This is a genomic window from Noviherbaspirillum album, assembly GCF_035916955.1.
GTDB classification, from domain to species: Bacteria; Pseudomonadota; Gammaproteobacteria; order Burkholderiales; family Burkholderiaceae_D; genus Noviherbaspirillum; species Noviherbaspirillum album.
Genome location: NZ_JAWIIV010000014.1, coordinates 57672 through 114456 on the forward strand (window position 1 = coordinate 57672; position 56785 = coordinate 114456).

The 56785-nt window shown below is 58.4% G+C and carries 53 protein-coding genes, 1 tRNA gene and 1 pseudogene (2 of these 55 only partly in view); 23 read left to right on the forward strand and 32 right to left on the reverse strand.

The features are described 5' to 3' along the window. The 5 genes in view from RY831_RS17095 to RY831_RS17115 are tightly spaced (at most 54 nt apart) and all read right to left on the reverse strand, a layout consistent with a single transcriptional unit that may run on beyond the window. Positions 1 to 920 carry the 5' portion of an acyl-CoA dehydrogenase family protein gene (locus tag RY831_RS17095; protein ID WP_326507591.1) on the reverse strand. 217 nt of this gene lie to the left of the window's left edge, so only the first 920 of its 1137 coding nucleotides appear in the window; the start codon lies at positions 918 to 920; the stop codon falls past the left edge of the window. 9 nt (positions 921 to 929) lie between these two features. Continuing rightward, positions 930 to 2126, reverse strand: coding sequence for an acyl-CoA dehydrogenase family protein (locus tag RY831_RS17100; protein ID WP_326507592.1), 1197 nt, complete (start codon positions 2124 to 2126; stop codon positions 930 to 932). Between the two features lie 54 nt (positions 2127 to 2180). Continuing rightward, the gene (locus RY831_RS17105) at positions 2181 to 3362 is read right to left on the reverse strand and encodes an acyl-CoA dehydrogenase (RefSeq protein ID WP_326507593.1); all 1182 of its coding nucleotides are present in this window, start codon (positions 3360 to 3362) and stop codon (positions 2181 to 2183) included. 22 nt (positions 3363 to 3384) lie between these two features. Then, positions 3385 to 4587 (reverse strand): 3-oxoadipyl-CoA thiolase, encoded by a 1203-nt coding sequence (locus tag RY831_RS17110; RefSeq protein WP_326507594.1) that lies wholly within the window; start codon positions 4585 to 4587, stop codon positions 3385 to 3387. 3 nt (positions 4588 to 4590) lie between these two features. Next, entirely contained in the window at positions 4591 to 6132 is a 1542-nt protein-coding gene (locus tag RY831_RS17115) for a 3-hydroxyacyl-CoA dehydrogenase (protein WP_326507595.1), read from the reverse strand. A gap of 334 nt (positions 6133 to 6466) precedes the next feature. On the opposite strand from RY831_RS17115, the gene RY831_RS17120 reads away from it, so the two are divergent. Both RY831_RS17120 and RY831_RS17125 read left to right on the forward strand, forming a co-directional pair. Next, positions 6467 to 8011, forward strand: a complete 1545-nt coding sequence (locus RY831_RS17120) for a class I adenylate-forming enzyme family protein (RefSeq protein WP_326507596.1) — start codon at positions 6467 to 6469, stop codon at positions 8009 to 8011. Between the two features lie 178 nt (positions 8012 to 8189). Further along, positions 8190 to 8993, forward strand: coding sequence for an IclR family transcriptional regulator (locus RY831_RS17125; protein ID WP_326507675.1), 804 nt, complete (start codon positions 8190 to 8192; stop codon positions 8991 to 8993). Here RY831_RS17125 and RY831_RS17130 read toward each other — a convergent pair. Beyond that, a complete protein-coding gene (locus RY831_RS17130) occupies positions 8947 to 12114 on the reverse strand; it encodes an efflux RND transporter permease subunit (protein ID WP_326507597.1) in 3168 nt (1055 codons plus the stop codon). The genes RY831_RS17125 and RY831_RS17130 overlap by 47 nt on opposite strands. Further along, complete coding sequence (locus RY831_RS17135; RefSeq protein WP_326507598.1) at positions 12111 to 13319, reverse strand: efflux RND transporter periplasmic adaptor subunit; 1209 nt, start codon at positions 13317 to 13319, stop codon at positions 12111 to 12113. The genes RY831_RS17130 and RY831_RS17135 overlap by 4 nt, the downstream gene beginning before the upstream one ends. A 116-nt stretch (positions 13320 to 13435) precedes the next feature. Here RY831_RS17135 and RY831_RS17140 point away from each other — a divergent pair, with 116 nt between their 5' ends. From RY831_RS17140 to RY831_RS17150, 3 genes are all read left to right on the forward strand, one after another. Beyond that, on the forward strand, positions 13436 to 13903 hold the full coding sequence (locus RY831_RS17140) for a MarR family winged helix-turn-helix transcriptional regulator (protein WP_326507599.1): 468 nt from the start codon (positions 13436 to 13438) through the stop codon (positions 13901 to 13903). 831 nt (positions 13904 to 14734) lie between these two features. Next, positions 14735 to 15910 (forward strand): acetyl-CoA C-acetyltransferase, encoded by a 1176-nt coding sequence (locus RY831_RS17145; protein WP_326507600.1) that lies wholly within the window; start codon positions 14735 to 14737, stop codon positions 15908 to 15910. Between the two features lie 73 nt (positions 15911 to 15983). Further along, positions 15984 to 16724, forward strand: coding sequence for a beta-ketoacyl-ACP reductase (locus tag RY831_RS17150; RefSeq protein WP_326507601.1), 741 nt, complete (start codon positions 15984 to 15986; stop codon positions 16722 to 16724). A gap of 118 nt (positions 16725 to 16842) precedes the next feature. Here the strand turns inward: RY831_RS17150 and RY831_RS17155 are convergent, their stop codons facing one another. Then, on the reverse strand, positions 16843 to 17493 hold the full coding sequence (locus tag RY831_RS17155) for a DsbA family protein (protein WP_326507602.1): 651 nt from the start codon (positions 17491 to 17493) through the stop codon (positions 16843 to 16845). Between the two features lie 281 nt (positions 17494 to 17774). Here RY831_RS17155 and RY831_RS17160 point away from each other — a divergent pair, with 281 nt between their 5' ends. After that, a complete protein-coding gene (locus tag RY831_RS17160) occupies positions 17775 to 18491 on the forward strand; it encodes a hypothetical protein (RefSeq protein ID WP_326507603.1) in 717 nt (238 codons plus the stop codon). 13 nt (positions 18492 to 18504) lie between these two features. Here the strand turns inward: RY831_RS17160 and RY831_RS17165 are convergent, their stop codons facing one another. Continuing rightward, positions 18505 to 19554, reverse strand: a complete 1050-nt coding sequence (locus tag RY831_RS17165; protein WP_326507604.1) for an SLAC1 family transporter — start codon at positions 19552 to 19554, stop codon at positions 18505 to 18507. Between the two features lie 299 nt (positions 19555 to 19853). On the opposite strand from RY831_RS17165, the gene phaP reads away from it, so the two are divergent. After that, positions 19854 to 20420 (forward strand): TIGR01841 family phasin, encoded by a 567-nt coding sequence (phaP, locus tag RY831_RS17170; RefSeq protein ID WP_326507605.1) that lies wholly within the window; start codon positions 19854 to 19856, stop codon positions 20418 to 20420. A gap of 133 nt (positions 20421 to 20553) precedes the next feature. On the opposite strand, the gene RY831_RS17175 is transcribed toward phaP, so the two are convergent. Then, a complete protein-coding gene (locus RY831_RS17175; RefSeq protein WP_326507606.1) occupies positions 20554 to 21129 on the reverse strand; it encodes a carboxymuconolactone decarboxylase family protein in 576 nt (191 codons plus the stop codon). Between the two features lie 157 nt (positions 21130 to 21286). Between RY831_RS17175 and RY831_RS17180 the strand changes: the two genes are divergently transcribed. Further along, complete coding sequence (locus RY831_RS17180) at positions 21287 to 21595, forward strand: winged helix-turn-helix transcriptional regulator (RefSeq protein WP_326507607.1); 309 nt, start codon at positions 21287 to 21289, stop codon at positions 21593 to 21595. Positions 21596 to 21640: 45 nt separating this feature from the next. Here RY831_RS17180 and RY831_RS17185 read toward each other — a convergent pair whose 3' ends face one another. The 3 genes from RY831_RS17185 to ypfJ are packed head-to-tail and all read right to left on the reverse strand — an operon-like array spanning position 21641 to position 23071. Continuing rightward, positions 21641 to 21868 carry an RNA-binding S4 domain-containing protein gene (locus tag RY831_RS17185; protein WP_437126284.1) on the reverse strand — a complete coding sequence of 76 codons (228 nt, stop codon included), beginning with the start codon at positions 21866 to 21868 and terminating at the stop codon, positions 21641 to 21643. Further along, positions 21865 to 22146, reverse strand: a complete 282-nt coding sequence (locus RY831_RS17190) for a hypothetical protein (protein WP_326507608.1) — start codon at positions 22144 to 22146, stop codon at positions 21865 to 21867. Before RY831_RS17190 ends, RY831_RS17185 begins: the two co-directional genes overlap by 4 nt. Positions 22147 to 22195: 49 nt before the next feature. After that, a complete protein-coding gene (gene ypfJ, locus RY831_RS17195; RefSeq protein ID WP_326507677.1) occupies positions 22196 to 23071 on the reverse strand; it encodes a KPN_02809 family neutral zinc metallopeptidase in 876 nt (291 codons plus the stop codon). 992 nt (positions 23072 to 24063) lie between these two features. Here ypfJ and RY831_RS17200 point away from each other — a divergent pair. Then, positions 24064 to 24633 (forward strand): thermonuclease family protein, encoded by a 570-nt coding sequence (locus tag RY831_RS17200; RefSeq protein ID WP_326507609.1) that lies wholly within the window; start codon positions 24064 to 24066, stop codon positions 24631 to 24633. 39 nt (positions 24634 to 24672) lie between these two features. On the opposite strand, the gene RY831_RS17205 is transcribed toward RY831_RS17200, so the two are convergent. The 4 genes from RY831_RS17205 to RY831_RS17220 form a co-directional block, all read right to left on the reverse strand. Beyond that, a complete protein-coding gene (locus tag RY831_RS17205; protein ID WP_326507610.1) occupies positions 24673 to 25293 on the reverse strand; it encodes a CDP-alcohol phosphatidyltransferase family protein in 621 nt (206 codons plus the stop codon). Between the two features lie 302 nt (positions 25294 to 25595). Further along, positions 25596 to 26087, reverse strand: a complete 492-nt coding sequence (locus tag RY831_RS17210; RefSeq protein ID WP_326507611.1) for a phasin family protein — start codon at positions 26085 to 26087, stop codon at positions 25596 to 25598. A gap of 127 nt (positions 26088 to 26214) precedes the next feature. Further along, complete coding sequence (locus tag RY831_RS17215) at positions 26215 to 26841, reverse strand: phasin family protein (protein ID WP_326507612.1); 627 nt, start codon at positions 26839 to 26841, stop codon at positions 26215 to 26217. 521 nt (positions 26842 to 27362) lie between these two features. Continuing rightward, on the reverse strand, positions 27363 to 27707 hold the full coding sequence (locus RY831_RS17220) for a CzcE family metal-binding protein (RefSeq protein WP_326507678.1): 345 nt from the start codon (positions 27705 to 27707) through the stop codon (positions 27363 to 27365). Positions 27708 to 27922: 215 nt separating this feature from the next. On the opposite strand from RY831_RS17220, the gene RY831_RS17225 reads away from it, so the two are divergent. Beyond that, positions 27923 to 29824 carry a right-handed parallel beta-helix repeat-containing protein gene (locus RY831_RS17225; protein WP_326507613.1) on the forward strand — a complete coding sequence of 634 codons (1902 nt, stop codon included), beginning with the start codon at positions 27923 to 27925 and terminating at the stop codon, positions 29822 to 29824. A 211-nt stretch (positions 29825 to 30035) separates the two neighbouring features. Here RY831_RS17225 and RY831_RS17230 read toward each other — a convergent pair whose 3' ends face one another. Beyond that, positions 30036 to 30332, reverse strand: coding sequence for a hypothetical protein (locus tag RY831_RS17230; RefSeq protein ID WP_326507614.1), 297 nt, complete (start codon positions 30330 to 30332; stop codon positions 30036 to 30038). A gap of 436 nt (positions 30333 to 30768) precedes the next feature. On the opposite strand from RY831_RS17230, the gene RY831_RS17235 reads away from it, so the two are divergent. Continuing rightward, positions 30769 to 31803 carry a polysaccharide biosynthesis/export family protein gene (locus RY831_RS17235; RefSeq protein ID WP_326507615.1) on the forward strand — a complete coding sequence of 345 codons (1035 nt, stop codon included), beginning with the start codon at positions 30769 to 30771 and terminating at the stop codon, positions 31801 to 31803. Positions 31804 to 31912: 109 nt separating this feature from the next. On the opposite strand, the gene RY831_RS17240 is transcribed toward RY831_RS17235, so the two are convergent. From RY831_RS17240 to RY831_RS17250, 3 genes are all read right to left on the reverse strand, one after another. Continuing rightward, positions 31913 to 32452 carry a hypothetical protein gene (locus RY831_RS17240; protein ID WP_326507616.1) on the reverse strand — a complete coding sequence of 180 codons (540 nt, stop codon included), beginning with the start codon at positions 32450 to 32452 and terminating at the stop codon, positions 31913 to 31915. A gap of 365 nt (positions 32453 to 32817) precedes the next feature. Next, positions 32818 to 33138: a hypothetical protein gene (locus RY831_RS17245; RefSeq protein WP_326507617.1), complete on the reverse strand. Its 321-nt coding sequence runs from the start codon at positions 33136 to 33138 to the stop codon at positions 32818 to 32820. Positions 33139 to 33407: 269 nt separating this feature from the next. Beyond that, the gene (locus RY831_RS17250; protein ID WP_326507618.1) at positions 33408 to 33872 is read right to left on the reverse strand and encodes a nuclear transport factor 2 family protein; all 465 of its coding nucleotides are present in this window, start codon (positions 33870 to 33872) and stop codon (positions 33408 to 33410) included. 177 nt (positions 33873 to 34049) lie between these two features. Between RY831_RS17250 and RY831_RS17255 the strand changes: the two genes are divergently transcribed. Continuing rightward, entirely contained in the window at positions 34050 to 34646 is a 597-nt protein-coding gene (locus RY831_RS17255; RefSeq protein ID WP_326507619.1) for a histidine phosphatase family protein, read from the forward strand. Between the two features lie 115 nt (positions 34647 to 34761). Here the strand turns inward: RY831_RS17255 and RY831_RS17260 are convergent, their stop codons facing one another. Further along, positions 34762 to 35004: a hypothetical protein gene (locus tag RY831_RS17260; RefSeq protein WP_326507620.1), complete on the reverse strand. Its 243-nt coding sequence runs from the start codon at positions 35002 to 35004 to the stop codon at positions 34762 to 34764. A 337-nt stretch (positions 35005 to 35341) separates the two neighbouring features. Between RY831_RS17260 and RY831_RS17265 the strand changes: the two genes are divergently transcribed. Beyond that, positions 35342 to 35418, forward strand: a tRNA-Arg gene (locus tag RY831_RS17265). A gap of 261 nt (positions 35419 to 35679) precedes the next feature. Here RY831_RS17265 and RY831_RS17270 read toward each other — a convergent pair. Further along, positions 35680 to 36513, reverse strand: a complete 834-nt coding sequence (locus RY831_RS17270; protein ID WP_326507621.1) for a helix-turn-helix domain-containing protein — start codon at positions 36511 to 36513, stop codon at positions 35680 to 35682. Positions 36514 to 36729: 216 nt separating this feature from the next. Between RY831_RS17270 and RY831_RS17275 the strand changes: the two are divergent. From RY831_RS17275 to RY831_RS17305, 6 genes and pseudogenes are all read left to right on the forward strand, one after another. Beyond that, positions 36730 to 38300: pseudogene (locus tag RY831_RS17275) on the forward strand (methyl-accepting chemotaxis protein). A gap of 241 nt (positions 38301 to 38541) precedes the next feature. Beyond that, positions 38542 to 39363, forward strand: coding sequence for an alpha/beta fold hydrolase (locus tag RY831_RS17285; protein ID WP_326507624.1), 822 nt, complete (start codon positions 38542 to 38544; stop codon positions 39361 to 39363). Between the two features lie 8 nt (positions 39364 to 39371). Further along, a complete protein-coding gene (locus RY831_RS17290) occupies positions 39372 to 40568 on the forward strand; it encodes a putative bifunctional diguanylate cyclase/phosphodiesterase (RefSeq protein WP_326507625.1) in 1197 nt (398 codons plus the stop codon). Between the two features lie 348 nt (positions 40569 to 40916). Beyond that, positions 40917 to 43286, forward strand: a complete 2370-nt coding sequence (locus RY831_RS17295; RefSeq protein ID WP_326507626.1) for an AI-2E family transporter — start codon at positions 40917 to 40919, stop codon at positions 43284 to 43286. Between the two features lie 190 nt (positions 43287 to 43476). After that, positions 43477 to 43986, forward strand: coding sequence for a GAF domain-containing protein (locus tag RY831_RS17300; protein WP_326507627.1), 510 nt, complete (start codon positions 43477 to 43479; stop codon positions 43984 to 43986). Further along, positions 43983 to 44465 (forward strand): response regulator, encoded by a 483-nt coding sequence (locus RY831_RS17305; RefSeq protein WP_326507628.1) that lies wholly within the window; start codon positions 43983 to 43985, stop codon positions 44463 to 44465. Before RY831_RS17300 ends, RY831_RS17305 begins: the two co-directional genes overlap by 4 nt. Here RY831_RS17305 and RY831_RS17310 read toward each other — a convergent pair. The 7 genes from RY831_RS17310 to RY831_RS17340 form a co-directional block, all read right to left on the reverse strand. Then, positions 44462 to 45094, reverse strand: a complete 633-nt coding sequence (locus RY831_RS17310) for a YbhB/YbcL family Raf kinase inhibitor-like protein (protein ID WP_326507629.1) — start codon at positions 45092 to 45094, stop codon at positions 44462 to 44464. The genes RY831_RS17305 and RY831_RS17310 overlap by 4 nt on opposite strands. 990 nt (positions 45095 to 46084) lie before the next feature. After that, complete coding sequence (locus RY831_RS17315; RefSeq protein ID WP_326507630.1) at positions 46085 to 46423, reverse strand: hypothetical protein; 339 nt, start codon at positions 46421 to 46423, stop codon at positions 46085 to 46087. 133 nt (positions 46424 to 46556) lie between these two features. Continuing rightward, complete coding sequence (locus RY831_RS17320) at positions 46557 to 47678, reverse strand: M48 family metallopeptidase (protein WP_326507631.1); 1122 nt, start codon at positions 47676 to 47678, stop codon at positions 46557 to 46559. Further along, positions 47675 to 48481: a TIGR00266 family protein gene (locus RY831_RS17325; protein ID WP_326507632.1), complete on the reverse strand. Its 807-nt coding sequence runs from the start codon at positions 48479 to 48481 to the stop codon at positions 47675 to 47677. The genes RY831_RS17320 and RY831_RS17325 overlap by 4 nt, the downstream gene beginning before the upstream one ends. A 115-nt stretch (positions 48482 to 48596) precedes the next feature. Further along, positions 48597 to 49091, reverse strand: coding sequence for a DUF6644 family protein (locus tag RY831_RS17330; protein ID WP_326507633.1), 495 nt, complete (start codon positions 49089 to 49091; stop codon positions 48597 to 48599). Then, a complete protein-coding gene (locus tag RY831_RS17335; RefSeq protein ID WP_326507634.1) occupies positions 49091 to 49429 on the reverse strand; it encodes a DUF6152 family protein in 339 nt (112 codons plus the stop codon). The genes RY831_RS17330 and RY831_RS17335 overlap by 1 nt, the downstream gene beginning before the upstream one ends. Before the next feature lie 169 nt (positions 49430 to 49598). Then, positions 49599 to 50117 carry an Lrp/AsnC family transcriptional regulator gene (locus tag RY831_RS17340; protein ID WP_326507635.1) on the reverse strand — a complete coding sequence of 173 codons (519 nt, stop codon included), beginning with the start codon at positions 50115 to 50117 and terminating at the stop codon, positions 49599 to 49601. Positions 50118 to 50358: 241 nt separating this feature from the next. Between RY831_RS17340 and hppD the strand changes: the two genes are divergently transcribed. The 4 genes from hppD (at position 50359) to RY831_RS17360 (ending at position 53909) form a co-directional block, all read left to right on the forward strand. Beyond that, entirely contained in the window at positions 50359 to 51435 is a 1077-nt protein-coding gene (hppD, locus tag RY831_RS17345; RefSeq protein WP_326507636.1) for a 4-hydroxyphenylpyruvate dioxygenase, read from the forward strand. Positions 51436 to 51608: 173 nt separating this feature from the next. Further along, the gene (locus RY831_RS17350) at positions 51609 to 52796 is read left to right on the forward strand and encodes an amino acid aminotransferase (RefSeq protein ID WP_326507637.1); all 1188 of its coding nucleotides are present in this window, start codon (positions 51609 to 51611) and stop codon (positions 52794 to 52796) included. 79 nt (positions 52797 to 52875) lie between these two features. Next, positions 52876 to 53178: a 4a-hydroxytetrahydrobiopterin dehydratase gene (locus RY831_RS17355; protein ID WP_326507638.1), complete on the forward strand. Its 303-nt coding sequence runs from the start codon at positions 52876 to 52878 to the stop codon at positions 53176 to 53178. A gap of 26 nt (positions 53179 to 53204) precedes the next feature. Next, positions 53205 to 53909: an SDR family oxidoreductase gene (locus RY831_RS17360; RefSeq protein WP_326507639.1), complete on the forward strand. Its 705-nt coding sequence runs from the start codon at positions 53205 to 53207 to the stop codon at positions 53907 to 53909. A 93-nt stretch (positions 53910 to 54002) separates the two neighbouring features. Here the strand turns inward: RY831_RS17360 and RY831_RS17365 are convergent, their stop codons facing one another. Together RY831_RS17365 and ybaL are read right to left on the reverse strand one after the other, a co-directional pair. Beyond that, positions 54003 to 56537 carry a penicillin-binding protein 1A gene (locus RY831_RS17365; RefSeq protein ID WP_437126285.1) on the reverse strand — a complete coding sequence of 845 codons (2535 nt, stop codon included), beginning with the start codon at positions 56535 to 56537 and terminating at the stop codon, positions 54003 to 54005. A gap of 113 nt (positions 56538 to 56650) precedes the next feature. Further along, positions 56651 to 56785: the 3' portion of a YbaL family putative K(+) efflux transporter gene (gene ybaL / locus RY831_RS17370; protein WP_326507640.1), read on the reverse strand. It continues 1554 nt past the right edge of the window; the window shows 135 of its 1689 coding nt (coding positions 1555–1689); its start codon lies beyond the right edge, outside the window; its stop codon occupies positions 56651 to 56653.

The following is a 56785-nucleotide window of genomic DNA, read 5'->3' on the forward strand; positions in this document are numbered from 1 at the left end:
GGATCGGTGCAGCGCACCGCCGCCAGATAGCTCATGGAACGCGCCTGCTCGATATGCAGCACCATGTCTGCCATGCGGTGCTGCAAGGCCTGGAACTTGGCGATCGGCTGGCCGAACTGCTTGCGGTTGCGGGTGTACTCGACGGTGGCGGCGAGCATCTTGTCGAGCGCGCCTACGGCTTCCGCGCAAACCGCCGCCAGTGCGAAGTCGAGCACGTCGCACATCCGGGCTTCGACATCGTCGCTTCCGTTCAATCGCGCTTCCGCCGGCACGAATACCTGGTTGAGCCAGATGTCTGACGCCGGCACGCCGTCAACCGTGCGATAGGGAAGCTTGCGCAGCCCCGGCGCATCGGCCTGCACGCGGAATACCGCGAGCGTTCCGTCTTCGCCTGCCTTGCCGATGCGGGCCGTGACCAGCAGCGTGTCGGCCGACGCGCCGTGCGCCACCACGCTCTTGTGGCCCGTCACCAGGTAACCGTTGCCGACCGGCCAGGCGCGGGTCTGGATATCCATGCGGTCGAAGCGCGTCTGCGGCTCTTCATGCGCCAGCACCGCGATCTTTTCTCCGCCGGCAAGCGCCGGCAGCAGCTCTGCGCGCTGCGCCTCGTTGCCGACGGCGGCGATGGTGCGCGTGGCCATCACCGCGCTGGCGAGATAGGGCTCGAGCAGCAGGCCTTCGCCAACCGCATTCATCACCAGCATGTTGTCGATCGCGCTGCCGTTCAGGCCGCCATCATCTTCCGGCACGTTCAATGACAGCAGGCCGATGTCCGCCAGGCTCTGCCACACTTCGCGGCTGAAGCCTTCCGGAGACTTCTCCTTGATCTGCCTGCGCGCTTCGAAGCCGTAATCCTTGGCGATGAAGCGGCGGGTGGTGTCCTGCAGCATCTGCTGTTCTTCGGTAAAGGTAAAGTCCATTGCGTGCTCCTACAGGCCGAGGATCATCTGCGAGATGATGTTCTTCTGGATTTCGTTCGAGCCGCCGTAGATCGACAGCTTGCGCATGTTGAGATAGTTGGCGGCCAGCGGCGTCGCATAGAACGGCCCGACGGCATCGCCCTGGTAGCCGGCGGCCATGGCCTCGCGGCGCAGCGGCAGCGCATAGGTGCCTACCGCCTGCACCAGCAGTTCGGTGATGGCCTGCTGTATCTCCGTGCCCTTGATCTTCAGGATCGAGGCCTCCGGTCCCGGCGCGCGGTGCGCGGCTTCGGCCGACAGCACCCGCAGGTTGGTGATTTCCAGCGCGGTCAGGTCGATCTCCACCTGGGCAATGCGCGAAGCGAACATCGGATCCTTGATCAGCGGCTTGCCGTTCTTGGTTTCCAGCGTCGCGATGCGCTTCAGGCGCGCGATCTCGCGCTTGGCGATGCCGATGCCTGCAATGTTGGTGCGTTCGTGGCCGAGCAGGAACTTGGCATAGGTCCAGCCGGCGTTCTCTTCGCCGACGCGGTTTTCCACCGGCACGCGCACGTTCTCGAACCAGACTTCATTGACCTCGTGCGCACCATCCATCGTGATGATCGGGCGCACGGTGATGCCGGGCGTTTTCATATCGATCAGCAGGAAGGAAATGCCGCGCTGCGGCTTTACTTCGGTGTCGGTGCGTACCAGGCAGAAGATCCAGTCCGCGTACTGCCCCTGCGTGGTCCAGGTTTTCTGGCCGTTGACGACATAATGGTCGCCTTCGAGCACGGCGCGCGTCTTGACCGACGCCAGGTCGGAGCCGGAACCGGGTTCCGAATAGCCCTGGCACCACCATTCGTCGGCTGCCAGGATCTTCGGCAGGAAGCGTTCCTGCTGCGCGGGAGAACCGTATTGCATGATGACCGGCGCCACCATCTTCAGGCCGAAGGGAACCATGCGCGGCGCGCCTGCGGCGGCCAACTCTTCCTCGAAGATGTATTGCTGGCCGGCGCTCCAGCCGGTACCGCCGAATTCCTTGCGCCAGCCCGAGCCGCCCCAGCCCTTGGCATGCAGGATCTTCTGCCAGCGGATGTAATCCTCGCTGTGCAGGACCAGGCCGTTGAGCACCTTGTGCTGGATATCCGCCGGCAGGGAGGTGGCGACGAACTCGCGCACTTCCTGGCGGAAGGCGAGTTCCTCGGGGGAGAAATTAAGGTCCATGTGTGCCTCTGGTGTTTTTCTCTGGTGTTTTTGTTTAACCTTGGATTACGGCGATCAGAACGCCGCGATCCCGGTCTGCTCGCGGCCGAGGATCAGCGCATGGATGTCATGCGTGCCTTCATAGGTGTTGACGACCTCCAGGTTGACCATGTGGCGGATCACGCCGAATTCGTCGGAAATGCCGTTCCCGCCCAGCATGTCGCGCGCCATGCGCGCCACGTCCAGCGCCTTGCCGCAGGAGTTGCGCTTCATCATCGAGGTGATCGCCACGGCGGCGGTGCCTTCATCCTTCATGCGCCCCAGGCGCAGGCAGCCCTGCAGGCCCATGGTGATTTCCGTCTGCATGTCGGCCAGCTTCTTCTGGATCAGCTGGTTGGCGGCCAGCGGCTTGCCGAATTGCTTGCGGTCGAGCACGTACTGGCGGGCGGTATGCCAGCAGGATTCGGCTGCGCCGAGCGCGCCCCAGGCGATGCCGTAGCGGGCGGAGTTGAGGCAGGTGAACGGGCCTTTGAGGCCGCGCACTTCCGGGAAGGCGTTCTCTTCCGGGCAGAACACTTCATCCATCACGATCTCGCCGGTGATCGAGGCGCGCAGGCCGAACTTGCCGTGGATCGCGGGCGCGCTCAGGCCCTTCCAGCCTTTTTCCAGCACGAAGCCGCGGATCGCGCCTTCGTCATCCTTCGCCCAGACTACGAACACATCGGCGATCGGGGAATTGGAGATCCACATCTTGCTGCCGGTGAGGCTGTAGCCGCCGTCCACTTTCTTGGCGCGGGTGACCATGGAGCCCGGGTCGGAGCCGTGGTTGGGTTCGGTCAGGCCGAAGCAGCCGATCCATTCGCCGGTCGCCAGCTTGGGCAGGTATTTCTGCCTGGTCTCTTCATTGCCGAACTCGTTGATCGGCACCATCACCAGCGAGGACTGCACGCTCATCATCGAGCGGTAGCCGGAATCGACGCGCTCGACTTCGCGGGCGATCAAGCCGTAGGACACGTAGTTCAGGCCCGGGCCGCCGTACTGTTCGGGAATGGTGGGGCCGAGCAGGCCGAGTTCGCCCATCTCGCGGAAGATGGCAGGATCGGTGGTTTCATGGCGGAAGGCTTCCAGCACGCGCGGCTGCAGCTTGTCCTGGCAATAGGCGTTGGCGGCGTCGCGCACAGCGCGCTCGTCGGCGGTGAGCTGCTCGTTGAGCAGCAGCGGGTCGTCCCAGTGGAATTGAACTTTGTGGCTGGACATGATGATCTCCGTTCTTGGATGCTTAAACTTTTTCGATGACGACGGCCAGGCCCTGGCCGACGCCGATGCACAGGCTGACAACCGCGTAGCGGCCGTTGCGGCGCGCCAGTTCGCGGCTGGCGCTCAGGGCCAGGCGGGCGCCCGATGCGCCGAGAGGATGGCCGATGGCAATGGCGCCGCCGTTGGGATTGACCCGGCTGTCGTTGAAATCGATTTCCAGCAGCTTCAGGCAGCCGAGCACCTGGCTGGCGAAGGCTTCGTTGATCTCGATGATGTCCATGTCGGCCAGCGTCAGGTTGGCGCGCTGCAGTGCCTTGCGGATCGCATAGACGGGACCGATACCCATGATGCGCGGATCCACGCCGGCGACTGCCGCCGACAGGATGCGCACCATCGGCGCCTTGCCGGCCTGCTCCCCGATGGCGCGGCTGCCAATCAGCAGCGCCGCCGCACCGTCGTTGATACCCGATGCATTGCCCGCCGTAACGACGCCGCCTTCGAACAGCGGCTTGAGCTTTTCCAGCGTGGCGGCAGTGGTTTCGGGACGCGGATGCTCGTCCTTCTCGACCAGCACCGGCGGCGTCTTGCGGCCGGTGGGCACGCTGATCGGATGGATTTCGCCGGTATAGAAGCCATCCTGCAGCGCGGCATGGTATTTCATCTGCGATGCCAGTGCGAAGGCGTCGGCCTGCTCGCGGGTGATGCCGAATTCATGGGCAACGTTGTCGCCGGTTTCCGGCATGGTATGGCCGCCGAATTCCTTGGTGACTTTCGGGTTGGGGAAGCGGGCGCCGATGGTCGTGTCGAACACCTTGAAATCGCGGCTGAAAGCCGATTCGGACTTGGCCACGACGAAGGGCGCGCGGCTCATGCTCTCCACGCCGCCGGCGAGATACAGTTCGCCTTCGCCGCAGGTGACGGCACGCGCCGCATCCATGATGGCGGCCAGGCCGCTGGCGCACAGGCGGTTGACGGTCTGGCCCGCGACGGTCACCGGCAGTCCGGCGGCGAGCAGGGCGTTGCGCGCGACATTGCGCGAATCCTCGCCGGCCTGGTTGGTGTCGCCGAGGATCACGTCTTCGATCTGTTCCGGCTTCCAGGGATTGCGGGCGACGACGGCGCGCATCACTTCCGCTGCCAGGTCGTCGGGACGTACCGCCGCCAGGGCGCCGCCGTGGCGTCCGATGGGCGAACGCAGGCCGTCATAAATGTAAGCGTCGAGCATGGTTCAGATCTCCTTGTGATGTAGTGAGAGGCCGAGCAGGGCGCGACGCTGCAGCCAGGGGCTGGGGCGATAGCGGCTGTCGCCGGTTTGCAGTTCCAGATTCTTCAGGATGGCGAGCACGGTCTGCGGCCCGAGCTGGTCGCCCCAGGCGAGCGGACCGAGCGGATAGCCGAGGCCAAGAGTCACCGCGCGGTCGATGTCCTGCGGTTCCGCGATGCCTTGCTGGGCGATCTCGCAGGCAATGTTGACGATGTGCGCGACCACGCGCTGCGACACCAAGCCGGCGCTGTCGCGGATCACGCTCACCGGCGTGCCGGTGGCGCCGAACAGGCCGCAGGCCATGGCCAGAGTTTGTGCATCGGTGGCGGGTGTGGTCATGACGACGCGGCGGCGGCTGACATCGAACAGCGCCTCGACGCCAACGGTGCGGCGCGCATCCAGGTTTTCGCGCACGCAGCAGGTGGTGGCGTCTTCGCCGAGCGGCGTAACGATGCATAGGGCGGATTCGCTTGGGCGTTCGCCGGACTCCTGTGGAATGCCGGCCGCCGCGATCAGCACGGCAATGCGCTCCGCCAGTTCCGGGCGCTCCTGGCTGAGCCAGACGCTGGTGGCCCTGGCAGTCGGCTGCGCGGCTTCGGCGACGTTTTCCTTCTTGCCGTCGGCACCGTAGCGATAGAAACCGTGGCCAACCTTCTTGCCGAGGGCGCCGGCGGTCAGCATCTGGCGCGTATGGACCTGCGGACGGAAGCGCGGTTCTTCATAGTACTGGTGATAGATCGACTCCATCACCGGATGCGAAACGTCGAGGCCGGTCAGGTCCAGCAGTTCGCAGGGTCCCAGCCGGAAGCCCGCGGTATCGCGCAGGATGTTGTCCAGGGCGGGCACCGAGGCGACGCCTTCGGCCAGCAGGCGCAGGCCTTCGGTGCCGTAGCCGCGCCCGGCATGGTTGACGATGAAGCCGGGCGTATCCTTGGCGCGCACCGCGGTATGGCCCCAATGCTTGCCGAGCGCGAGAAGATAGTCGACCACGGCGGGCTCGGTCAGGAATCCGCCGATGGCCTCCACGATCTTCATCAGCGGTACCGGATTGAAGAAATGGAAGCCGGCGACACGCCCGGGACGCTTGAGGCCGGCGGCAATGGCGGTGACAGGAAGGGAAGAGGTGTTGGTGGCGAGGATGGCGTCGGCGGAAACGATGCCTTCAAGCGCGCCGAACAGCGCTTTCTTCGCATCGAGGTTTTCCACGATGGCTTCAACCACCACGTGGCAGTCGGCCAGGTCTTCAAGGCTTCCGCAGGCAACTAGGCGTTCGCCCGCCTGCTGCGCGGCGCCTGCATCCAGCTTGCCCTTGTCAGCCAGCTTGGCGAAGGTGGCGAGCAGTTCTTCGCGGGCAGCTACGGCGGCACCTTCGCGGCCATCATGCAGGCGAACGCGAGCGCCCGACAGCACTGCAATCTGCGCGATCCCGCGTCCCATGATGCCGCAACCGACCAGTCCGACAACCAGGTCCGGCGAAGTGGGCGCCGGCAGCGTTCCTGTCTCCATCCTACTCTCCTAAGATTTGGAATAAAGTTCTGCAGTGCAGAAGAAATTTCATTAAAACGGAACTGTATGTGTTTGGCTACATGATGTCAAGAAATCGCATGGTCGTTCTTTATATTGCTTTACCTAAAGAATTAATTCCCGATCAGGACAAGCTATCCCAGTCTCCTTGCTGCGATCCTCATAATACGTAAAAGCTCATGATGAGTGCTGCATAGCAGAACAAAATTCCGCATATTGATTGCATTTCGATTTGCTGTATGCCACTATTTCGGCTTGCACGACTTGCAATACCGACTCGGGCACGAGTACCTCCCGACTCTTCGAAGGAAATCCAATGAACCATACCGTCAATCAGCCCGGCAGCCCTTGCCGCATCCACGAAGCCTACCTGACTTGGACCGCAAGCTACCCCGACAAGCTCGCGCTTGCGGACTCTGAACGGCGACTTTCTTATCAGGAACTGGAAGCGGCGGTAGAACAGGCGGCCCGGAAACTTGAAGATGCGGGTGTGCGTGCGGGTGACCGTGTCCTGCTGGTGGCGGAAAACAGCGTGGCGCTCGCGGTCTGTATCCTTGCGGTCAGCCGGCTGCAGGCCTGGTCGGCTACCGTCAATGCACGATTGTCGGCACGTGAAATCGACAATTTCCTTTCTCATTCCGGCGCGCGCGTCGCACTGTATTTCAGTGCCGGTTCGCCGCAGGCCAAGGCGCATGGCGAACTGCGCGGTGCGCAGTCGGTCGAGTGGCCGGCGATCGGGACGCTGATGCTCGGCCCGGTCAACCAGGACGCGGTGACCGAACCGGTGGAAGAAGACGGTGCGCGGCAAGTGGCGGCGATGGTCTATACCTCTGGCACCACCGGCGCGCCCAAAGCAGTGATGCTGACGCATGCCAACTTGTTGTTCATCGGCGCCAACAATTGCCGCATGCGCAAGCTGGTGCCGACCGATGTGATCTATGGCGTGCTTCCGCTGTCGCATGTATATGGCTTGTCCGCGCTCCTGGTGGCGGCCCTGCTCGGCGGCGCTTCGCTTTATCTCGTGGCGCGCTACCAGCCGGAAGCGCTCGCGCATGCACTCGCCAACGATGGCATTACGGTCATGCACGGCGCGCCGGCGATGTACGCCAAGCTGCTGGAGTGGAGCGAAAGCGGTGGCGTTGCCCTGCAGGCCCCGGCGCTGCGGGTGGCGCAGTCTGGGGGCGCGCCGCTGACCATGCCGCTGAAGCAGGCCTTCGAGAAAACATTCGGCCTCATCCTGCAGAACGGTTACGGCATGACGGAGGCCTCGCCTTCGATCTGCCAGACGCGGCTGGATGCGCCGCGCAGCGATTGCTCGGTCGGCCAGCCCATTCCCGGCGTCGAAATCAAGCTGCATGGCGCCGACCAGAGCAGCGAGGGCGTGGGCGAGTTGTGGGTGCGCGGCCCGAACGTGATGAAAGGCTATTACCGCGCCCCGGATCTGACGGCGGAGACGGTCACGCCCGACGGCTGGCTGCGCACCGGCGATCTGGCCCGGGAACAGGACGACGGCGCCATCGCCATCGTCGGCCGCAGCAAGGAGCTGATCATCCGCTCCGGCTTCAACGTCTATCCGATCGAGGTGGAACAGGTGCTGAACGCCTATCCCGACGTGGTGCAGTCGGCGGTCGTGGGCCGCACCGTGGAGGGAAACGAGGAAGTGATTGGCTTCGTCGAACGGGCCCGGGACACCGACATCGACCTGGAATCGCTCTATGCCCACCTGAAAGCCAACCTGTCGCCCTACAAGATTCCATCCGAAGTCATCGTCCTCGACCAGTTGCCGGCAGCGGCCACCGGCAAGGTCCTGAAGAAGGAGCTTCAGCAGCGGGCGCAGCAGATGCTGAATGAAAAGGCATGACTGATGCGCATGCCAGGGCAGCATCGCGGCACCGCATCGAATTGATCGATTTTGTTTTGGCTGCCCGATATCGGATAATGCCGCCAAGCAGCTATTTACCCATCGTCGCGGCTGCGCCTCGCATGCCGCCCGCAACAGCGCATGAGGAAGGCGACCGCAATTGAAACGAGATGCCATGATGGAAGACATCAACGAAGAAGACACCCCGGCGGTCAAGCAGTCCAACGCCAAGGAAGACCGCCATTTCGTCACCGCGCTGGCGCGCGGACTGGAGTTGCTGTCCTGCTTCCGTTCCGGCGAAAAGATGCTCGGCAACCAGGAGCTTGCCGAAAGGGCAAAACTTCCGAAGTCGACCGTTTCGCGCCTGACTTATACGCTGACCAAGCTCGGCTACCTGCAGTACGACGAGGAAGTCGGCAAATACCGGCTCGGCACCGCCAGCCTCGCGCTGGGGAGCGCGATGCTGTCCAAGCTCGACATCCGCCAGTACGCGCGTCCCTACATGCAGGAACTGGCCGATTTCTCGCATGCCACCGTTTCGCTCGGCATGCGCGACCGGCTCAGCATGATTTACATCGAGAACTGCCGCAGCCAGGCGGCGCTGACCTTGCGGCTGGACGTCGGCGCACGCATTCCGATAGCGCAGACCGCCATGGGCCGCGCCTATCTCGCCGAAACTTCCGGCAGCGAGCGCAGCGACATCCTGGAGCGGGTGCGCGAACTCGACGAACTCAAATGGCCGGCCATCCATGAAGGCGTGACGCGCTCGGTCGAGGAATACCACCGCATCGGTTGCTGCACCTCCTTCGGCGACTGGCAGCATGATGTCAATGCCATCGCCGTCGCCTTCCGGCCCGCCAACGGCACTTCCATCCTGAGCATTAACTGCGGCGGCCCCTCCTTTAATCTTTCACCCGACTTCCTGCTCAACGAGGTCAAGCCACGTCTGCTGGAACTGGTCGAGCGCCTGAGCCGCCTGTAGGCTGGCCGTGCGGCGCCGGCATGTGCACGGCGTCGCTATCCTCTTCGAACGACGTCGTGATCGGCCCCTTGCCGCTGTAGCGGTCCAGGTAGAGATAGATGACCGGCGTGATGTACAGCGTGATCACCTGCGAGAACATCAGGCCGCCGACCACCGCCAGGCCCAGCGGCTGGCGCAGTTCGGCGCCGGCGCCGAGGCCGAGCGCAATCGGCAGCGCTCCCATCACGGCCGCCAGCGTGGTCATCATGATGGGCCTGAACCGCAGCAGGCAAGCCTGCCGTATCGCTTCCTGCGGCGACATGTGCTGGTTGCGCTGCGCGTCCAGTGCGAAGTCGATCATCATGATTGCGTTCTTTTTCACGATGCCGATCAGCAGGAGGATGCCGATGGTCGCGATGAGCGTCAGGTCCATCCCGAACAGTTTCAGCGTGAGGAGCGCGCCGACCGCTGCTGAAGGCAGTCCGGAGAGAATGGTCAGCGGATGGATGAAGCTTTCATACAGCACGCCGAGCAGGACATAGATCACCAGCAGCGCGACGACTAGCAGCATCGCCTGGCTGGATTGCGAATCCTTGAACACCGCCGCGTCGCCGCCGTAGGTCGTGATGACGCTGGCCGGCAGCTTGATTTCATCCTGGAATTGCTGGATCTTCGCGGTCGCCACGCCCAGCGGCACTTCCGGCGCAAGGTTGAAGGACAGGGTGATCGCCTGCAACTGCCCCTGGTGATTGACCGAGGTCGGGCCGACCGTGCGTTCCACCGTGGCGAAACTGGTCAGCGGCACCAGGTTGCCGTCGCTGCCGCGTACATGGATCTTGGCAAATGCACTTTCATCGCGCTTGAATTCATCGCCAACCTGCATGATGACCTGGTAGTCGTTGCTGCTGGTATAGATGGTCGACACCTGGCGGTCGCCGAAGGCGCTGTACAGGGCGCTGCGCAGGTCCTGCATCTGCACGCCGAGCAGGTTGGCCTTGTCGCGGTCGATGCGCAGCGAAGCCTGCAGCCCTTTAAGCTGCGAATCGCTGGTGACGTCGCGGAACGCGGGGTCGTTGCGCATCTTTTCCATCATGCGCGTGCTCCAGTCATTGAGTTCGCCGGCCTGCACGCTCTGCAGGATGTACTGGTACCGGCTCTTGCTGGCTCGTCCGCCGAGTTGCAGATTCTGTATCGGCCGGAAATAAACCGACATGCCGGGCACGGTGCGCAAGTCCTTGCGCAGGCCTTCCAGCACCTTGCTCATCTCGTCCCGCTCGCCACGCGGTTTCAGGTTCACGAACAGCCTTCCGCTATTCTGGGAGCTGTTGCTGCCCCCGCCCAGCGTCGAAGCGACGCTCGCTACATTGGGGTTGCGTCCGATGATGTCGGCTATCTGGGTTTGCCTTTCCGCCATCGCGGTGAACGAGATGTCTTCCGGGCCCTCCGTTGTAACGCTGATCTGGCCGATGTCCTCCTCCGGGAAGAAGCCCTTGGGAATGGTGATGAACAGGTAGGCGGTCAGCGCGAACGTCATCAGGGCGACGCCCAGGATGACCGAGCGATGCCGCAGGCTCCAGTCCAGCGAACTGGCATAGCGCCTGTGCGTGCCGTCGAACAGGCGTCCGAAGCCGTGGACGACGAAATTCTCCTTGCGGCCATGCTGCTCGGGCTTCAGGTAGCGGCTGCTCAGCATCGGCACCAGCGTCAGCGAGACCACGGCGGAAACGAGCACCGCCAAGCCGACCACCACCGCGAATTCATGGAATAACAGGCCGATCACGCCCGGCATGAAAAAAATGGGAATGAACACCGCCACCAGCGACACTGAAATCGAGACGATGGTGAAGCCCATTTCCTTCGAGCCCACCAATGCCGCCTTGAACGGCTGCATGCCGTTCTCCACGTGCCGCACAATGTTTTCCAGCACTACGATCGCATCGTCCACCACCAGCCCAACCGCCAGCGTAATGCCCAGCAGCGAGATATTGTCCAGGCTGTAGCCGAAAGCATAGAGCAGGGCGACCGCGCCGATCAGCGAGACCGGCAGCGACAGCGTCGGTATCAGCGTTGCGATGAAGCGCCGCAGAAACAGGAAGATCACCATGACCACCAGTGCCACGGTCAGCGCCAGCGTGAGGTTGACGTCATGGATCGCCTCGCGCACCGACACCGAGCGGTCGTTGAGCAGGTTGATCTGGATCGAGGCCGGCAGTTGCGCCTTGAAGCGCGGCAGCATTTCATGGATGGAATCGACCACCACCACCGTGTTCGCATTCGGCTGGCGCTGGATGGCGAGCACAATGGAGCGTTCGCCGTTGAAGCGGCTGGCGGTCTTGATCGATTCGTAGCTGTCCTGGACTTCGGCGACTTCACGCAGCCGTACCGGCACGTTGTTGCGGCTCGCCACGATCAGGTCGGAAAATTCCGCTGCGCTCTTGAGTTGCTGGTTGGCCTGGATGGTGAGCGTCTGGCGAGGCCCGTCGAGCACGCCGACCGGCGTGTTGGCATTGGCCGCGCGTATGCCCGTCAGCAACTCGTCCATGGTCATGTTTCGGGCGGCGAGCAGCGCGGGATTGACTTTGACCCTCACTGCGTAACGCTTCTGGCCGTAGATATTGACCTGTGCCACGCCGTTGAGCGTGGAAAGGCTGGGGGAAATCAGATTTTCGGCGAAATCATTTAGATCGGAAATGTTAAGCGAAGGCGAGGTCAGAGCCAGCAGCAGAACCGGCGCGTCGGCCGGATTGACCTTGCGGTAGGAGGGCAGGGAGGTCATTTCCTCCGGCAGCGCCCGCTGCGCACGCAGCAGCGCGGCCTGCACGTCGACTGCGGCCGCATCGATGTCGCGCGCCGTATCGAACTCCAGCGTCAGCGAAGTAGAGCCTAGCGTACTGGTGGAACTGATGACGCTCAGGCCGGCAATCGTTGAAAACTGCTTTTCCAGCGGCAGCGCGACTGAGGACGCCATGGTTTCCGGACTGGCGCCGGGCAGCGAAGCGCTGACATTGATCACCGGCGTGTTGTAGCTCGGCAGCGCCGCAACCGGAATCTTGAGATACGCCAGGATGCCGGCCACCACCACGGACAGGCTGAGCAGCACCGTCATGATCGGACGGCGGATGCAGAGTTCAGAAATATTCATGGTGCGGACTTTCCGGATGTGCCGCCGTTGCCGGCGCTTTGTGCTGCCTGTACTCCCTGGGTGCCGGCATTGGCATTACCGGATTTCTGCGAGCCATTCGCGCTGCCCGTTTCATTTACGCGGCTGCCGGGACGCAGATTCTGCTTTCCGTCGACGACGATGCGCTCGCCTTCCTGCACGCCCTTGACCACGGCCTGCGCTCCGAACGAGTACAGCAGTTCAACCGGCCTGGCCTGCGCGGTCCTGTCCTGGCCGACGACATAGACAGTGCTGGCGTCGATGCCGGTAATGATCGCGGCCTGCGGAATCACGATGGCATCGCGGATCTCTCGTACCGTCGTGCCGACGGTGACATACTGGCCAGGCCAGAGCAGCTGGTCGGCATTGGCGAATGCCGCCTTCACCCGGATGGTGCCGTTCTGCGCATCGACGGCGTTGTCGATGAATGTCACCTTGCCTTCCACGGTGTTGCCGTTCGATGCCCGGGCGCTCACCTTGACGTCGCCCGCCTTCTGGGCTTCGACCAGCGCTCCGAGCTCCGTTTCCGGGAGTGTGAAGGTGACGGCGATGGGATCGATCTGGGAAATGGTGACCAGCGGCGCCGAAGCGGGTTGGACCAGGCTGCCCGCATACACCGAGATGGCGCCGGCACGCCCGGCGGAGCTTGCTCGGATGCTTGCGTAGCTCAAGGCCACCCGGGCCGCCTCGATGGCCGCCTTGTCGGCCTGAACGGTGGCGCGCGCGCTGTCGACCTGGCTTTGGACGGTATCGACGGCGCTGTGCGATATGAAGCCCTTGCTCAGCAGGTCCTGGCTGCGGGCCAGCTGGCGCTGAAAGTCGGCCAGGCTTGCTTCGTCCTTCTTCAGCTGGGCTTCGGCTTTCTGGAGGTTGACCCGGTCGGCACGATCGTCGAGCGTGAACAGAAGATCTCCCGCCTTGACGAACTGGCCTTCGCGGATATGAACCTTGGCGATGGTGCTTGAGACTTGCGGCCGCACCTCGACGCTGTTGAGCGAACTGACATAGCCGTTCGCTTCCAGCCGGACCGGAACCACGGTGCGCTGTGCGGGCACGGTGTTGACCAATACCGGCGGCGGCTGGTTACCCTGCATGGCCGCCGGTTTCTCCGCCGGCTTGAGAAAATGCCAGGCGGCGCCTGCCAGAACGAGCATCAGGAGAACGGGTATGAGGAAAGTCTTTTTCATGAAAGTCCGAAGCATGCGCCGAGAGGCCCGTGGCGGGAGGCCCTGGACACGGCTCAAAATTAGTTAGCCATGCGAACTATTCTAGCATTTGCGTTAAAATCGTTCGGATGGGAACCATGAAGCCAATTGCAAAATTCATCGAGATGCAGCCGCCGGGCACCATCCAGGAAAAATTCGGTGTCGCCATCGGCGATGTCAGCCGTGCCTGGCGCGACAAGGTGACTCAGCGTCTCAAACCAACCGGTCTGAGCCAGTCGCGCTGGACGGCCCTGCTTTACCTTTCGCGCATCGATGGCGGACTTGCCCAGTCCGACCTTGCGCGTATGCTTGGCATCGAGGCGCCGACAGTGACCCGTCTCGTCAAGCAACTTGAGGATGCCGGCTGGGTTACGCGGCTCGCGCCGCCGGAAGATGCGCGCGTCAAGCTGGTGCGCCTTACGCCGAAGGCAAAACGCGTGGTGGTGCGCATCAATGCCGCCATCTCCGAACTGCGTGCGGAAACGGTCGGCAGGCTGAGCGACGAACAGGCGCAGGCGGGTTTTGACGCACTTCAGCTTCTCCAGAAGCTGATCGATGACGCCTAGCGCATGCAAGTGTCGTTTCACGGCGTATGAAATCCAGGGCTGGTTCATGTAGACGCCACCCCCTATATTTTGTTCGCCTGCCGACAACCCTTCCGTCAATTCCTCCAAATTACTCCCGGCAGATGGAGTCGCGGGTACGCTGACGCGGCAATGTTCATCCAGCCGAATAATGAGCACGTTGCGCGGGAATGCATGGCACGCACGTGGCTAGGCGGCTAGATGCGTTGTCATTCATTGCCGCGGTCACTGCCGGAATGTTGGTCATAGTTATGGCCATCATTGCCGGATGACTCAGCCATCGCCATGCGCCAGCGCGGAATTCGGTCCGAAGCATGATTGATGCTCCCGCATCGATAGAAAAGGACGGGCCGCACGCAGAGATACCCGGTCGCTACTATGGCGAACCGGGTGGGGCAGGGCTTGCGGCTGGGCTTGTTAAAGGCTCATGAGAAAGGTAACGGAGAGCGCGCTGCTTATTGCCCTAATTAATTCATGGCCTTTCATACCGCTCAAGCCGGCTCAGGCAGGCTCAGGCAGGCTCCTGCCAGGCAAACAAAACCTGGCCTGCCTTTGCGTTGGTTTCCTTTTTTACTTTTACGCCGGCGAATAAATTGCTATATTGCAAATCGACGGGCGTCCTGATTGAATAAAAAGAAGCAGCTGACTTGCATCCTTCCCGCTAGGAGACGATTGATCCAGATCAATCAGCATGATTTACCTCAACGTTATGATGAAACTCTGATTCTTTTATCAATGCGCTCTGCCCGCGCAATGCATTTACAGTGAAATTAAGCAAGTTTTTAACCTGTTTTGTCTTGAAGAGGAGTTGCAATGACTGATGTCGTAATCGTCGCTGCGGGACGTACCGCCGTAGGTAAATTCGGTGGGGCGCTGGCAAAGACCGCAGCGTCGGACCTGGGCGCGCATGTAATCAAGACGCTGATTTCCAAGACAGGGATTGCGCCGGAGATGGTCAGTGAAGTCATCATGGGTCAGGTGCTGACGGCCGGCGTCGGGCAGAACCCCGCGCGCCAGGCAGTGATCCGCGCCGGCCTGCCGGACATGGTGCCCGGCATGACCATCAACAAGGTTTGCGGCAGCGGCCTCAAGGCAACTCATCTGGCGGCCCAGGCAATCATGTGCGGCGACGCTGAAATCGTGATCGCCGGAGGCCAGGAAAACATGAGCGCATCGCCGCATGTGCTCAACAATTCCCGCGACGGCTTCCGCATGGGTGACGCCAAGTTGGTCGATACCATGATTGTGGATGGCCTGTGGGATGTTTATAACCAGTACCACATGGGCATTACCGCTGAAAACGTCGCCAAGAAATACGGCGTTTCCCGCCAGGAGCAGGACGAATTCGCCACCGCATCCCAGAACAAGGCCGAGGCGGCTCAGAAAGCGGGCAAGTTCAAGGATGAAATCATTCCCTTCGAAATCCCCTCGAAAAAGGGCTCGATCGTTTTCGACTCCGACGAGTTCATCAAACCCGGCGTGACGCTCGAAGCGCTGTCGGCGCTGCGCCCGGCATTCGCCAAGGACGGCACCGTCACCGCCGGCAACGCTTCCGGCATCAACGACGGCGCCGCAGCGGTGATCATGATGTCCGCCAAGAAGGCGGACCAGCTTGGCCTGAAACCTCTGGCCCGCATCCGCGCCTATTCGTCAGCCGGTGTCGATCCGACCATCATGGGCATGGGACCGGTCCCGGCTTCCCAGCTGTGCCTGCGCAAGGCCGGCTGGACGCATGAGGAAGTTGACCTCATGGAGATCAATGAAGCCTTCGCGGCGCAGGCCATCGGCGTCAACAAGGAAATGGGCTGGGATACCAGCAAGATCAACGTCAATGGTGGCGCCATTGCCATCGGCCATCCGATCGGCGCTTCTGGCTGCCGTATTCTGGTCACCCTGATTCACGAAATGATCAGGCGCGATGCCAAGCGCGGGCTTGCCAGCCTTTGCATCGGCGGCGGCATGGGTGTTGCCCTTGCCATCGAGCGCTAATCAGCGAGTTGTTCAGCAGTCTGTTGCAAGGCGTTGTATTTGTTTTAACTCATAAGCAAAGAGAGATAACAACATGGCAAGAGTCGCATTAGTTACCGGTGGCATGGGCGGTCTGGGAGAGGCAATCTGCATCAAGATGGCGGCACTGGGGTATCAGGTAGTCACCACGTATTCCCCGGGCAATACCAAGGCGCAGGACTGGCTGGCATCGATGGAATCACAGGGCTTTAAATTCCGAGCGTATCCATGTGACGTTTCTGACTATGATTCCGCGGTGTCATGCATCAGCAAGATCACCGAGGAAATCGGCCCGGTGGACGTGCTTGTAAACAACGCCGGCATCACGCGCGACATGACTTTCAAGAAAATGGACAAGGTCAATTGGGATGCGGTCATGAAGACCAATCTCGACTCCGTGTTCAACATGACCAAGCCGGTATGCGACGGCATGCTGGAGCGCGGCTGGGGTCGCATCATCAATATTTCTTCCGTCAACGGGCAGAAGGGTGCGTTCGGCCAGACCAACTACTCCGCCGCGAAGGCCGGGATGCATGGCTTCACCAAGGCGCTTGCGCTGGAAGTTGCACGCAAGGGCGTGACTGTCAATACCATTTCGCCAGGCTACATCGGCACCAAGATGGTCATGGCGATTCCGTCGGAAGTACTGGAATCCAAGATCATTCCGCAAATTCCGATGGGCCGCCTGGGCAAGCCGGAAGAAGTTGCCGGCCTTGTGGCCTATCTCGCATCCGATGAGGCCGCCTTCCTGACCGGCGCCAACATTGCGATCAATGGCGGACAGCACATGCATTGATGATCGAATCCGGATCATTAACGCACGGCCATGAAAGAAAACCCTGATCCGCACTTGCGGTCAGGGTTTTATGTTTTTGGTCAGCGTAGATGGAACCAGGGGAGGGCGAAATGTCTTCCTATGCCGTCTCGGCTGTGCTTGCATCGACCAGCGCCTGCATTCGCTCGACGAGCTCCGGCATCGTGACGTATCCGGACGTTACCAAGTCGAGCGCTCCTTCCCGTTCAAGGACCAGCGTCGGAAATCCGGCGACCTGCCAGCGCTTGGCCTGTTCGATATCATGATAGGTCGCCATGACGGCGGCTTCGGACTTGAATGCTGCAAGGAAAGTCTCTGCATCCATCGGGGTGCCTGCGGAGGTAATCGCCCGAGCTGCAATGTCGCAGAGAATTTCAGTCCGGGTTACGTCTTTGCCGTCCGCGTAGAACGCCGACTGGATGGCCTCAAATACCTTGAGGCAGGCCGCCGGTGCGAGCATGCGGGTGGCCACCACCGCGCGGCAGGCCGGCTCGGTGTTGTAGATGAAATTCTCGCCGTCCAGCGCCGTCGGCGCCAGGCTCAAGCCGGTGCGCTCGCTAACCTGCTGCCAGTGCATCTGCAGCTTGGTCTTCAGTACATCGTCCATCGGTACGGTGTTGTAGGCGCGCAGGCCGCCAACGACAATCTCCACCGGTAGACCGGGCAGGCCATCCAGCAGCGCCGTCAATTCGGCGCTAAAACCATAGCACCAGGAACACATCGGGTCGGCAATATAGATTAGGCTCGGCATGGCTTGCTTTCTTGATATCGGTCATTCGGATGGAGATGTATGGCCGATACTATCCGATACCGGCACTCGCCCGTCGCATGAACATCCCCGGAATATCAAGCCTGTTTGCGGGAATGCCGCGGATCCGCTTGCAAGCATGAACTTACAGGCTGGATAAAACTCTATCCGCCAGGATTGTTGACATCGCTGCAAGCATTGCCTGTGCATGCGATGTCGCCCTGTTTATTTGGAAATTGAGTCCTACACTGATTTATCCAGCGTCGTCTTACTCGGAGAGGTTTATGCGGAGCGATTACATCCATCGGTTTGGTGCGGAAATTGATGAAGCGCATGAGAAAATGCGCAAGGACGTCATGCGGACTATCGAGTCGCATGGGAGCAAGACCATCGCCGACCTGCCTGATATGACCGAGGGCGAACGCGTTAAATGGCTGTTCTGGAACCTGCATGAGAACCTTGAGGATTTCCGGAGACTGGAGCCGACGCTCATCGGTCAAATCATGTGTACCCAGCTGACGGTCACCGACGGCTTGTCCATGGCGACTGAAAAGGTCGGCATGCAAAAGAAGATCGCGCTCATCTGCAGATGGCATTTGCGCCTTGCCTATACCTCTTACCAGAACGAAGAGGCATATCCGATCGGCGAGGGTTCCGTTGATCTGGCGGTGGTCGACTCCACGCCGGAGCAGCCACCCTTGCAGAAGAACCAGAAGGGTTTTCTCGATTCCGACAGTTCGCTTTACCCGAACCAGCTCTATCTCTACGGCTGGGTGACGCCGCCCATCTGGGATTCAATCAAGGAGCACTTGTATTCGCCGACTCCGAATTGCCACACGGACCTGATCCTGCGCGACGACTGCCTTTTCCCGGTCAAGAGTGGATTCGACTTCGTTGCTGGACCGCCAGGGGCGATCGGCATCACCAATCTTGAGTTCTGCGTATCGTCGCACTCGGTGGAAAGGCGTTCCAGTCGACGTACCGAGACATTGCAGCGCTAAGCCGGGCGCGGCTCTATTGCGATAGGAGCCGACCGCGAAACAGCAGGGCCAGGGTGCGCAACACGAGCCATGCAATGACCGCGGTCGCGGTGAAGAGCGCAAGTGTGCCGATCCATGACGGCCATCCGCCACGGTGACCAGCCTCGAGCACGATGCTTGCGAAGGCCGCTGCCGGAAATGAAAATGACCAGAAGCCGATTGCAAACGGAGTGCGGCTCCACCAGTGATAACGGGCGAAGACACTTACGATCGGCAACATCGTCATGCCAATGCCGACTGCAATGGCTTGCGCGGAAAGCCCGGGCCAGATAGTGGCCGCCGCAAGTGTCGCCACGGCCGGCGGGGCCAGTTCGATACCGATGGTGGCGCGCAGGGGTTCGGGCATTGGGCCTTCGAACAATTGACCGAGAACACGCATCTCGAGAATTGCCCATCCCGAGACGCCGGTCCCGAACAGCACGGCTGCAACTACTTCATGATGAAGGGAGGCCAGTGTCATCGCTCCCACCAGGAAGCCGGCGACTACAGGCAGATATAAGGCGGGAGTCACTGCATTGTGCGGCAACTTGCCGACTGCAAGCAGGTAGACGGTTCGGCAGGCAATAAGTCCGTTCAATCCCAGTGCGCAAACGCAGGCCAGCAGCCAGATTCCTTGACCCGGTTGCTGCAGGAGAAAGATTGCAAGCAGGGCCGACAAGGGGAGCAGCGACAGCAGTGCGCCTTGTACCGGATGGCGGAATTCGGCCAGCACTGCTTGCGAATGTCGCCTGCATTTGAGAAGGTAGAGCAGGACCGAAACGATCCAGACTGCAAGGGCCGGAAAGAAGATCAGATCACTGATTCCCTGTGCAGAACTCAAGCCGTATGCGTCCGCACGGCGCCATGCTCCTGCCAGGCCGAACAGTCCTAACGAGATTGCGAAAATACCGGCGGGAAATCTTGCCAGCCACGAGCCACGCTGCGGAGTGTTGTTTGGGCCGAATAGATAATACAGACGCGCGCGAGGAGAGTCGTCATTCATCGTTACTGTTTCCGATCTTGTGTGCACGCCGCGCATTTCCATGTGAGACTGAATGAGGAAGCGCCGGCCTTTACGTCCCGAATGGTCGCTTGAACAGTCCCTTAATCTTAATCGAAATGCGGATGTGAGGCGATATAGACCAAGCTAACGAGTCGGCCTTGGTTCTTCTTTAAAGCATCACACAGATGTAGTTAACGCGCCCAAGTACGTCTTCCGCGTTGCACAACAACATCCTTGAAGTCAGTTGCCAGCCACTCTAGAATGAGCCCTGTTGCTACGCACAATATATCGCAACTTTTCCATGCTGTCCGTGGTCTATCCTGCCTCATCTAGGAGATAACATGTTCCCATCGCAAGACGCCATTTCCCAAGCAGCAAAAGCCAATATCGAATCCAGCCTGAATCTGTACACCACCTTGAGCGGCAAGGCACTCGAAAGCATCGAGAAGTTGTGGACCCTTAACCTGACGGCGGTAAAGGCATCGCTGGATGAGTCGTCGGCGACGACGCGCCAATTGCTATCGGCCAGGGATCCTCAGCAATTTGCTGCGCTGATCAATGCACAAGCCAAGCCCACGCTGGATAAAGCCATTGCGTATAACGGCCACCTGGCCAATATCGCGAGTGGCGTCCAGGCAGAGTTCTCCCGCGCGGCAGAGCAACAGTTTGCTGATGTCAGCCGTCAGATCGGACAATTCGTCGATGAAGCTGCGAAGAATGCGCCTCCCGGCTCCGAAAACGCCGTAGCGATGTTCAAGACCGCATTTGGCAATGCGGCTGCAGGCTATGAGCAGTTCAATAAAACAGCCAAGCAGGCGGTGCAGGCGTTCGAAACGAACCTGACCAATGCCGCAAGCCAGTTCACTCCGGCAGGCAATCAAACCGTTAACCAGAACGCGACTGTCTGATCGCCGATTCCGGTTTCCGAACCGGAATAGATCTGGACACTCGGGATCAAAGGCCGCAATGCGGCCTTTCTTTTTGCAGCCGGCTTCCCAATCAATGAATCGCCTTTGAGGACCTTGTAACTTCATTCGCAAATCAGCGCATGGAAATGTCGACCGAGGTGAAATCCGGCGCGAAGCTTTCCTTCTCAATCCGGAAAGCGTTCGTCATAAAGGAAATCGTATGGTAATACCCTGTGAGAGCGACCATTTCCAGAAGTTGCTCTTCACTGAATTCCTCGTACAGTGATTTCCATAATTCATCGCTCACATCGGACTTTTCATGCAATTCATCGACCAATCTCAGTAATAGCGCGTCATCTTTACACCACGCAGCAGGCAATGACTCGCGGCTTGCGCGAATTTCTTCGTCGCTGAGACGAGCCTTGCCGGCGAAGAGGGCAACGTGAACTCCCCATTCATATTCCGAGTTGCACCGCGCGCAGCTGCGAAGAATGATTAACTCGCGTTGGCGTAGCGTCAATGACCCCTTGTCCAGCAGGCTGCCCGCGAACATGCGCGTCAGCACACGAGGGCTATGCGCCATCACGCGAAACAGCTTGAGCGGCGCTTGCCCTGGCGGGGTGATGCGGTTCAGCGCTACCGCCACAGCGGAATCGTACGGTTCATCCATTGGTGCAAGTCGTGTATCGGCCTCAAATTTGCGCATCATATCTCCTTAGTGAAAAAAGCACGCCTGAATGCTAATTCGTTATGGACGACGTGCTACGTTTACTGTAGCATGATGCTACATATTTAGTAGCGGGAATTTCATGGCATCAGTTAAACCTGGAATGCCTGTTCGTGGTTCGCGGACAGGACGGCCCGTCATGGCCTTGCTCGACATGCTCGGCAGACGCTGGGTACTGCGCATCTTGTGGGAGTTGCGTGATCGGCCGCTGACTTTTCGCGAACTGCGCGAGCAATGTGACGGCATGTCACCCACCGTACTCAATCAGAGGCTGCGAGAATTACGCGATGTGGATATCGTTTTTTTGGACGACCCTGCAGGATATGCGCTCAGCGCGCAGGGGAAGGAATTGCTCGAGGCGCTAATGCCCTTGCAGCGCTGGGCGGATCGCTGGGGCAAGGGGTGGGAAGGGAGCGAGGACAAGAGCGAAGGCGAGACGGAATCCTGAGCGCGGCGCTCCCCATTCGCAGCAATTCGAAGCTAGAGTTGAAATTCAGCTTTCCGTCAAGCGGATTCTTATATTACCGAGACTGACCATCTGACCGGGCCGGAGCTTGCATGTTTTGCGCATTTCTATCTGGCCGTCCACTGACACTTCCCCGCGGGCGACGATCGCCTTGCCGGCGCCGCCGCTATCGGCAATGCCCACGAGCTTGAGCAACTGATTGAGTTCGACATATTCGCCTTGTATCGCGAACTCAATCGCTCGAATGCGCGTCATTGATGCTTCTCCAGTGTCTGAGTTGCCTTGTCGAGCCAGACGCTCAGATTGGTCTGCAGATCGTCTTGACTGAACGAGCAGCTTTCTTCCGTAAAGAGACTGCCCGCTTCCATGCGTCCAAGCAAATCCTCCATCACTTGACCATAGCGTTCCGGCAGCGCAGCAAGCAAACCTTGCTGGCTGCGCCAGATCTTGCAGAACTCGCTTAGGCTCATTTGTTTCGCATTCAAGGCCGTGAGCGAGGTACGAAGCAATGTCAGATTTGAGTCGAAGGACATGTGGTGCTGTTTGGCTGGAAAAGGACGCATTGTAGCGGAATGATCGTGCTCACAGCTGCTTGGCATCGAAAGTATTGCATGCGGTGACCTGGCCTGACTTGATTCCCTGCGTGAACCATCGAACCCTCTGTGCCGATGTGCCGTGCGTAAATGAATCAGGCACTACATGACCTTGTGCCTGGCGCTGAAGCGCATCATCGCCGATTGCACTGGCTGCATTGAGAGCCGATTCCACGTCACCCGCTTCAAGTATGTTGCGCGCGCGATTGGCATGGTGCGCCCAAACGCCTGCAAAGCAATCGGCTTGCAATTCAAGGCGTACGGAAAGCGCATTGCCTTGTGCCTCCGACGTGCTTCGCCGCGCGGCATGGACTTTATCGGTGATGCCCATCAGGTGCTGTACATGATGACCCACCTCGTGTGCAATCACATAGGCTTGGGCAAATTCACCCGACACGTTGAAACGCTGCTGCATCAGGCGATAGAAGCTGAGATCGATATAAATCCGCTGGTCACCCGGGCAATAGAAGGGGCCCATTGCGGATTGACCCGCACCGCAGGCTGTCGGCGTGCTTCCCGAAAACAGGACCAGGCGTGGTTTTACATAGGTGCCGCCTTGCTGGCTAAAGATCGCAGTCCACGTGTCTTCGGTATCGGCCAGCACCGTGGAGACGAATCGGGTCATCTGGTCCGAGGCCGAGGGTTGCTGCGCCGACGTTTGCTGGGAAACTGAAGTGCCCGATGATCCGCCGGTCAACAGGCTCAAGACTGTCATGGGGCTGACACCGAGAAAGTACGACGCTACAAGTGCAATCGCAACCGTACCGAGTCCTATGGATCGGCCGCCAAGCATTCCTCCGTATCCGCCGGCATTGCCTCGCCTGTCTTCAATGTTTTCGCTTTCACGATTGCCTTCCCATCTCATGCTGCCTCCACGAATGAACATGACTTTTCATTTGCATTAAAAGCAAGAATCGAGCGCGCGCAGGTAAACCTATGAGTAAAGAAGGCCACTAGATTCTGAAGCTTTTAGCAAGGCATGTCGCGTTCAAAGCCACTGTAATTCTTACAGACTCATATCTGCAGCCATGAGGACCGCAGCCCGAGAAATTTGGTTGGAACGAACTAACTGCAAGCGGTAAGTTCTGTACCGCAGAGTTCTTTCTTCGAATAAGAACAGTGACCGAATTCGGCCGCATGTGGAAAAAATAGCGAAGATAGCTACCAGCGAAAGGAGGTGGAATCAGTATGCTGCCTTAAACAGGCGCCTATTCCAAAAAGGGGAAGCAACTAACGAAGAGGACGCTGACAAAGACTGCCTGCCGTCAAATGACCGCGTCAAGCGATCTAGAGACCTTGAGTACGTAAAATCTTGGGAACTGCGCGTGGAAACGCTTGAGTTGGGCGAAAAAAAACCCGCTGCAAGAGCGGGTTTAAATCCAATTCAAGGAGAGTTGGAGGAGACAAGTTCACTTTAATGCATCGCACAATAAAATGCCGCTTTTTTTCCATGATATGAGGTATTCATCAACTCGATATCTCGAAAAAGGAAAACCCCGCAAAGACAATGCTATACGGGGTTCCTGTCTCTCTCGTCGTCCTGGATTGGATTTTTTTGTTACAGCGGGCAGATATTACACCGAAAATTTCAAAATATTTGAAAAGATTCTTTTGTGAATCTAAAAATTTTGCATCTGGCGGTCCGCACTATCAATACTTTCCGAATTTCATTCGCCCGCTTGGTCTCCGTGGATTCGCAGTTGAATTGAAACGGGCTTACTACGTCTATCGTGCCAGTTGCCAACTAATTGGAGGCAAGCTGGTGTTTATTTGGTACAAGCCAAAAAATAAAGTTGCAATTGCGCATCTACTTTCATAAAGTACATTTACTCCGGTTTTATGTAATAGCGGCATTAAATGAACGTAACACACAGTCGTGCTTACTTGCTCTGCATTCTTATGGTGTCGGTATCCGGCGTGGCGCATGCGGAGAAGGTCAAGAGCGTTGAAGACGGCAATACGATGACTATCGTTCTCGATAATCGGCCGGTACCGCTCAAGCTTGCGCACATCGACGCCCCGGAAAAGAAACAGGCATACGGAGACGCCTCCCGCAAATCGCTTGCGGATCTTTGTCTTGGAAAGAATGCGGTGCTCCAGAACAGGCAGCTGGACTATTCAGGCACCTTGGTCGCGGTGGTGCAATGTGATGGCAGTGAAGCCAATCGCCTGCAGGTTGAACGTGGCCTGGCTTGGGTAGATCCAAAGCACAATAATGATTTATCTTTGCCGGCACTTGAAGCGATGGCCCGCCGTGATCGCCGAGGACTCTGGAGCGATGACGACCCGGTTCCTCCCTGGAAATTCCGCCGGCCGCCACGCAAGGCCAAGCTTGCTCATGTACAGCATTCCGACGATGCGATATGTTTTGTCGATAAATGGGGAGGCTATCGAATCGTAAATGGGGATCGCCGCTACGGATGCTGAGCCGAAGATTTACGGCGGACTGTTACGGGCATGCTCAAATCAAGGCTTCGGGATCCGTAGTGTCTTGCTTATCATCATGCTTCCTGAGACCACGAATATCAGGACCAGCGGATGAAAGTTCCAAGGGCCGATTGTCCATACGCCGCCATACAGCGCATCGCCTATCCGGTTCTGAAACGCGGCGAATGCAAGGATGGCGGTAAGAACAACGCTGGTCGGTATCGGCGTTCCTTCAAAATATGCGACTTTTTCACCGCCCTGTGATAATTCCTCCGCCGTTACATTGAACCGGGCCAGGCGACTGACGCCGCAGCAAACAAAATAGATGAGTGCGGCGGCATCCCATCCGCCTTGTAGTCCAACGGCAAAGCCGAGCGTTGCCGGCGCTACGCCAAACGAGATGACATCGGCTAGCGAATCCAATTCACGGCCGAGCGGCGAGTGCTGATGCCGCCATCGCGCGATCATTCCATCCAGCACGTCAAAAAGAAATGCTAGCGGCGCCATCGCAGCGGCTGCAAATAAATACGTTGGTGATCTTGACGATACATATAGCATGGTAAAGAACACCGCAGCCACGCCACAGGCTGCATTGCCCAATGTGAAAAAATCTGCAAGATGGAAGCCGCGGATCATTGAAAAGTGTCGCGGTGTTTTCATGCCATAGCCCATAGAAATTTACAATCGATAGCTCGCGCGTATAGCGCTGACCATGATGTGATTGCATGAACGCTAATAAGGTTTCGCATGCAAATGCCCGGATCACCTAAAATTGATTCAGGGCAAAGCGAGGGCTTTCCGTGGTTTGAGAGAAGGTCCAATCAGGCTTGATCAAGCAAGACGGATGATGACTTGGGAAGTCTGCTGGGAATATGGAATGGGTGAAAATCTGCCGTTTCGAAGGTGATCGTCGAAACGGCAGCAGGGTCGGCTTGCTGCGGCCCGTTGCCGCAGGCGGTCAATCAATGCACGTTGGCCGTTGTGCCTTTACCGGCATCGGGCTTGCCAATAGGAGCCGCGAGTTTGTCAATCGTTGCTTTCTGGCGCTGTGTTGCCTTCTGAGCTTCCTCATTGGCACGTCGGGCTACTTCATCCGCAAGCGCCGTAGCTGTGCGGCTAGTTGCCGGGACATGAACTTCCGCGGTCTTTGCCATATCGACTTGCGTATTGGCGGCGATATTCGTCAATTGCTGCTGATATGCCCGAAGCCGTTCCGCAGCGGGCTGTACCTGACCGGCAGCGATCGAAATGGCTTCATAGGGATTTTGCGCGCTGGCGACTTCCCGAGTGCTGTGAAGCGTATCCTGAAGCACGCTTTGCGCAATGCTGATGTTCAAATCATTGATTCTCTGCACTGACGTGAAAAGCTGCTTCGACAGTTCGGACATAAACGTGAACTGCGATTCGAGATGCGCTTTTGCCGAGGGCGGAAGAGATTGGTTGAAGAGGAACATGTCGACTCCGAAAAATGTATAAGTTGTGGATCAGGACGAGCAAGGAATTATCGCTCGCGTAGTTCAAGCACCGAACATCGGTGCGGTGCGCTTAGGATCAGTCAGGCGCCCGAGCACGAAGGCGGCATTATGCGGCCGGGCGATTCGCCTGTGCCTTCTGTTCGTCGCTGCGCTCAAACGTGGTTTTGAATCGTTCGAACGCGGCTTTCTGACGAGATGCCGCCTTCTCGGTTTCCTCATTGGCCTTTCTCGCGACTTCATCGGCGACCGCTGCTGCGGTGCGGCTCGCGGTCGGAACATGAGTTTCCGCAGTTTTTGCAAGGTCAGCCTGCGTGCGTGCGGCGATGTCGTTCAAATGCTGCTGGTATTCGCGCACCCTTTCTGCGGAAGGCTGTGCCTGCGCTGCCGCAATCGAAAGTGCTTCGTAGGGATCCTTGGCCACGATGACTTGCTGTGCACTCGACAGCGAGCCTTCAAGCATATTCTTTGCCGTCTGAACATTAAGCTCATTGATTTTCTGGGCGGTGTCGAACATCTTTTGCGACAGGTCAGAAAACATCGAATACTGAGCATCGATATGCGCTTTCAGGGCCGGCGTAAGTTCCTGCGAAAAATTAAACATTGCGATCTCCTGGTTGACCAGACATGAGGAATACGTTTGGCGCATACGCTCATACGCCAAAACGAGCTTCTGTAGAGCCTGATGAATTTGGCAAGTTCCTAATTCGAGGAAGAATAATTTTGCGTTGCACAATAGCAGGTCTTATAGGAGAAAAACTAATTCAAGTATTAAATATGTTGCACATGCGATCGCGGTTATTGTCGTGATCGCGGTAACGCATTAGCCAGCAGGAGGAATGGAGTTTGAATGCCCGGTGTGGAACATTGAATGGCCGTTCCGTCCACGAGAAGCTTATGTCGCCCGTCATGTTTGCCTGCATTTGTCGCCTCGAAGCAAATGCATCGCCGCCATATTGCTAATCCTCAATGCATGGGCGTTGCGCGCCATTACACTGAGGCGGTCATTAAGCATTCAATGAGCGATTTATGTGGCATTTCATCGCAGGACGCTGTGGAACTTGCGGCGCAAAAAAAGAATGGAACGAGCGTGAATGTCACGGCTGCCATACCAAGCGAAATCCCTATGCAGGTATTTTGCTTGGATTCACGTTGACTCTTTGTGCGCTAGGCATCGTTGTAATCGGCACCCAAGCCTGAGACAGAACTTCATTTCAGTTTGTCGCTTACTGACCTCATCCCGGATGCCGGCCTCACTTAAGGCATCCCTAGATATTTCGGATCCGGTGATACATAAGCAATCACGGCATGATCAAGCATGCCTGGCGGTGCTACTTCCCGGAGATCGAACGAGTCGATGGTGCGTGCCACATTGAACTGCCACGCGAACGATTTGCCGCCAGCCATAAAACGCACCGCATCGCCGCCCTGGATATTGACGTGGCGCGTGTCCGGATGAATCACGATGACGTGCTGTACGGGAGCCGCAACGTCAATGGCTTGCCCGTAGAGATCCTGGAAACTCGTGCGGGTAATGCAAGCGCTTAGCAGACTCGACGCAAGCATGCATGCGGTCAGAATGAATGGGGTCTTCATATTCATTTCCAATCAATGATCGTTCTTCGAGACATCGTTCCTTGCAAAGTTTATTACTGCTGATTCTGGCCAGGGTATTTACATTACTCACTATTGGTAACAAAACACAAGTCGGGAATTGTAGAAAAAACATTGAATCAGGGAAATTGAAGTGTTGAAATCTACTTCCGTTAATTTTATTCGGCATGCGATCTCGTGTCGCGCATTGAGCCGACGTAGATATGCCCACTTTTCAAGCTCCCGTTACCCTGAAACGCCTTGCCTTGGCTACCTCGACTTCCGTTCTGCTGGCGGCATGCGGCGGCGGCGCGGACAATGGTCTTGCAACAAGCGCCAGCAACGATGTATCCGCAGGTAGACCGCAGACGGCGGCCAACGCGACGGCTGCAAATGCTGTTGATTCACCCTCCGCCCCCTCGACGGCAACAACTGGCGGAGTGGCGAATTCGACGCCGAGCGGAACAACTAGCTCGGTAGTACCGGTCGTGCCGGTAGCACCGGCAGAACCGGCAGAACCGGCAGCACCGGCAGCACCAACTCAGAACACCTCGCTTCCGCCCCTGGCGATGCCGTCATCCATCGCCAATGGCAGCACCGTGCAACTCGAATGCGGCCGTTTATATCAGGGTACCCTCGATCTAAGGGGAAAGTCGAATGTCGTAGTCAACACGGTGGGAAATTGCGGCAAGGCGGTTCTTTCGCCGGGGCAGGCAATCAATGGCTGGGTCCGGCACCAGGGAAATATCTACTCGGCGCCCGTCGGATTCGATGTGGCGCAGGTAAGCATTTCAGAGCAACCATTGCCGAAAGCCCACTGGCCGAGCGCTACACAGGTCTGGGCGCGCGCAAACGCGTCGAGCCAGTCCAGCCTTTCGTATGGCATGCCCAATGCGGATCTTGTCGGTGCGACGCTGATATTCAAGCCCTATGTCTGGGCAATTGAAGCTCGCAGGATTACAGCTTACTCCGGTAACACCATGAGCCTTGCAAGTACCGGAAACGTCAATTTCGGCGGCTATGCGCTCGGTGGTCAGGTTGACTTTTACGTCGAGGGAAAATTGTGGATGCTGGACGAGCCGGGCGAATGGGCGGTCAGCAATGGCAGGCTATACGTCTGGGCTCCGGACGGGCTGTCGCCCGAAGGACGCGTATGGGCTTCGCCCGACAAGGATGGCATCGATGCAAGCGACTCCCAGGCCATTACCGTGGACGGTGTCGCCATTTCCGGTGCAGCCAATGGCATCAACGCCACCGGCGCCGTCAATCTCCATGTGCTTAACGTCGACATTCGCAATTCTTCGGGTAACGGCATTTTGAATTCGGGAGGCTCCGGCCTGCGAGTCGATGCGGCGGCGATACGCAATTCGAGGCACGATGCGATTGCCCTCAAATGGGGTGGAGGCGGCGAACGCATCACCAACTCGACCATCGATGCATCCGGAAGCTACGGCATGCCGACCAACTCGCATGCCGCAATCAACCTGACCTTGAGCGACAGCGCGGTCGTCGAGAACAATAGGGTGACCAATTCCGGGTATATCGGAATACGCGTGTTCCGCAATGCCGTCGTGTCCGGAAACACGGTTGACGGCGCATGCAGGACGCTCACGGACTGCGGCGGCATTTTTACTTCGTCGCCGGAGCGCACGGTCCTTAACACGCGCATTGAAAACAACCTGGTGCGCAACGTCGGACCCGAGCAGATTCTGGCTTGGGGAATCTATCTGGGCGACTATGCCAACGGAACTTCGGTATCAGGCAATACGGTGACCGGCAGCGGCAATGGGATGGAAATACTGAACGGTTATGACAACACCGTGTCCGGAAATGTGTTTGCGCAAAATACGCAGGCACACGTGCAGATCGTGGAGGCGGGCGCATCCTCGGTAGTGCGGAATAATGCCTTTAACAGCAATGCATTCTCGATAACCGGCAGGCAGGAGATATATCGAATCAGCAGCGATCTGGGAACCAGTGCGGTGGCCCGGTTCGGTACCTATTCTGGAAACCGCTACACCAGTACGTCTTCGATCTTTGCTAATTTCAACGGCGAAGCATTGAGCTTCACACAGTGGCAGTCGAGAACAGGACAGGACGGCAACTCCGTGCTCAATGCGCATTGATTGCTCCAGGCGCCTCATAGCGCAATAGATAAAACGCGGCGCTGCACGCCGCGTTTTTATTATGCTGTCATGGATGAAATCCACTCAAATATTCGATTATTCATCCTCCTGCCTGCCGGGAGCAATTTTGCTTGCGGGGGGCTCCAATCGCTCCTGCAGACGCTGCGCAATTCTCTGCAGGATGCGCAATCTTGAATGGAGCGTGTAATTGTCAATCAGCTTTGCCCGAGTCGCTTCTTCCAAGGCGGCGATCTCTGCGCGAACCCTGCGCAGCCTCCATCTGTAGTACCACTTCATTGCCGCTCCATCTGCATAAAAATCCATGATCCGGATAGACCATGATGGGCAATGCTTGTTCCACTTGAGAAAGCAGCAGTTGTCGTATCAGCTCAACGCCATTCACAGCGATTGAGCTGAGAATATTGGGCTTCCTGATCGTTTCCGGGACGCTTCCAGTCTTGCTGGCAGGTGTAATCCAAATTCCTGCCAGTAGTCTGCGGTGGACCATTCGAGACGCCATGCTTTCCGTTGCATTGATGTTGCAAAGTCGGCCTGTCCCGTTGATTACACTCAACACGCCGGGCCGCCATCATTCTAGAGTGGTGCAAGGCGTGTTTAACGGCATGAAATCCGTTCGAACGGCTGGCACATTGCATTGGTTGGTCCGCCATTCTCCGCATCGCGCGCATGCGTGAGACGCCGCAGCCGACCGTTTCACGAACGGTATATCAAGTATGACAAGTGTAACGCCACGGCCATAGCGCGATACAAAATGCGGATCATCATCACGTCAAAGACAGGAGATTAATATGTTGCGCCATGCACGGAAATCAGTGACAACGCTTGCGGTGCTTCTTTCCGCACCATGGTTCCTGACGGGCTGTGCGTCGGTCGCACCCGGCATGCATATGCAGGGCACGCATGGTTCTTCGGATTCAGGAAGCATGAGCGCGTCCGGCTCGGACATGACCAATGCGGTTCTTAAACCGATCACGCCACAGCTGGTCAAGATGGAAAGTGCGTTGCGCGAAAAGCAGCTCAGCCAGGATATCAGCAAGCTCCTTGGGAAACCTTCGCCCTATGCGATCGATAGCGGCGATGTGCTGTCTATCGTTGTCTGGGATCATCCCGAGCTGTCGAACAGTGCGACGACTGCGACAGGAATGCAGGCCGGGACAGGGGCAGATGCGTCGACGTCCGCAACGACGGCACCTCCTGCGGGATTCATCGTCGACCATCAGGGTGAAATCCAGTTTCCCTATGCCGGCAATGTCAAAGTGTCCGGCTTGACGCAGGAGCAGGCGCGCAATCTGCTGACCACCAAACTTTCGAAATTCCTACGCCAGCCGAGAGTGACCCTGCGTGTGCAGTCATATCGAAGCAAGCGGGTGTATGTGGATGGCGAGGTAAGAAATCCCGGCCTGCAGGCGATCAACGACATCCCGATGAGCTTGATGGAGGCTCTCAATCGCGCAGGGGGTGTCATGCCCACCGGCGACCAGAGCCAGATCGTGATCAATCGCGCGGGAACGAACTACGATATCAACCTTCCCCAGTTGGTTAAGCGCGGCGTCAATCCGGGCAGTATCATGCTGGCGGACGGTGACGTGGTGCGCATCCGGTCGCGAGACGAAAGCAAGGTTTTCGTCTCGGGGGAAGTGGTGAGCCCGCGTGCCCTTACGATGCATAACGGGCGCCTGACGCTGAACGAGGCACTTGGCGAGTCGGGCGGGGTTAATCCGCTTTCCGGTGACGGCAGCCAGATTTATGTCATTCGCAAAAACGGAACGGACCAGGTGGTGTATCAGCTTGACGGACGCTCGACTGGCGCGCTGGCCATGGCGGAGGGATTTGAATTGTCGCCGAAGGATGTGGTGTATGTGGCAGCCACGCCGCTGGCGAATTGGAACAGGACAATCAGTCTGATCCTGCCCAGTGCCTTGTCGTCGGCAGTTGGCGTGTTGAATCCATTGAAATGAGGTATCCGATGACGCGCCCGATGATCAGACCGTAGTACGCGGGCGCGTTATCCTTTCTTTGGAGTTGGCCAGGCTGTCAACTCAGGATCAACCCAGGCTTCAACCCGCCTCAGCCGTAATACTTGCTGACGACCTCCCCGAAGGCTTCTTCCACTGATTTTCCCTTGGTCATCAGTTCGGTAATTTCCTCGGTATGCTCGCTGATCGTGGGCGGCAGGGATTGCCTGTTATTCCTGAAATATTCATAACGCTGGGCGGCGAACATGTCCAACTGGCGCGCCTTCGCAGTCTTGGTCTCGCCAGTGCCGCCGGCTGCCTTGCGTGCGACCCGAACCCCGCGTGATCCGGTACGCGTGGCTGTGCCTATGCCGCTGATCAGTCTTTGTATCTGCTCAAGGCTCATGACGGCAGTCGCATTGGGGCCAATGAATTCCTCGCCCTGTACTGCAAGCAAATGGTGATTGCGATCGAAAGCCATGGTCTTGCCCAGTTCATTGATGACCTGATAGCCGGGCTGCGGGCCGCCGGCAACATAAGAAAACTGCACGCGATCGCCATAGGCCTGCATTTTTTCCAATACGCCGTTGAGGTATTCGACCGGGAGGTTGTCAATCTTGCCATCCCATCGTTTGATTCGTGTTGTCTTCAATATCTGCTTCCAAAAAAATAGGTGTGCCGTGACAACGGCATCATCACGGCAAAAAAATTAGCGGACCGCTATTATCCAGCAATCGGGAAAGGGAGGTATGACAAAGCTCAGTCAGGCGTGTTCAATTGTTGAAAAATTTGCCACCCCGGCTTTGAGGAAGGGGTAAAGAGGAAGAATTTGCGCCGGCTATGGCAACTGGCATTTGACAACGTCAAGAGCGGATGTCCCATGATATGCCATTGTGGGCACAACATGCGGCAACTGGAAGATAGGGGAAGAATAGCGGGCGAGTGGAAGGTAGAGGCCCATCAGCGGTCGACGCGGGAAGGTTTTAAGGCCGTTCCCGCTTATTGCCCGAGCACGCTCTACTGCAGGTACTGCTCCAGCATGAACAGCTCGTCGTGCAGTTGTTCCAGCGCGTGGCGGGTGTCTTTATGACGCGGCTGTTCACAGGTATGCAAGAGAAGGGCGCCAGTTGCTTTCAGATGCTCCCGATAGTCGCCGAGGCTTGCTGTGGCTTGACCGTTGTCCAGCATGACACGCAGGTGGGCCGAATCGCGGTTAAGGCTTTTCAGATAGGTCTGTACGCGTCCGTCCATATGCCTTTCGCACATTTCCCTTGCAACGCCGATGGATTGTTCGACGCGTGCTAGTTGCTCCTTGACCCTGCTTTGTTCCATATTCATCTCCGCTTCAACTCCAGACTGATCGAGCCGTGGCCCGTGGCGGTTTGAAAACGCCACTGGACAATATGTATCGCGAGCGTTCTGTTGCCTCGTGCAGGTCAAAGAAGCGCTAGCTCGTCAGGAAACGCACTTGTCAAAAGGATAGTTGACGCGGGAGTGTTACTCAATGTAACAAAAAATGACTTTAAGGAAACTTTTTTGCATTGGTGCCGGCCAGTGCGATAGACTTCGAGCCCGCAATGAATGGCACCTTTCAGTCGAATACCGGGCTAACGGATTGCTGCAAGAGCGCTTTGCGACACGTGGGTGCGAATGGGTTCCGTATCGTAAATGATAGTTAGCTTGCAGATCGACATGCGATCAGCGGTGAATTCGAAAATCATTACGCCCTCGAATTCGAGGGTCTTTCCATTGCTTAAGACCCAGGTATAGTGGAGCTGCATGGCCAGCGCGCCGCTGCTATCCAGCGATTGAAATACGTGCTTTAGGCGCGTTATCGTTTCCTTAGTGGTGCCGAGCAGCCATTCATGAAATTTACGCGCGCTCGATTGTCCTGTCAAAGGCGCATTAACAGTCGCTTCGTCGGCAAACAGGGTCAGGGCCTGTTCCAGATTTCCCCTGTTGATTGCTTCCTGGTATTTTCTACACAGTTCAAAGCTGTACATGTTGTTTTCATCATCGTTAATCCCAGTACGGGTGAAGCTATCCGCAATGCCATGATTCCGCAATCCCATGTTTATGTAGGAGATCCATGCTGCGGGCTGATGCTGCACCGGTTGGCGGCTGTGTTTGCCGTTTTATCATAAGTGAATGCGCGGCTGCGCCCACTTGCCTCGATAGTGGTGTGAGGGATGGCAATGCGCTCGCGTATCGGAAGCCCTATCATGCGGAAAAGCCTTATGGAGAATGCAATGACGACTCTGCAACATGCCATGTTTCGCCTCGCGGCGAGCCTTGCTCTGCTGGTTGCCATGTCAACTTGCGCGCTTGTCGCACGTGCCGACGAGGCGTTGTGGTCGCAGTTGCGACAGGGTGGCCACGTCATCCTGATGCGCCATGCCGTTACGCTATCCGGAATCGGCGATCCATCGAATTTCATGCTGGGCGACTGCAGCACGCAACGTAATCTCTCGGGACAAGGCCGTGACGATGCAAGGCGAATAGGTCGAATGTTCCGCGAAAAATCGATTCCCGTGGAGGATGTATGGACAAGCCGGTGGTGCCGCTGCATCGACACGGCGCTGCTGGCCTTTGAAAACGCAAAGACCATGCCTATGCTGGATTCGATATTCAATGACGATGCCAAGCGGGCTGCGGAGAAGACCGCGGAAGCGATGCGTGTGATTACGCGCGCCGAACTGAAGGGAAATCTGGTTCTAGTCACGCATCAGCAAAACATCCAGGCCCTGGTCGGGGAGTCCTTGTCATCGGGAGAAATGCTGGTTGCGCGAAAGGACCAGTCGGGCCGCCTCAAGCTGCTAGGTCGCCTGCAACCGCCATCGAGATAGCGTCGATGCAGGCTTCGACGCCAGGGACATAATAACGGCAGTTGGTAGTTGATCAGCTTTAATGCTGGCACGGATCGACCGGCGCCAATGGACGCCGGTCCCTTGTTCATCCTGCTTACTGCTCGGCGTACACTTCTCCCGGCCCACGCGGTCGTCCGGCTCGTGCCCACGCAGCCTGCTCAAGCTCATAGTCGCTTGCGCAGTCACTGTCGCAGAATTTGTGGTTCGGAGGAAGTGCTTCCTCGCAAAACCAGCAAGTGCCTTTTGCAGGCAGCGTCGGCTGCCGACGGCATGCCTCGATCGCCGCCATGCGGTTGCGTTCAATGTTGTCGTTGGCGACATCCGCTTCATCGCTCATCCCAGCCTCCTTATCGATGTTATGCATTTATGAATGAATTACGGCACCTGGCCGCGTTGCAAGAAATATATCGAAGCCGGCTGGCGAGGAGAATCGGAATCGTCTGTCTTTGCAGGTAGGAAAAATCGTACTTGGATACTTATTTGAAATTTCTCAAGCATGGACGAGGGGAGCGATCATCCATTCTGGTAAAAAAGAGAAGTGGGACGATGGATGGACGAGACGCCAATTATGAAAGCTGAGGGGACCGTCATTGCATGCAGAGAGTAATTTTGCAAAGAAATGTACTAAAAGGACTGGCAAAGAAATTGTCTTTGCGCTATGATGCGAGTCCTTCGCGGCTGTAGCTCAGCTGGATAGAGTACTTGGCTACGAACCAAGGGGTCGTGGGTTCGATTCCTGCCAGCCGCACCATAATTCGCGATAAGAACAAGGGCTTAGAGAGCAATCACTAAGCCCTTGTTTTTTGCCGGTTCATTTCCCTGTGGTGTTCACACGTTGTCATGCCGCGTTGCGCCATTCGACCGGCACGCCAACGATAGCGCAAGCCGATTACTTATTACCTGGCCGCGTTCAGGGTTCCGGTCAAGCCGTAAATCCTTGCGCCGACTTCCCATCAGTACCATCGGCTCGATCCTGAATGCACAGGCACCGTTCTTCAACGGGACAGCACCGTCAGATGCAGTCTGCCGAAGAATTCTTCAGCCATTCCGTAGGCGACATGCCGTACCAGGAGGTAAACGCCTTGGAAAAGCCTGGCTGATAGCTGTAGCCGGCGGCAAGCGCGACTTCCTTGACGGGTTTGCCTTCCCTGAGTTGGATCTTCGCCAGTTCCATCCGCCATCCCGTCAGGTATTCCGCCGGAGGCACGCCGACAATGTCGCGGAATCGATTGATAAACGTTGTACGCGACATGTGTGCCAACGCTGCCATGTCGTCTACCGACCATGCGCGCGCAGGTTCCGTATGAAGCGCCGCCAGCACAAGTGCGATCTGGGCATCCGACAGGCCAGCAATGACGCCGGTACGAAGCAGCTTCATTTTTCTCGCATGACGTACAAGATGAACCACAAGCATGTCGCACAAGTGATCCATGATCAGCCGCCTGCCAATATCATCCGCGGACGCTTCGATAAACAACAGGGACAATGTCGGCGATAGGCCCGTCTCTTCGTCCAGAGGCACGCACATCACATCCGGCAGGGCCAGCGCGATCGGATTGCGTGAGGCATGGTTGAAGCGCACGTTCGCGCACAACAGGGACGCCGCGCTTTCCGGCGGCACCACCAGCCTGTGGTCGTACGCGCGTGGATAGAACACCAGTGTCGGCTTGAGCACCTGAAGCGGCGGGCAATCCTTGTGCTCCATGATGATGGGGCCCTTGCTTACAAGGTGAAGATGCCCGACTCCTTCGCTGGCCTTGAACTGGTTCTGCCCGCAGAATTCGCCGCGGAAAAATACGGATGCGCTGAACCCAAAACGCGGAAGCAGTGATAACAATTTGTCCATGGAAACCTGACGCAAGATGATATCCGTACGAATTCGTATCAAATCAATACGATATGGTATGGCAATGTACGCTTATATACGGATTTGTACGGCAGCTTCATCATATCATTTCCATGCGGTAATACATGCCAGGCTGCTTGAGCTTTCCTGCATGAATTGACCATACCCGGCATGGCTCCCGATGCCATTTGTTTTGCCTTACCTCGAATCAGGACCATGACCGCCTACGCGAACATACGAATCGGTACCAAGCTTGGCATCAGCTTTGGCGTCGTTATCTTTCTTCTTGTCGTCCTTTGCACGGTATCGGTTATGCAAACCCGGACGACAACGAATTTGCTCGAGGAGCAGAGCAGAATACGCACCCAAAAACTTGAACAGTTATATGTCGTTCGCGAAGCGCTCGGCCAGACCGGCCTGGCGGCACGCAATGCCTACATCTTCAGCAACGAGGACGAGGCTGCCAAGGAACTCGCGCTGCTTGATCAGCAAAAGACGATTTACCTTGATGCGCTGGCAGGGCTGACGCCATTATTTGACGGTAATGCCGACTTCGATGCGATGCGCAAGGATCTTCTGGCAATGGCGGAAGAGCTAAAACGCCCCCGCCAGTACGTCGCAGCGAAAAACATGGAGGAGTTTGGAAAATTCCTTGTAAATGAGTGCAGTCCCTTGCGTCGGAAAATCGTCGCAGAAATAGATGTCGTCATCAAGGCTGTACAGCAAGCGGTAGAAACAGACGGCCGGAATCTTGAAGAGGCAACCGCGCAGTCAGGAATGCTGATTCTATTAATCTCGGCGATTGCCGTCGCGATCAGTATCGCCGTCGCCGTTGCGATCACACGAGGCCTGCTTCAACAACTGGGCGGAGAGCCAAGCGACGTGCGCCATATCGCAAGCCGGATTGCTGCCGGCGATCTGACAGTCGCAATCTCGACACGCCGCGATGACGATGCGAGCGTCGTCGCGGCCATGAAGAACATGCGCGACAGCTTGGCGGATGTCGTGGCGAAGATCCGCGCAAGCACCGATACGATCAGTTCCGCCTCTACCCAGATTGCGAGCGGCAACCAGGACTTGGCAGCCCGCACCGAGCAGCAGGCAAGCGCGCTGGAGGAGACGGCTTCCTCGATGAAAGAGCTGAACACGACCGTCAAACAAAATACCGAACATGCCCATCAGGCTAACGATCTGGCCTCTGCGGCGTCGTCGGTTGCGGTCAGGGGAGGGCAGGTGGTCTCGAAGGTGGTGGTGACGATGGGCGAGATCAACGATTCGGCAGCAAAAATTCCGACATCATCAGCGTCATCGATGGTATTGCATTCCAGACCAACATCCTGGCATTGAATGCGGCGGTGGAAGCGGCACGCGCCGGCGAGCAGGGGCGCGGCTTTGCCGTCGTCGCCACGGAAGTGCGGACTCTCGCGCAGCGCTCCGCCGCCGCAGCCAAGGAGATCAAGTTGCTGATAAGCGACTCCGTTGAAAAGGTAAGCACCGGAAGCCAACTGGTTGGCTTGGCTGGAAGTACAATGAACGAAATTGTCCAAAGTGTGAAGCGGGTGAATGACATCATGGCGGAAATTACCGCCGCGTCGCACGAGCAGAGCACCGGCTTGAATCAGGTCAACCAGGCCGTTGGACGGATGGACCAGGTGACGCAACAAAATGCCGCCTTGGTGGAACAGGCTGCAGCTACGGCCGAGTCACTCAGGCAGCAGGCCAGCAGCTTATTGCAACTGGTCAGCAGGTTCGAGATCGGTGATGCTGCGCAAGCAAACTCTCACTGAATTTTCTGTACGAATAGAATAGCGACAACACCAATTTTGACAAGCATCATCCGACGCTGCTCCGTACCGCAGAAATAAGTGATGCTTGGTCTTTTAGCAGCACCAATGAAGTAACGCCCTTAGTGCGCCCCGAACCTGCGCACCATCAAGTTGGTCACCGCCTGAAACCCGCGGCAATGCTTTGCTTTTTATTGACGATCATTTTCCCTCGTCAGTTAATCGTGCAATACGTGAGGTTCAGGTGAATCCCTTTCAAAGAAATAACGTTTCCCAGCACGGGGACGGCAATATCGCCATGGTGTTCGCCCATGGGTTTGGATGTGACAAAAACATGTGGCGCTTCGTATGGCCTGCATTCGAATCCCAGTTCAGGATTGTCTTGTTCGACCATGTCGGTGCCGGGCGCTCCGATACCTCGGAGTTCGAATCCCGGAAATACGCATCGCTCGAGCGCTATGCCGATGATGTATTGGAAATCTGCGCCGGCATTGATGCGGAAAATATCATTTTCGTCGGGCACTCCGTATCGGCAACGATAGGAGCGCTGGCATCAATCAAGGCACCTGATTTATTGTCCAGGCTTGTGATGGTCGCGCCGTCACCATGTTTTATCAATGACCGTGACTATGTCGGTGGCTTTGATCGGGACACCATGGATCGTCTGCTGGATTTCCTGGACGAGAATTTCGAAGCCTGGGCCAGCGCCATTGCGCCGACGGTGATGGGAAATCTGGATCGGCCGGAACTTGGAGCTGAACTGACCCAGAGCTTTTGCCGGATGGAGCCCGAAATAGCAAAGCATTTTGCGCGGCTGACCTTCAATTCCGACCATCGCAGCGATTTTGCGAAGGTGGAGATTCCAACGCTTGTAATGCAGTGTTCACAAGACGCGATTGCGCCGGATGCAGTGGGTTTGTATGTTCAGCAATGCATCAAGGGAAGTCATTTCGTGCAGTTGAAAGCTACCGGACATTGTCCGAACATGAGTGCGCCGGACGAAACGATCCACGCGATTCGCAAATTTCTGAATGAAGAAACCTACCGGTTGCGCTTGCAGGCATGAGTTTGTTGATGGCGCAAATGGAACCGGCGGGCAGGGTGGAAAAGATGGATGAGGGTCTCATCGTGCTTATCGATGAGCGGATTGACTTTGCGGATGACGATGCGCTCGCTCTTCTCGGTGTGAAGGGGCTGAGCGATGTTAAAGGAAAGTCCTATGCCGACATTGTTCTCGCCCAGCTTATGGAACCATCGAGCAGTGTGGCGCGATCTGACGATCAGACCGAGGAGGGTGTGATTCAATGTTGGCGGACTGCGGATGGAGCGACCATCAGCGTCCTGGTCAGGTTCGTTGCTGCCGCCAGCAGGCATGGACGCAAGGTCATGCTGGTAAGCGCTCCTGCGGACAGGGCATTGCTCGGAGAGCGGAACCGTGGAGAAGAACATTCGAGGCTTCGCGAGCGGCTCACCCTGGCGATCCGGGACGGGCATTTTTCGCTTCATTACCAACCCAAGGCAGACGTGCGTACTGGAAGGATTTCAGGGGTTGAAGCGCTCTTAAGGTGGCAGGACCCGATTCTTGGGAATGTATCGCCATCGGTTTTCATTCCGTTTGCCGAAGAGCACGGACTCATTATCGATATCGGCCGGTATGTCTTGCATGCTGCTTGTGCGCAGGTGCAACGGTGGCGCAATGACGGCCTGGGGGAATATCCGGTCGCCGTGAATCTGTCCGCCTGCCAGTTTCTGGATCCGGAACTGGTCAGTTACGTGCGGACTACTTTGGAAACAACCGGCCTGCCTCCGGAACTGCTGGAATTCGAGCTCACTGAAAGTGCCTCGATGGCGAACGCGGAACAAAGTATAAGCGTCATGAGGTCGTTGAAAGAACTCGGCATTTCAATCAGTATCGACGACTTCGGCACGGGCTTCTCAAACCTGAGTTATCTGAAGCGCTTCCCGGTAGACAAGTTAAAAATCGACCGCTCGTTTGTCATTGAAATGACCCAAAGTTCCGAGTCGCTATCGATCGTGCAGGCGGTGATCGCAATGGCACATCGCCTCAAGTTGAAAGTTGTCGCCGAGGGTGTTGAAACGCAAAAGCAGTTCTCCTTTCTTGCGTTGAATTACTGTGATGAAGTCCAAGGCTATTTTTTCAGCAGGCCATTGCCCCCTGGCGATTTTGAAATATTCGTCCGGGAGAGCAGTGTCTTGAAATCCGATCAAAACCTCGATCTCGCGCAAGCCATTCTTTTCGGCTGCAGGTAGCGTTGCTGTTTTCCCTTCCCGCAAGCCGAAGGCGCGTTGCCGGGGAACATGGACACATAAAACAAGTCGCCTCCACATTTCGTTCGCAACCGGTTCGCGCTTCCCTTTTTGGAGCCCGCCTGCCGAAGACAGGCCTCAGGATCTATAAGGAGCGCGGGCTCCGCTAATACCCGACTCGGGCTTGCATCCAAAGCGTTGCGCAATCGCAATGCCTGCGTCAACCACTCTGGAACACTTTTTCCTTTCCGAAGCCTAACTTGTCGATATGTCTTGAAAATCGTCATGTCGTGGCGGCAAACGCCGTTCCGAGCTTCCCATTTGGCGTTCACCTACCTCAGATTTCTATTCGTGTCCGACGAGTCCATCAATCCTGGCATCAACATTAGCACCGCCGTCGTGGTCGTGCTTACCATCGCCGTGCTATACGTCGGGCGCGATATTTTCGTGCCATTCGCGCTCGCCATTCTGCTGAGCTTCATGCTGGCGCCGCCGGTTGCCTGGCTGCGCCGCGTCCGCATTCCGCGTACCGCCGCCGTGGTCTTTGTGGTCAGCGGCGCGGTGGCAATGGTTGCCGGCGTATCCGTATTGATGGGAAGCCAGGTGGTTGCATTGTCCGAGAACCTGCCGACTTACCAGAAGACGATGCAGATGAAAATACGCTCCATTCGATCGGCCGCGCCGGGAGGGGGGGCAATAGACCGCACCTCGGCGGTGATCCAGGCGCTGGGGCAGGAATTGTCGGAAGTGGCCGGCACCACCACGCAGCGTCCCAAGGGAAGCACATCGAATCAGACGAAGAAGCAGCCCATGCCGGTAATCATCGAGGAGGGCGAACAGCACCCGGTGGAGACCGTGCGTAGCGTAGCCGGTTCATTGATGGGACCCGTCAGCACTGCCGGCCTGGTGATCGTTTTCATCTTCTTCGTCCTGCTTGCGCCCAGCGACCTGCGCGACCGCTTCATTCGGTTGGCCGGTACCGACCTGCACCGCACCACGGAAGCATTGAGTGAAGCGGCCAGCCGCGTCAGCCGCTACCTGCTGATGCAGCTGGTCGTGAACGCGACCTACGGTATTCCCCTCGGCATCGGGCTGTATCTGATCGGCGTTCCGGGAGCATTCCTGTGGGCCCTGCTGGCGACGCTGCTGCGCTTCATTCCCTACCTCGGCCCCGTTATCGCGGCGATATTTCCAATGATGCTCGCGTTCGCGGTCGACCCTGGCTGGAACATGCTGCTCTGGACCGGAGCGCTGATTCTCGTGCTTGAGCTGGTCAGCAACAACATCATCGAACCCTGGCTTTATGGCTCGAGCACAGGCATGACACCGATGGCGGTGATCTTGTCGGCGATTTTCTGGACCTTGCTGTGGGGGCCCGTCGGATTGATACTTGCCACTCCCCTCACCGTGTGTTTCGTCGTCATGGGACGCTATGTGCCTCAGCTGACTTTCATCGACGTCCTGCTCGGAAGCGATCCGGTCCTGTCGGCGGATGAACGCATCTATCAGCGCCTCCTGGCCGGCAATGTGGAAGAGGCCATCGATATTGCGGAAGGCGAAGTAGCGGAAGATTCGCTTCTGTCGTTTTACGACAGGGTCGCCTTGCCCGCGCTGCGGCTTGCCGAGAATGCCCGGGAGCGAGGCGCCAGCAGGGAAGACCGCAAGAATGTCGCCGACGGGATTCGTGCGGTCGTCGCGGACCTGCATGAATTCGAATTGCGCCGGTCGGAAGAAGACGGCGTGTACGGCAACCGCTGGCTGGGAACGCCCGTGCTGTGCGTCGCCGGCCGCGGCGAACTCGACTATGCTGCGGCCACGCTGCTGGTCCACGTGCTTGAAAGCCGCGGCATCGGGGCGCGCGTCGTCGAGTCGAGCGCGATCAGTCTGGACAACATCGGCAGCCTCGATCTGGCCGGAGTCGAGGTGATTTGCCTGTCCTATCTCAACCCCACGCCGAAGGCCTATGCTCGCTTTGTCTGCCGCCGCCTGAAGCCGCGATCGCGACGCCTGAAAATCGTGATCGGCGCGTGGAATCTTGCAGCCGAAGCCGGTACGCCGGAAAAGCTCGCCGCAGACGCGGGAGCGGACTCGGCGGCAACCAGCGTCGAGGCCGTTGCGCATATGGTCGAGGAAATCGTCGGGCAGGCAACTGCCCCGACAAACCTGCTACCCGTTCCTATTCCGGCGGAGGAAGAGGCAAGGTTGCAGGCGTTGCAGGCCAGCGGGGCGCTCGATCCAGACAACAGCGTTCACCTGGACCGGGTTGCGCACACGGTCGCCGATGCCATGGACATGCCCATCGCCATGGTTTCCCTGATCGACGAAAGCCTGCAATTGTGGAAGGGGGCATGGGGCTTGCCGGCGGAACTTGAAAGATCGCGCCAGGGTACGCGCGAGACGTCCGTCTGCAATTACGTCGTGGTCGCCAATGCACCGCTCGTGGTCGAAGATACCGCGCGCGATCCGCGTTTCGCGCAAAATCCGCTGCTGCGCGAAAACGGTATGCGCTTCTATGCCGGCGTTCCCCTGCGCACAAGCTCCGGTCATGTGATTGGTTCGCTTTGCGTGATCGACTTGAAGCCACGTACCTTGAGCCCGCGCGAACTCAAGCTCATGCAGGTGATCGCTGACGAGTTGATGGCCGAACTGGCGAAAGGGCGCAAGCCTGTACAGGAATCGGACACGGTCGGCGCCGAGGCTGGTTATCTGCCGCAGCAATAAGTCCGTACTGGACGGAAATCGGCGTGATAGCGAAGCGTGCTGCATGTTATTAAAAATTCAAGCTCGCCTGATGCCGCCATCGGAACCTTTATTATCGGCCGGCGACGGATCAAGTGAGAGCAGCTTGCAGCCCGTTCAGATAATGCAGTAAAGTTGCTTGCAATAAGCGAAAAATTTCCGACCTGCTCCCATGCAAATTGCTCCGATTCCCGTCAACGAGCCGCAACGGCTCGAGGCGTTGCGCGCCTTGCTGATACTCGATACTCCTCCTGAAGAGCGTTTTGACCGTATTGTTGAATTCGCCGCAGCTGAGTTCGATGTTCCCATCGCGCTTCTCTCGCTGATCGACGAGAAGCGGCAGTGGTTCAAGTCCAGGATAGGAATCGGGTTGTGCGAAACGCCGCGCAATATTTCATTTTGCGGCCATGCGATCCATTGCAAGGACATCCTTGTTGTCCCGGATGCGCGTGTCGACGAGCGGTTCGTCGACAATCCGCTGGTTCTTGGCGCTCCCTTCATCCGCTTTTATGCCGGTGCGCCCCTGATCATGCCGGGAGGGCAGGCAATCGGCACACTCTGCCTGATCGACACGAAGGTCCGGCGCATTGATTCGACAGACCTGTCCATTCTTGCGTCGCTGCGAGATCTCGTGGTCAGTGAAATGCTGTCGCCAGGTGAAATGCCCGAGGTCGGCGCATGAATTCGACGCGAATACCGGCATCCGCGCCGTCCGTGCCCATGCAAACTGCAGCGACGAAGGCTTTCCGGTCGGGTGCAATGCTGCTCGTGGAAAAAGATGCCTTGCTCCGCCGCACCGTCGCGCTCACTGCGCGTACCCTGGGCATAGGACACATTCATGAAGCCGCAAGCCAATCAGCAGCGATCCGCATGCTCGGCGAGCGTTCCTATTACGGCGCCGTCATCGCACTTGATTTCGGGGAGCGACGTTATGCGCAATATGATTTCGGCCTGCTCAATGAAATACGGACGAGTGCGGATCCGGCTTGCCGCGATATGCCGGTTGCCGTGCTGGTCGATCACTGCGACACCGTTCTCCTGCAGGAGCTGCGGCATCGCAAGGTGACGCGCGTGATACTCAAGCCATTTCGCGCGCGTACCCTGCTCGACACGTTTTCCGAGTTCAAGGAGCAGCTGCGACAAGCATCCGAGCTGCGTTAGATTCCTGGTGTTTCCGTCGTGCCGACGGCGGCGGCGCTGGAAGCCGGGATCTTGATCGAACCATCCGGTCTTTCGTAAGTGCCGATCAGGCAGCCGCTGGCGATCCCGTGTTCCTCGATCGCCTTGAGCAGTGCCTCGCGGCCCGGCGTCTTCGGCAAGGCCGTATCGCCATGCAGCGCAAACACCTGGAATGCATAGCGATGCACACCATGGCCGGGAGGCGGATCAGGCGGAAGCCAACGCGTGCGCAGATAGGAGTTGCGGCCGATATCGGCATCAAGCTCGTCGTCTCCCAGTGCGCCTTCCGCCAGACTGCCGTCCTTCGGCGGCAAAGAAACCACGATCGCATGCACCAGCGGATGCGGCGTTGGCGCATCGGCATCCTCGACCAGCACCGCGATGGAGTTGGTCTGGTCCGGAATGCCGGTCCACTCCAGTGGCGGCGACTTGCCCTCACCGTCCGCCGTATATTGCGCCGGTATCGCCTCATGATCGCCAAAGGCCAGACTTGTCACTGTGATCGCCGCGGTTCCATTGCGCAGGTCGATCAAATTGAAGGCAATGCTGTCCAGGCCGGCACGGCGATCATGCAATGCATGGCCTATTACGCTTGGCAATTTTTCGAGCATCCGGGTTCCTCCTGAAAACGTGCGCAACTGTTCGCGATAGTGATGGTGCTGAAGCCCTCGTTATTTGGCGCGGACGTGAACTGCCATGGAGGCACGTCGCCGCACGGTTGTCATCCAGGCTCCTGCATGTTGCATGGATTCGTCTCGACTGAACCCGTTCCCGGCTTTAATGGAAATTGCCTCGACACGAAACGAGGCGTTCAATTCCATGCTGTTGGCCGTTATGGAAGCGTCGCATCAGGCTCGTGGTACAGGACGAGAATTCTTGACATAGACCATGCGCGCTTTTGCGCGCCGATCGCCCAGAATCTGTCGGAGCTCCTGAATGCTTGCGCCGGTGCATTCGGATATCCACAACAACAGGGACGCGGCAACAGGTAACCGGCGGCTGCGAATCCTGCTGATGACCGAGTCCGCGACCTGCAGTTTGCGTGACAGAGCCTTATCGCTGTTCACGCCGAGTCGGGCAAGCACCGTGTCTAGCAGTCGGTTAGGGTCATAGTCCAAAGAAGCGTTTGAGAGAGTTTGTGTATTCATTGCGTCGAACGAATAAATTTTTCCGAAAGAGCGGCTGATATAGTGACGATGTGAAAAGAGTATGCGCGATTCAGAAACTATCGTTCGGGCTTGGACGCGCAGATGTCACAATGACGGCGTAAAGACTCGCCGTTCAACCGTATCGCTACTTGGTTAAGAAATAGTGCGCTGTGTGAAGGGCGTTGGTTCACAAGCGCCTTCTTGATGCATTAAAAGAAAGGCAAGCATTTTTCAGGCCAGCTTAACTCAGTGTTTCGGCCTAGTTTCGAGTGGCAGTGACAGCACGGGTCTGATGACGGAAGCTCCCGTCCTGAAATCCCCGCACTTCGCGTGTGCATGCGCTGCAGTCGGCAGGAACGGGAAAGTATGTATCTGAAACTATGTATCTAATTCAATGCAAGAGAAAAACTTTCATACGCAAAGCTTTTCTGCTCTGCATCAGTATTTCCGAGGCTAACGATTGTGCTGGGTAATATGTGTCCGATGTGCAAGTTGCTTGCCACGCAACCAGGAAACCATTCGTGCTATTCCCCAGGATAATGCAGCCAGAATTGAAATCGTCAGCACGAGGACACCGCCAATCATCAGCAACAAGGCGAACGCAACGACTGCCGCTACGCCTGCGCCAAGCAGTTTCAGTTGCCACCACCGGCCCAGCATGGCTTGCAGTACATTCGTGGATGTCTTGCCTTGTTCAGAGTTGACGCCAGCACGCGCACCGCGCTCGGGATTGTCGCCGCCGTGGTTGGGCTGAGGCGTGTCAACAAGTTCCCATTCAGTCTTTTCAGACATCGCGTACTCCATTGAAGGAATTGGAAAGGCCTTATGATAAAACGATTCCGCTTATTGCAGAAGCGATGGAAAGAGGCCTTTTTCTTCGGTAAAACCGAAGGTTGCAATAGCCGCTTTCAATATCGCAATGCAGCTACTGTCCTGCTGCAGCGACAGGTAATGAAGACCTGACCTGCGCCCAGTCGAAACGCAATGGCGTGTACTGCCTTGACGGCAACCCGGCGATCATCGCGCGCAAACGCTGCTGTCGCTCGGCAGATGCCGGATGCGTGGCAAGCATCGATGGCAGCGTGCCGTTTTCCTTGTCTGCAAGCTTGGCGAAGAAATCCGCCATGGGATGCGGAGCAATGCCGGCGTCCACGAGGAGGCGCAAGCCTTCCCGATCTGCATCCGTTTCGGCGTCCCGCGAAAACTTCAGTTCGGTCAGCTTGCCGGCGGCATTGCCCAGTGCAGTGCCGGTCCAGTCGCCGATGGCAAGCGCCAAGAGGACGCTGAAGCCGGCCGTTTTCATCAAATTCTTCAGGCTATGTCTTTGCTCGACATGCGCAACTTCATGCGCGAGCACGCCGGCCAGCTCTTCGGCGCGCGCCGTCTGTGCAATCAAGCCGGAGTAAACCACAATGACGCCGCCAGGCGCGGCAAAGGCATTGATTTCCTTATTGTCCGCAACGAACCATCGGTACCGGTAGCGTGAATCCGATGTCAATGCGGCGCCGATCGCCGTGACGGCTTCATGCGCGGGTCCGCTTTCGATAAGCTTCATCTGCGCGCGCGTTTGGGCAAGGACGAGATCGCCTATGCGCTCTTCATAGCGCACCGGAACCTTTTCCGCCGCCCAATCGACAAGACGTCCAATGTTCAGGAGAAAGGCTAGCAGCAGCAACAGGGGCAGGGCAACAACGGCGCCGTATACGAACGCCGCGGCGCCGAATCGGCGGCCCATGCGACGCTGGGCGGCGGTAGCGCGTGCGAATGCTTGACGCAGCGAGTCGGGCGCACCCGAAGTCAGCCGCGTGCGGTCTTCGTCGACTTCGACAAAGAAGGTATAGCTGCCATCCATCGCGTTCCATGACAGCCTAAGCTGACGAAGATTGAAACCCGCCGCTTCGATTTGCAGGCTCGCGCCGTCGGCACGATAGAGTTCGTTCTGCGTCTGCACGACAAGGGTCGAACCGTCCCACCACGCCCGCGCGCCCGCGCCGGCACCGGCGATGCCGGCACCGAACAGGCGGCCGTGGAACGCCGAAGCGTTCAATCGTCGTCACCGCCCAGCAGGCCGCCCAGGCCGCCGCCGATCGCACCGGCGCCCAGGAGGGAACTGCTGCTGGAGGATCCCGAGGCAGGCGCCGCCGTCATCAGCCGATTGGCAAGGCGCGACAGCGGCAGCGACTGCAGCCAGATTTTGCCTGGTCCGCGTAGTGTTGCGAAGAACAGGCCTTCGCCGCCGAAGATGGCAGACTTGATCTTGCCGACGAACTTGATGTCGAAATCGACCTGGGGCTGGAATGCCACCACGCAACCTGTATCGACCCTAAGTACTTCTCCCGGCGCCAGCGTTTTCTCGACCAGCATTCCGCCGGCATGGACGAACGCCCAGCCGTCGCCTTCTAGCTTTTGCATGATGAATCCCTCGCCGCCGAACAGGCCGGCACCAAGCCGGCGCTGCAAGGCGATGCCCAGCGATACGCCCTTTGCCGCGCACAGGAATGAATCTTTCTGGCAGACTAGCGCGCCGCCGATATCGGCGAGATGGATGGGTATGATCTTGCCGGGATACGGCGCCGCGAACGCGACACGGGCTTTCTGTCCGCCTTCGTTGTGGAATACGGTAGTAAACATCGATTCGCCGGTCAGCAGGCGCTTGCCCGCGCCAAGCAGCTTGCCAAACAATCCGCCCTGCTGGGATCCGTCGCCGAAGACGGTATCCATCTCCACGCCGTCCTGCATGAACATCATCATTCCGGCTTCGCCGACCGCCGCCTCGCCCGGATCGAGTTCCACTTCGACATACTGCATGTCCGAACCGAAGATTTCATAATCAATTTCATCCATTGCCATGGCATTCTCGCTTTCTCAGGTAGGTGGGGATCAGGAGCTGGCGCATGCGGCTGCGCTCGGCGGCATTATAGTCGGCGGCGGATCGACGCAGATACTGATCCGGCCAATCCGGCCCTCATGTATAGGCCAGAAGGCGTCCGCAGGCGATCACGCCTACCCAGAGCGCCATCGACAGCCCGGCATGAAGACGGGCCAGGGGCGGTGCGCTCGCAAGCGTGTTCCATTCATCGACGCTGCGGTAGACGCCGGTATGGAAAATGGCCGCGTTGATGCCCGCCGCCATGATCAGCAGCAGCTTGAGCACGAAGATTCGGTTGGAAATGAAATCGCCGGGATGCGCGGCAAACATCATCAGTCCCGCCGGCACCACGAACAGCAGGCCCATGACCGACCATCGCAGCAGGTGCCTTGCCATGGCCGTGACCGGGAGGTTTTTCGACAGGCCGAGCACGCGCAGGTCGAACATGAAGACGGCGCCGACGAGAAACACGAAGCCGACGATGTGAAAGATTTCGACGATGGGGTACATCCATAGGCTCGATCGCATGGCGCTGCCCAGCGCCGTCGCTTCCAGCCAGCCGAAGCCGCCGCCCATGGGCATGGGCTGCATCAGCGCAGCTCCGTGGTCTTGCCGCCGATGGTAATGCGTTCCGCCCGCAGTTCGTCAGGCTTGTTGCGGTTGGGGTAGCCGTAGACCGTGGCCTTGCCGCCCGGGTTGAGCAGTTCCTTTTGCAGACCACGGTTCTCCATGCGGGTCGGAGGCGCCAGGACCACGTTCCAGGTCTTGTCCGCGGTCTTGAGCTGCACGATGCCATGCGGATGGGAGTACCCGGATTCCTGAATGGTGCCCGACAGCTGCAGGGGCTTGTCGGCGTCGTATTCGCTCCAGCCATGGTGGGCGAGTGCGCTGGTGGCGGCGAACATGGCGGCGATGGCGAGATATTTCATGGTCGTGTCCTCATGGTGGATTGCGGCAAACATGCTGGGTTGTGAGCGTGCAAGAGACAGTGACGCGGACCCCGAATATACCGCGTCGCGTCGCCGCCGGCGATGCCGGCTCGCAGTGCGCAGACCCCACTTGCTTGAGATGAATCAAACCGATAGCCGGGAGCCATGCCTACTTTGAAAAGACCAGCCGTCGCCGCGCTTCCACAGGTTGCATGACATGGTCCAGCGGCAAGACATGGGTCTGCTTGATGCGCTTGAGGGCGATATTGGACTTGACATTGACCACGCTCGGCAGGCGCAGCAGGCGCTTCATCATGAATTCGGAAAACGATGCGAGATCGGGGGTCACGACGCGCAGTACATAGTCGGCTTCCCCGCTGACGGAGAGGCACTCCAGCACTTCAGGCATGTCGGCGACCGCGCGTTCGAAGGCGTCTCCCTGCGCTTCGCCATGCCGTCCGAGCGTGACCGAGGTAAAGGCGGTGACGCCGAGCCCGACCACGTCGAGGTCGAGGATGGCGGCGTAATGGCTGATGACCTTGGTCTCTTCCAGGCGCTGGATGCGTCGGCTGACCTGAGAAGTGGAGAGGTGAATTCTTTCGCCAAGCGTGCTGTTGGTCAGCTTGCCGTCACGCTGCAGTTCGGCCAGCAATTCCAGATCGTGGCGGTCTACGGTTACCGATGACATATGTTTCCCGGATTATGGACTATCTATGAACAAAATGTGCATGTATTGTGAAATATATACCAAAATATGCGCACCTATTGCAAAGTTCGCGCACTAAAATATTTTCATGCCGATTCGATGTTGAAAACATCAGGCAATGCCCGCGCCGGACCGTGCAACATGCTTTTTCATATGCGGTCGAACCAGCGGTTGCGGACGCAGCATCCATTTCTAGCCATCCTCACTTGACCGGGAACACATCATGTCCGATATCTTTGAAAATCCGATGGGCCTCATGGGCTTCGAATTCGTCGAGTTCGCATCGCCGACTCCCGGTGTGCTCGAGCCGATCTTCGAAATGATGGGCTTTACCAAGGTCGCGAAGCACCGTTCGAAGGATGTTGTCCTGTACCGTCAGGGCGGCATCAATTTCATCGTCAACAACGAACCGAAAAGCATCGCCTCCTATTTTGCCGCCGAGCACGGTCCGTCCGCCTGCGGCATGGCATTCCGCGTGCGCGATGCGCACAAGGCCTACAACCGCGCGCTCGAACTCGGCGCGCAGCCGATCGAGATCCCGACCGGCCCGATGGAACTGCGCCTGCCGGCCATCAAGGGCATCGGCGGCGCGCCGCTCTATCTGATCGACCGCTTCGAGGAAGGCAAGTCAATCTATGACATCGACTTCGAATTCATCGAAGGCGTCGACCGCAATCCGAAGGGCGCGGGCCTGAAGATCATCGATCACCTGACCCACAATGTCTACCGCGGCCGCATGAGTTTCTGGGCCGGTTTCTATGAGAAGCTGTTCAACTTCCGCGAGATCCGTTACTTCGACATCAGCGGTGAATACACCGGCCTGACTTCCAAGGCCATGACCGCGCCCGACGGCATGATCCGCATCCCGCTCAATGAGGAATCGAAGAAGGGCGGCGGCCAGATCGAGGAATTCCTGATGCAGTTCAACGGCGAGGGCATCCAGCACATTGCATTGCTGACCGACGACCTGCGCGAAACCCTCGACCAACTGAAGCTGGCCGGCGTATCGTTCGTGCCGGCGCCTCCCGAGACCTACTACGAGATGCTGGAAGAGCGCCTGCCCGGCCACGGCGAGGAAGTATCTTCGCTGAAGACGCGCGGCATCCTGGTCGACGGCAACACCAAGAGCGGCGACAAGCGCCTGCTGCTGCAGATCTTTTCGCAATCGGTGTTCGGCCCGGTGTTTTTCGAATTCATCCAGCGCAAGGGCGATGACGGTTTCGGCGAGGGCAACTTCAAGGCACTGTTCGAATCGATGGAACGCGATCAGATCCGCCGCGGCGTGCTGCAGACCGCCTGATATAGTCGGTTGCCGGTCTGCCCAGACCGGCCCGTATCTCGTGTCCGCCATGTCGAAAAGGCTTCGATCTGGCGGACACATCGTTTCGGCGGGCCGTTTTGGTCCGTGGTATACAGGCAGTCTTCATCCGGCCTAAAACGCCGCCTTCAAGCAACCTTCTTAGCGAGGCAAGAGTGTTCCAGCACGTTGATGTCTATCCCGGCGATCCGATCCTGACCCTGAACGAGAGCTTTGCGGGCGATCCGCGGCCGAACAAGGTCAATCTCAGCATTGGAGTGTTTCTGGACGATGCGCGCCGCCTTCCCATCATGGGTGCGGTGCTGGAGGCGGAGACCGCGATTCTCAAGCAGATCGGCACGCGTCCCTACCTGCCGATGGAGGGCGCTCCGAGCTACCGCAAGGCGGCGCAAAGTCTGCTGTTCGGCGACGATAGCATGGCGGTCGGTGAAAAGCGCATCGCCACCGTGCAGACCATCGGCGGCTCGGGCGCGCTCAAGGTCGGCGCGGATTTCCTGAAGGCGTATTTCCCCGATGCGCAGGTCTGGATCTGCGATCCGAGCTGGGACAATCACCGCAGCATTTTCTCCGGGGCCGGATTCAAGGTGCATGCCTATCCGTACTACAGCCCGGTAACCCAGGGCGTCGACTTCGAGGCGATGAAGGCGGCATTGCAGAAAGTGCCGCAAGGCGACATCGTCCTGCTGCATGCCTGCTGCCACAATCCCACCGGGGCCGACCTGACGGAGCAGCAATGGCGCGAACTGGTCCCGGTATTCCGCGAGCGCCGCCTGCTGCCTTTCTTCGATATCGCTTATCAGGGTTTCGGAGAGGGCATCGAGCAGGACGCCTTCGCAATCCGCCACTTCACTTCCGAAGGGCTGGTATCCATGGTGGCCAGTTCCTTCTCCAAGAACTTTTCCCTCTATGGCGAACGCTGCGGCTCGCTCAACGTGGTCTGCCCCGACAGCGCCCAGGCCGAAAACGTCCTCGGCCAGCTGAAGTCCGCGGTGCGCCGCAATTACTCCAGCCCGCCCACGCACGGTGCGCGCATCGTCGCCATGGTGCTGGAAGACATGCGCGGACGGTGGGAAGACGAACTCACCGCGATGCGCAGCCGCATCCTGGCGATGCGCTCCGGTTTGTACGATGCGCTGCATGCATCGCGTCCGGATCGCAATTTCGATTATCTGCTCAAGCAGAAAGGCATGTTCAGTTATACCGGCCTGTCGCAGGAACAGGTGCGCCGCCTGCGCGAGGAATATGGCGTGTACCTGATCGGATCGGGCCGCATGTGCATGGCCGCATTGACCCAGGATACGATCGCGCCGGTTGCGGAAGCGATCGTGAAGGTACTGGACTGAGAAGGCGAGGCAGGCAAGACAAACGGAGCAGGGTGCATGCGCCCTGCAAGTTAACACAGTATTGACAGCAGGAGATCCTATGGAAAAATTTGATGCCGCAGCCCGCGCCGCCGCGCTCGCCGCGTTACCCGAATGGAAGCACGATGCCGGGCGCGACGCGATCAGTCGGGAATTCGCGTTTGCGGATTTCGGCGAAGCCTTCGCCTTCATGACGCAGATCGCGATCGTCGCCGAAAAGCGCAATCACCATCCGGAATGGTTCAACGTCTACAACAAGGTGGCCATCACGCTGACCACGCATGACGCAAACGGCCTCACGCAGCGCGACGCCGACCTCGCGGCGTATGCCGATGCGGCCTTTGCCCGCTTCGCCGCAGATTGATCCAAGAAGAATGAAAGGAACCAGGCATGACTACCAGTAACCGCACCGTGATGATCACCGGCGCCGGCGGCAATCTCGGCCGCGCGGTGGCTGACGCATTTGCAGCGCAGGGCGCCAATCTCGTGCTGCTCGATCTCGATCGCGCCACGCTGGAGCAGATCTACGGCGCCAATCATCCGCAACGCCTGCTGGTACCGGCGAATCTGCTCGACAAGAACGAGTTGGGCGCTGCGGTGAAGGCCGCGGAGGAACGCTTCACGCGCATCGACGTGCTGTGCAATGTCGCCGGCGGGTTCCGCATGGGTTCTGCTGTGCATGAAACGTCGGACCAGGACTGGGACTTCCTGCTTAACCTCAATGCCCGCAGCGTACTCAATACCGCGCACGCGGTGGTTCCGCTGATGCTCAAGGCCGGCGGCGGCAAGATCGTCAATGTGGCCGCCAATTCTGCGCAGCGTGGCCTGGCCCAGATGAGCGCGTACTGCGCCAGCAAGGATGTAGTGATCCGACTGACGGAATCGATGGCGGCGGAGCTGCGCGATAACAATATCAATGTCAATTGCGTGATGCCGAGCATCATCGACACGCCTGAAAACCGGGCGGCAATGCCGGATGCGGATGCCTCGCGCTGGGTAGCCCCGGACGCGCTGGCCGAAGTCATTGTTTTCCTTGCCTCCGATGCGGCGCGCGCGGTGCATGGCGCGGCGCTGCCGGTCGTGGGAAGAAGCTGAGCCGGGTGATCCCACGCCGGCAGAGCGGGATGAGTAATCCTTCCCGGTATCCCGGACCTCGGCCTTCGGAAATCAGGCATCAAAAATCCGCCATCAGGGTTGAGGAGCGATGAAAACGCGGCCTTCTTCGGGGTAGACGGGAACCAATACCGTTCCATCGGGAAGAACGATCTCCGCCGGCATGCCGTCCGGCAGCGTCATGCCGCCATTGCGGGCCTGCTCGATGATTCGCTGCATTTCATCGTAATGCATGTCAGGCACATCCTCGGGAATGCGTTCCGTCGGCGGCGGAGCCGAAGGTGCGGGTGGAGCGGCCGGCCTGGGTCTTGATGGCCGGGCGGGCACCTCGTCCTTGGGCTTTTCCCGGTCGAACCAGGCAGACACTTTTGTCCACAATGCGGTGAGGAACGGTTCCGGCGCGGTCGGGAAGCGGGTGCTATTGTCGATCAGGCGCGCATGCACGGCCTGGCGGAAGGTGTCTCCAACCACCGGCAGCGCGGTCTGCGCTCCTTGGCCCCAATAGCTGCTGCGCATGGCCACGCGTGCGTCGTTGAAACCGACCCAGGAACCCGCCACCAGGCGCGGATGCATCAGGATGAACCAGCCGTCGGTATTGTTCTGGGTGGTGCCTGTCTTGCCGGCGACGTCGGCATGAAGTCCGTACTGGCTGCGGATGGCGCGGCCAGTACCCCGCGTGATGACGCCGCGCAGCATGTCGGTCAGGTCCTCCGCGGTCCGTGCCGACATCGCTCGCTCGGGCTCGCTGGTGAAGGTCTCCAGCAGCTTGCCGTCCTTGTCGAGGATGCGGCTCACCAGGATAGGCTTGCGCATTTCCCCGCCGCTGGCGATCGTGCCATAGGCGGTTGCCATTTCGAGCAGGGACACCGGGCTGGTGCCGAGGGAGAGCGCTGGAACCTCGTCAAGCGTGCTCTGGCTGACACCCAGCCGGCGCGCAAACGCCGCCACTTTCGCCGGACCCACTTCCTGCATCACCTGCGCGGTGATCGTGTTCTTCGAATAGGCCAGCCCTTCGTGCAGGGTCATTTCCCGGCCGCTGATGCCCGAAGCATTGCCTGGACGCCAGATGCTGCCGTTCTTCAGTTCGATTTCCACCTCGCGGTCAACGAAACGTCGGGACGGTGTCATCCCTTTCTCGAGCGCCGCGCCGTAGACGAAGGGTTTGAAGGTCGAGCCCGGCTGGCGTTTCGCCTGGGCGACATGGTCGAACTGATCGACCGCATGGTCGCGGCTGCCGACCCAGGCCTTAACATGCCCGGTGCCCGGGTCTAGCGCGACGAAGCCGGTTTCGAGCCGGGTTTTCTCGGCGCGCAAGGCGTTCAGGAAGACCGCATCCTTCTTCAGCTGCGCCAGCGCCTGTTCCGGCGCGGTACCGGCTGCCAGAAGGCTGCGATAGGCCGAGGATTCGCGAACGAAGGAATCGACCAGCGCACCCTGGGTACGCCACCAGTGAGCCCAGGGCTGGACATGACGCCGCATGCCGCGGTAGGTGGCCGCATTGGTGGAGATCAATGCCGGCGAAGAGAGTCCCCATTCGACATCGGCCACTGCCTGCAGGGCATCCATGTGCCGCTCGATGGCCTGGCTGGCGAAGGCCTGCAGGCGAGAATCGACAGTCGAAATCACGACCAGCCCGTCGGAATACAGGTTGTAGTCATTGCGGTCCGCCCAGTCCACCAACCACTTGCGTACATGGGCTGCCAGATGCGGTGCCCGTCCGACAGGCTCCGGCTGGCGTTCAAAATCCAGCCGCAGCGGCCGGTTTTTCAGATTGTCGAATTCTGTCCTGGAGAGCGCGCCGCGCTTGAGCATCTGCGACAGCACGACATTGCGGCGCTTGACCGCTCGTTCGCCGTTGAGCACCGGATTGTAGTAGCTGGTTCCCTTGAGCATGCCGATCAGCGTGGCGCTTTCCAGCACGTTGAGCTTCGCCGCCGGCTTGTCGAAGTAGGTGCGCGCGCCCATTTCGATGCCGAAGGCGTTGTACAGGAAAGGCATCGTGTTGAGATAGGTGAGCAGGATCTCGTCCTTCGAGTAGGCGTACTCGATCTTGAGGGCCGTGATCAGTTCCTTCAGCTTGCGGGTGATGGTGCGCCTGCGGCCGATTTCTTCCGGATACAGGTTGCGCGCCAGCTGCTGCGTCAGTGTCGAGCCGCCTTCCGGATCGCCCTGAAGGGTGCGCAGGATACCCGCTGCGGTTCGCTTGAGATCGACGCCGTGGTGCTCGTAGAATCGGTGGTCTTCGGTAGCGATCAAGGCCTTGATCACATGCGGGGAAATTTCGTCCAGCTCCACCCATTTACGGTTCAGCCGCTTGAACACGGCCAGTTCCTTGCCGTCTTCCGACATCAGCACGCTCGGCGACTCGGTCTTGGCCTTGCGCAGATCGGCGATGCTGGGGGTGAAGGGAATGAGCAGGATCGCATAGATGAACAGCGTCGCCAGCCCGAGAAGCGCGCTCGCCGCCAGTGCCTTGACTAGCGCCGCAGCCCGGACGGACCAGGTTTGACCGTTGTCGGCGACATTCTTGAAATAGCCGATGTACCGGTGATACAGGCGCGTCAGGCGTACGCGAAGCAGGCTTTCCTGCGGCTTGATGTCTGCTTCCAAAATGACTTCCCAATACGTTCCAGGACGTGATTATACGAAGTCATTCCTGCCTGAAACAGATGAAATCGGGACAAGGATGATTAACAACACTCTCCAGTACCCGGTTTTGCTGTCTAAGCTGCAATTCCGGCCGGCCCGGCCGACAGCACCAGGGACGCCATGCCCTCCGCGATTTCCCGCTCACCCATGATGGTGTGGGTAGCGCCGTGTTTTTCGAGATGGAGCATTTCCGCGCTTGAATGGGCGCG

What these genes read in the sequence shown, in the direction of transcription:
- RY831_RS17100 (WP_326507592.1), bottom strand. Translation starts at nt 2,126, where the DNA reads ATGGACCTTAATTTCTCCCCCGAGGAACTCGCCTTCCGCCAGGAAGTG.
- RY831_RS17105 (WP_326507593.1), bottom strand. Translation starts at nt 3,362, where the DNA reads ATGTCCAGCCACAAAGTTCAATTCCACTGGGACGACCCGCTGCTGCTC.
- RY831_RS17110 (WP_326507594.1), bottom strand. Translation starts at nt 4,587, where the DNA reads ATGCTCGACGCTTACATTTATGACGGCCTGCGTTCGCCCATCGGACGC.
- RY831_RS17115 (WP_326507595.1), bottom strand. Translation starts at nt 6,132, where the DNA reads ATGGAGACAGGAACGCTGCCGGCGCCCACTTCGCCGGACCTGGTTGTC.
- RY831_RS17120 (WP_326507596.1), top strand. Translation starts at nt 6,467, where the DNA reads ATGAACCATACCGTCAATCAGCCCGGCAGCCCTTGCCGCATCCACGAA.
- RY831_RS17125 (WP_326507675.1), top strand. Translation starts at nt 8,190, where the DNA reads ATGGAAGACATCAACGAAGAAGACACCCCGGCGGTCAAGCAGTCCAAC.
- RY831_RS17130 (WP_326507597.1), bottom strand. Translation starts at nt 12,114, where the DNA reads ATGAATATTTCTGAACTCTGCATCCGCCGTCCGATCATGACGGTGCTG.
- RY831_RS17135 (WP_326507598.1), bottom strand. Translation starts at nt 13,319, where the DNA reads ATGAAAAAGACTTTCCTCATACCCGTTCTCCTGATGCTCGTTCTGGCA.
- RY831_RS17140 (WP_326507599.1), top strand. Translation starts at nt 13,436, where the DNA reads ATGAAGCCAATTGCAAAATTCATCGAGATGCAGCCGCCGGGCACCATC.
- RY831_RS17145 (WP_326507600.1), top strand. Translation starts at nt 14,735, where the DNA reads ATGACTGATGTCGTAATCGTCGCTGCGGGACGTACCGCCGTAGGTAAA.
- RY831_RS17150 (WP_326507601.1), top strand. Translation starts at nt 15,984, where the DNA reads ATGGCAAGAGTCGCATTAGTTACCGGTGGCATGGGCGGTCTGGGAGAG.
- RY831_RS17155 (WP_326507602.1), bottom strand. Translation starts at nt 17,493, where the DNA reads ATGCCGAGCCTAATCTATATTGCCGACCCGATGTGTTCCTGGTGCTAT.
- RY831_RS17160 (WP_326507603.1), top strand. Translation starts at nt 17,775, where the DNA reads ATGCGGAGCGATTACATCCATCGGTTTGGTGCGGAAATTGATGAAGCG.
- RY831_RS17165 (WP_326507604.1), bottom strand. Translation starts at nt 19,554, where the DNA reads ATGGAAATGCGCGGCGTGCACACAAGATCGGAAACAGTAACGATGAAT.
- phaP (WP_326507605.1), top strand. Translation starts at nt 19,854, where the DNA reads ATGTTCCCATCGCAAGACGCCATTTCCCAAGCAGCAAAAGCCAATATC.
- RY831_RS17175 (WP_326507606.1), bottom strand. Translation starts at nt 21,129, where the DNA reads ATGATGCGCAAATTTGAGGCCGATACACGACTTGCACCAATGGATGAA.
- RY831_RS17180 (WP_326507607.1), top strand. Translation starts at nt 21,287, where the DNA reads ATGGCCTTGCTCGACATGCTCGGCAGACGCTGGGTACTGCGCATCTTG.
- RY831_RS17185 (WP_437126284.1), bottom strand. Translation starts at nt 21,868, where the DNA reads ATGACGCGCATTCGAGCGATTGAGTTCGCGATACAAGGCGAATATGTC.
- RY831_RS17190 (WP_326507608.1), bottom strand. Translation starts at nt 22,146, where the DNA reads ATGTCCTTCGACTCAAATCTGACATTGCTTCGTACCTCGCTCACGGCC.
- ypfJ (WP_326507677.1), bottom strand. Translation starts at nt 23,071, where the DNA reads ATGAGATGGGAAGGCAATCGTGAAAGCGAAAACATTGAAGACAGGCGA.
- RY831_RS17200 (WP_326507609.1), top strand. Translation starts at nt 24,064, where the DNA reads ATGAACGTAACACACAGTCGTGCTTACTTGCTCTGCATTCTTATGGTG.
- RY831_RS17205 (WP_326507610.1), bottom strand. Translation starts at nt 25,293, where the DNA reads ATGAAAACACCGCGACACTTTTCAATGATCCGCGGCTTCCATCTTGCA.
- RY831_RS17210 (WP_326507611.1), bottom strand. Translation starts at nt 26,087, where the DNA reads ATGTTCCTCTTCAACCAATCTCTTCCGCCCTCGGCAAAAGCGCATCTC.
- RY831_RS17220 (WP_326507678.1), bottom strand. Translation starts at nt 27,707, where the DNA reads ATGAATATGAAGACCCCATTCATTCTGACCGCATGCATGCTTGCGTCG.
- RY831_RS17225 (WP_326507613.1), top strand. Translation starts at nt 27,923, where the DNA reads ATGCCCACTTTTCAAGCTCCCGTTACCCTGAAACGCCTTGCCTTGGCT.
- RY831_RS17230 (WP_326507614.1), bottom strand. Translation starts at nt 30,332, where the DNA reads ATGGTCCACCGCAGACTACTGGCAGGAATTTGGATTACACCTGCCAGC.
- RY831_RS17235 (WP_326507615.1), top strand. Translation starts at nt 30,769, where the DNA reads ATGAGCGCGTCCGGCTCGGACATGACCAATGCGGTTCTTAAACCGATC.
- RY831_RS17245 (WP_326507617.1), bottom strand. Translation starts at nt 33,138, where the DNA reads ATGAATATGGAACAAAGCAGGGTCAAGGAGCAACTAGCACGCGTCGAA.
- RY831_RS17250 (WP_326507618.1), bottom strand. Translation starts at nt 33,872, where the DNA reads ATGGGATTGCGGAATCATGGCATTGCGGATAGCTTCACCCGTACTGGG.
- RY831_RS17255 (WP_326507619.1), top strand. Translation starts at nt 34,050, where the DNA reads ATGACGACTCTGCAACATGCCATGTTTCGCCTCGCGGCGAGCCTTGCT.
- RY831_RS17260 (WP_326507620.1), bottom strand. Translation starts at nt 35,004, where the DNA reads ATGAGCGATGAAGCGGATGTCGCCAACGACAACATTGAACGCAACCGC.
- RY831_RS17270 (WP_326507621.1), bottom strand. Translation starts at nt 36,513, where the DNA reads ATGGACAAATTGTTATCACTGCTTCCGCGTTTTGGGTTCAGCGCATCC.
- RY831_RS17290 (WP_326507625.1), top strand. Translation starts at nt 39,372, where the DNA reads ATGGCGCAAATGGAACCGGCGGGCAGGGTGGAAAAGATGGATGAGGGT.
- RY831_RS17300 (WP_326507627.1), top strand. Translation starts at nt 43,477, where the DNA reads ATGCAAATTGCTCCGATTCCCGTCAACGAGCCGCAACGGCTCGAGGCG.
- RY831_RS17305 (WP_326507628.1), top strand. Translation starts at nt 43,983, where the DNA reads ATGAATTCGACGCGAATACCGGCATCCGCGCCGTCCGTGCCCATGCAA.
- RY831_RS17310 (WP_326507629.1), bottom strand. Translation starts at nt 45,094, where the DNA reads ATGCTCGAAAAATTGCCAAGCGTAATAGGCCATGCATTGCATGATCGC.
- RY831_RS17315 (WP_326507630.1), bottom strand. Translation starts at nt 46,423, where the DNA reads ATGTCTGAAAAGACTGAATGGGAACTTGTTGACACGCCTCAGCCCAAC.
- RY831_RS17325 (WP_326507632.1), bottom strand. Translation starts at nt 48,481, where the DNA reads ATGGCAATGGATGAAATTGATTATGAAATCTTCGGTTCGGACATGCAG.
- RY831_RS17330 (WP_326507633.1), bottom strand. Translation starts at nt 49,091, where the DNA reads ATGCAGCCCATGCCCATGGGCGGCGGCTTCGGCTGGCTGGAAGCGACG.
- RY831_RS17335 (WP_326507634.1), bottom strand. Translation starts at nt 49,429, where the DNA reads ATGAAATATCTCGCCATCGCCGCCATGTTCGCCGCCACCAGCGCACTC.
- RY831_RS17340 (WP_326507635.1), bottom strand. Translation starts at nt 50,117, where the DNA reads ATGTCATCGGTAACCGTAGACCGCCACGATCTGGAATTGCTGGCCGAA.
- hppD (WP_326507636.1), top strand. Translation starts at nt 50,359, where the DNA reads ATGTCCGATATCTTTGAAAATCCGATGGGCCTCATGGGCTTCGAATTC.
- RY831_RS17355 (WP_326507638.1), top strand. Translation starts at nt 52,876, where the DNA reads ATGGAAAAATTTGATGCCGCAGCCCGCGCCGCCGCGCTCGCCGCGTTA.
- RY831_RS17360 (WP_326507639.1), top strand. Translation starts at nt 53,205, where the DNA reads ATGACTACCAGTAACCGCACCGTGATGATCACCGGCGCCGGCGGCAAT.